General features: G+C 71.1%; 46 protein-coding genes, 3 pseudogenes and 1 riboswitch (2 of these 50 running past the window's edge). Of the genes and pseudogenes, 14 read left to right on the forward strand and 35 right to left on the reverse strand.

Features of this window, described 5'->3' with window-relative positions:
- On the forward strand, window positions 1-116 hold the 3' portion of the coding sequence (locus tag ACFV8T_RS18480) for a hypothetical protein (protein ID WP_266427810.1). 58 nt of this gene lie to the left of the window's left edge; 116 of the gene's 174 nt are visible here — the last part of the coding sequence; the start codon falls outside the window, past its left edge; its stop codon occupies window positions 114-116.
- 80 nt (window positions 117-196) lie between these two features.
- Here ACFV8T_RS18480 and ACFV8T_RS18485 read toward each other — a convergent pair whose 3' ends face one another.
- Both ACFV8T_RS18485 and ACFV8T_RS18490 read right to left on the reverse strand, forming a co-directional pair.
- Window positions 197-1,015 (reverse strand): inositol monophosphatase family protein, encoded by an 819-nt coding sequence (locus ACFV8T_RS18485; protein WP_385328640.1) that lies wholly within the window; start codon window positions 1,013-1,015, stop codon window positions 197-199.
- A gap of 36 nt (window positions 1,016-1,051) precedes the next feature.
- Window positions 1,052-2,179: a ferrochelatase gene (locus tag ACFV8T_RS18490; RefSeq protein WP_385328642.1), complete on the reverse strand. Its 1,128-nt coding sequence runs from the start codon at window positions 2,177-2,179 to the stop codon at window positions 1,052-1,054.
- Window positions 2,180-2,331: 152 nt separating this feature from the next.
- Between ACFV8T_RS18490 and ACFV8T_RS18495 the strand changes: the two genes are divergently transcribed.
- Window positions 2,332-3,579 (forward strand): MFS transporter, encoded by a 1,248-nt coding sequence (locus tag ACFV8T_RS18495; RefSeq protein ID WP_385328644.1) that lies wholly within the window; start codon window positions 2,332-2,334, stop codon window positions 3,577-3,579.
- Complete coding sequence (locus tag ACFV8T_RS18500; protein WP_385328646.1) at window positions 3,536-4,858, forward strand: D-arabinono-1,4-lactone oxidase; 1,323 nt, start codon at window positions 3,536-3,538, stop codon at window positions 4,856-4,858. The genes ACFV8T_RS18495 and ACFV8T_RS18500 overlap by 44 nt, the downstream gene beginning before the upstream one ends.
- A gap of 63 nt (window positions 4,859-4,921) precedes the next feature.
- Here the strand turns inward: ACFV8T_RS18500 and ACFV8T_RS18505 are convergent, their stop codons facing one another.
- On the reverse strand, window positions 4,922-5,953 hold the full coding sequence (locus tag ACFV8T_RS18505) for a hypothetical protein (RefSeq protein ID WP_385328648.1): 1,032 nt from the start codon (window positions 5,951-5,953) through the stop codon (window positions 4,922-4,924).
- A gap of 497 nt (window positions 5,954-6,450) precedes the next feature.
- On the opposite strand from ACFV8T_RS18505, the gene sepH reads away from it, so the two are divergent.
- Window positions 6,451-7,518, forward strand: coding sequence for a septation protein SepH (gene sepH, locus ACFV8T_RS18510; RefSeq protein ID WP_266427795.1), 1,068 nt, complete (start codon window positions 6,451-6,453; stop codon window positions 7,516-7,518).
- A gap of 133 nt (window positions 7,519-7,651) precedes the next feature.
- Here the strand turns inward: sepH and ACFV8T_RS18515 are convergent, their stop codons facing one another.
- Entirely contained in the window at window positions 7,652-8,479 is an 828-nt protein-coding gene (locus ACFV8T_RS18515) for a sulfurtransferase (RefSeq protein ID WP_385328650.1), read from the reverse strand.
- 233 nt (window positions 8,480-8,712) lie between these two features.
- On the opposite strand from ACFV8T_RS18515, the gene ACFV8T_RS18520 reads away from it, so the two are divergent.
- On the forward strand, window positions 8,713-9,489 hold the full coding sequence (locus ACFV8T_RS18520; protein ID WP_385328652.1) for a VOC family protein: 777 nt from the start codon (window positions 8,713-8,715) through the stop codon (window positions 9,487-9,489).
- A gap of 21 nt (window positions 9,490-9,510) precedes the next feature.
- On the opposite strand, the gene ACFV8T_RS18525 is transcribed toward ACFV8T_RS18520, so the two are convergent.
- From ACFV8T_RS18525 to ACFV8T_RS18545, 5 genes are all read right to left on the reverse strand, one after another.
- Window positions 9,511-10,383, reverse strand: coding sequence for a PaaX family transcriptional regulator C-terminal domain-containing protein (locus ACFV8T_RS18525; RefSeq protein WP_385328654.1), 873 nt, complete (start codon window positions 10,381-10,383; stop codon window positions 9,511-9,513).
- A gap of 44 nt (window positions 10,384-10,427) precedes the next feature.
- On the reverse strand, window positions 10,428-11,078 hold the full coding sequence (locus tag ACFV8T_RS18530; protein ID WP_266427783.1) for a thymidine kinase: 651 nt from the start codon (window positions 11,076-11,078) through the stop codon (window positions 10,428-10,430).
- 53 nt (window positions 11,079-11,131) lie between these two features.
- Window positions 11,132-12,319, reverse strand: coding sequence for an alkaline phosphatase family protein (locus ACFV8T_RS18535; RefSeq protein WP_385328656.1), 1,188 nt, complete (start codon window positions 12,317-12,319; stop codon window positions 11,132-11,134).
- Window positions 12,319-12,915 carry a DUF5998 family protein gene (locus ACFV8T_RS18540; protein ID WP_266427777.1) on the reverse strand — a complete coding sequence of 199 codons (597 nt, stop codon included), beginning with the start codon at window positions 12,913-12,915 and terminating at the stop codon, window positions 12,319-12,321. The genes ACFV8T_RS18535 and ACFV8T_RS18540 overlap by 1 nt, the downstream gene beginning before the upstream one ends.
- 107 nt (window positions 12,916-13,022) lie before the next feature.
- Window positions 13,023-15,926, reverse strand: a complete 2,904-nt coding sequence (locus ACFV8T_RS18545) for a GNAT family N-acetyltransferase (protein ID WP_385328658.1) — start codon at window positions 15,924-15,926, stop codon at window positions 13,023-13,025.
- A gap of 172 nt (window positions 15,927-16,098) precedes the next feature.
- Here ACFV8T_RS18545 and ACFV8T_RS18550 point away from each other — a divergent pair, with 172 nt between their 5' ends.
- Complete coding sequence (locus ACFV8T_RS18550) at window positions 16,099-16,380, forward strand: HPr family phosphocarrier protein (RefSeq protein ID WP_385328660.1); 282 nt, start codon at window positions 16,099-16,101, stop codon at window positions 16,378-16,380.
- A gap of 167 nt (window positions 16,381-16,547) precedes the next feature.
- Here the strand turns inward: ACFV8T_RS18550 and ACFV8T_RS18555 are convergent.
- The 4 genes and pseudogenes from ACFV8T_RS18555 to ACFV8T_RS18570 all read right to left on the reverse strand — a co-directional run.
- A pseudogene (locus ACFV8T_RS18555) lies at window positions 16,548-17,258 on the reverse strand (GntR family transcriptional regulator); the annotation flags it as partial.
- A 225-nt stretch (window positions 17,259-17,483) separates the two neighbouring features.
- Window positions 17,484-18,293, reverse strand: coding sequence for a M23 family metallopeptidase (locus ACFV8T_RS18560; protein WP_385328662.1), 810 nt, complete (start codon window positions 18,291-18,293; stop codon window positions 17,484-17,486).
- A 12-nt stretch (window positions 18,294-18,305) separates the two neighbouring features.
- A riboswitch (cyclic di-AMP (ydaO/yuaA leader) is annotated at window positions 18,306-18,473 on the reverse strand.
- A 287-nt stretch (window positions 18,474-18,760) separates the two neighbouring features.
- Window positions 18,761-20,143, reverse strand: coding sequence for a M16 family metallopeptidase (locus tag ACFV8T_RS18565; protein ID WP_385328798.1), 1,383 nt, complete (start codon window positions 20,141-20,143; stop codon window positions 18,761-18,763).
- Between the two features lie 26 nt (window positions 20,144-20,169).
- Window positions 20,170-21,552 (reverse strand): M16 family metallopeptidase, encoded by a 1,383-nt coding sequence (locus tag ACFV8T_RS18570; protein ID WP_385328664.1) that lies wholly within the window; start codon window positions 21,550-21,552, stop codon window positions 20,170-20,172.
- Window positions 21,553-21,822: 270 nt separating this feature from the next.
- On the opposite strand from ACFV8T_RS18570, the gene ACFV8T_RS18575 reads away from it, so the two are divergent.
- Window positions 21,823-24,273, forward strand: a complete 2,451-nt coding sequence (locus ACFV8T_RS18575; protein ID WP_385328666.1) for a DNA topoisomerase (ATP-hydrolyzing) subunit A — start codon at window positions 21,823-21,825, stop codon at window positions 24,271-24,273.
- A gap of 30 nt (window positions 24,274-24,303) precedes the next feature.
- Here ACFV8T_RS18575 and ACFV8T_RS18580 read toward each other — a convergent pair whose 3' ends face one another.
- Together ACFV8T_RS18580 and ACFV8T_RS18585 are read right to left on the reverse strand one after the other, a co-directional pair.
- A complete protein-coding gene (locus ACFV8T_RS18580) occupies window positions 24,304-25,419 on the reverse strand; it encodes a CobW family GTP-binding protein (RefSeq protein WP_385328668.1) in 1,116 nt (371 codons plus the stop codon).
- 21 nt (window positions 25,420-25,440) lie between these two features.
- Complete coding sequence (locus tag ACFV8T_RS18585) at window positions 25,441-26,601, reverse strand: citrate synthase/methylcitrate synthase (RefSeq protein WP_385328670.1); 1,161 nt, start codon at window positions 26,599-26,601, stop codon at window positions 25,441-25,443.
- Between the two features lie 110 nt (window positions 26,602-26,711).
- On the opposite strand from ACFV8T_RS18585, the gene ACFV8T_RS18590 reads away from it, so the two are divergent.
- From ACFV8T_RS18590 to ACFV8T_RS18600, 3 genes are all read left to right on the forward strand, one after another.
- Complete coding sequence (locus tag ACFV8T_RS18590; RefSeq protein WP_385328672.1) at window positions 26,712-28,028, forward strand: citrate/2-methylcitrate synthase; 1,317 nt, start codon at window positions 26,712-26,714, stop codon at window positions 28,026-28,028.
- Window positions 28,029-28,151: 123 nt separating this feature from the next.
- Window positions 28,152-29,918, forward strand: coding sequence for an ATP-binding protein (locus tag ACFV8T_RS18595; RefSeq protein ID WP_385328674.1), 1,767 nt, complete (start codon window positions 28,152-28,154; stop codon window positions 29,916-29,918).
- A complete protein-coding gene (locus ACFV8T_RS18600) occupies window positions 29,915-30,598 on the forward strand; it encodes a response regulator (protein WP_385328676.1) in 684 nt (227 codons plus the stop codon). The genes ACFV8T_RS18595 and ACFV8T_RS18600 overlap by 4 nt, the downstream gene beginning before the upstream one ends.
- Before the next feature lie 33 nt (window positions 30,599-30,631).
- On the opposite strand, the gene ACFV8T_RS18605 is transcribed toward ACFV8T_RS18600, so the two are convergent.
- From ACFV8T_RS18605 to ACFV8T_RS18630, 6 genes are all read right to left on the reverse strand, one after another.
- Entirely contained in the window at window positions 30,632-32,224 is a 1,593-nt protein-coding gene (locus tag ACFV8T_RS18605; RefSeq protein ID WP_385328678.1) for a cation acetate symporter, read from the reverse strand.
- Window positions 32,221-32,664, reverse strand: coding sequence for a DUF485 domain-containing protein (locus tag ACFV8T_RS18610; RefSeq protein ID WP_385328800.1), 444 nt, complete (start codon window positions 32,662-32,664; stop codon window positions 32,221-32,223). Before ACFV8T_RS18610 ends, ACFV8T_RS18605 begins: the two co-directional genes overlap by 4 nt.
- A 131-nt stretch (window positions 32,665-32,795) precedes the next feature.
- Window positions 32,796-33,473, reverse strand: coding sequence for a response regulator (locus tag ACFV8T_RS18615; protein ID WP_385328679.1), 678 nt, complete (start codon window positions 33,471-33,473; stop codon window positions 32,796-32,798).
- The gene (locus ACFV8T_RS18620; protein ID WP_385328680.1) at window positions 33,470-34,633 is read right to left on the reverse strand and encodes a sensor histidine kinase; all 1,164 of its coding nucleotides are present in this window, start codon (window positions 34,631-34,633) and stop codon (window positions 33,470-33,472) included. The genes ACFV8T_RS18615 and ACFV8T_RS18620 overlap by 4 nt, the downstream gene beginning before the upstream one ends.
- The gene (locus tag ACFV8T_RS18625; protein ID WP_385328682.1) at window positions 34,630-35,148 is read right to left on the reverse strand and encodes a DUF1453 domain-containing protein; all 519 of its coding nucleotides are present in this window, start codon (window positions 35,146-35,148) and stop codon (window positions 34,630-34,632) included. The genes ACFV8T_RS18620 and ACFV8T_RS18625 overlap by 4 nt, the downstream gene beginning before the upstream one ends.
- Window positions 35,149-35,276: 128 nt before the next feature.
- Window positions 35,277-37,397, reverse strand: a complete 2,121-nt coding sequence (locus tag ACFV8T_RS18630) for a type IIA DNA topoisomerase subunit B (RefSeq protein ID WP_385328684.1) — start codon at window positions 37,395-37,397, stop codon at window positions 35,277-35,279.
- Between the two features lie 435 nt (window positions 37,398-37,832).
- Here ACFV8T_RS18630 and ACFV8T_RS18635 point away from each other — a divergent pair, with 435 nt between their 5' ends.
- The gene (locus ACFV8T_RS18635; protein WP_024489001.1) at window positions 37,833-38,066 is read left to right on the forward strand and encodes a hypothetical protein; all 234 of its coding nucleotides are present in this window, start codon (window positions 37,833-37,835) and stop codon (window positions 38,064-38,066) included.
- 102 nt (window positions 38,067-38,168) lie between these two features.
- On the opposite strand, the gene ACFV8T_RS18640 is transcribed toward ACFV8T_RS18635, so the two are convergent.
- From ACFV8T_RS18640 to ACFV8T_RS18670, 7 genes are all read right to left on the reverse strand, one after another.
- Window positions 38,169-38,999, reverse strand: coding sequence for a S1 family peptidase (locus ACFV8T_RS18640; protein WP_385328686.1), 831 nt, complete (start codon window positions 38,997-38,999; stop codon window positions 38,169-38,171).
- A gap of 133 nt (window positions 39,000-39,132) precedes the next feature.
- Window positions 39,133-40,680: an RNA polymerase sigma factor gene (locus ACFV8T_RS18645; protein WP_114249338.1), complete on the reverse strand. Its 1,548-nt coding sequence runs from the start codon at window positions 40,678-40,680 to the stop codon at window positions 39,133-39,135.
- Window positions 40,681-41,003: 323 nt separating this feature from the next.
- On the reverse strand, window positions 41,004-41,891 hold the full coding sequence (locus ACFV8T_RS18650; RefSeq protein WP_385328688.1) for a FadR/GntR family transcriptional regulator: 888 nt from the start codon (window positions 41,889-41,891) through the stop codon (window positions 41,004-41,006).
- Window positions 41,892-42,015: 124 nt separating this feature from the next.
- Window positions 42,016-43,902 carry an ATP-binding cassette domain-containing protein gene (locus ACFV8T_RS18655; protein WP_385328689.1) on the reverse strand — a complete coding sequence of 629 codons (1,887 nt, stop codon included), beginning with the start codon at window positions 43,900-43,902 and terminating at the stop codon, window positions 42,016-42,018.
- Between the two features lie 112 nt (window positions 43,903-44,014).
- Window positions 44,015-44,779, reverse strand: coding sequence for an NUDIX hydrolase (locus tag ACFV8T_RS18660; RefSeq protein ID WP_266427721.1), 765 nt, complete (start codon window positions 44,777-44,779; stop codon window positions 44,015-44,017).
- A 305-nt stretch (window positions 44,780-45,084) separates the two neighbouring features.
- Window positions 45,085-46,383 (reverse strand): DUF4192 domain-containing protein, encoded by a 1,299-nt coding sequence (locus ACFV8T_RS18665; protein ID WP_385328691.1) that lies wholly within the window; start codon window positions 46,381-46,383, stop codon window positions 45,085-45,087.
- A 606-nt stretch (window positions 46,384-46,989) separates the two neighbouring features.
- Window positions 46,990-49,149: a RecQ family ATP-dependent DNA helicase gene (locus ACFV8T_RS18670; RefSeq protein ID WP_385328693.1), complete on the reverse strand. Its 2,160-nt coding sequence runs from the start codon at window positions 49,147-49,149 to the stop codon at window positions 46,990-46,992.
- A 381-nt stretch (window positions 49,150-49,530) separates the two neighbouring features.
- On the opposite strand from ACFV8T_RS18670, the gene ACFV8T_RS18675 reads away from it, so the two are divergent.
- Window positions 49,531-50,160, forward strand: a complete 630-nt coding sequence (locus ACFV8T_RS18675; RefSeq protein ID WP_385328694.1) for a hypothetical protein — start codon at window positions 49,531-49,533, stop codon at window positions 50,158-50,160.
- Window positions 50,161-50,227: 67 nt separating this feature from the next.
- Here the strand turns inward: ACFV8T_RS18675 and ACFV8T_RS18680 are convergent, their stop codons facing one another.
- From ACFV8T_RS18680 to ACFV8T_RS18705, 6 genes are all read right to left on the reverse strand, one after another.
- Window positions 50,228-50,842, reverse strand: a complete 615-nt coding sequence (locus tag ACFV8T_RS18680) for a hypothetical protein (RefSeq protein WP_385328695.1) — start codon at window positions 50,840-50,842, stop codon at window positions 50,228-50,230.
- 60 nt (window positions 50,843-50,902) lie between these two features.
- Entirely contained in the window at window positions 50,903-51,613 is a 711-nt protein-coding gene (locus tag ACFV8T_RS18685) for a ribonuclease HII (protein ID WP_385328697.1), read from the reverse strand.
- 111 nt (window positions 51,614-51,724) lie between these two features.
- Entirely contained in the window at window positions 51,725-53,455 is a 1,731-nt protein-coding gene (locus ACFV8T_RS18690; RefSeq protein ID WP_385328698.1) for a DUF4153 domain-containing protein, read from the reverse strand.
- Window positions 53,456-53,686: 231 nt separating this feature from the next.
- On the reverse strand, window positions 53,687-54,589 hold the full coding sequence (locus ACFV8T_RS18695; RefSeq protein WP_385328699.1) for an ADP-ribosylglycohydrolase family protein: 903 nt from the start codon (window positions 54,587-54,589) through the stop codon (window positions 53,687-53,689).
- 12 nt (window positions 54,590-54,601) lie between these two features.
- Window positions 54,602-55,261: a histidine phosphatase family protein gene (locus tag ACFV8T_RS18700; protein WP_385328701.1), complete on the reverse strand. Its 660-nt coding sequence runs from the start codon at window positions 55,259-55,261 to the stop codon at window positions 54,602-54,604.
- 25 nt (window positions 55,262-55,286) lie between these two features.
- Window positions 55,287-56,018 (reverse strand): ATP-binding cassette domain-containing protein, encoded by a 732-nt coding sequence (locus tag ACFV8T_RS18705; RefSeq protein WP_385328702.1) that lies wholly within the window; start codon window positions 56,016-56,018, stop codon window positions 55,287-55,289.
- A 242-nt stretch (window positions 56,019-56,260) separates the two neighbouring features.
- Here ACFV8T_RS18705 and ACFV8T_RS18710 point away from each other — a divergent pair.
- Window positions 56,261-56,739, forward strand: a pseudogene (locus tag ACFV8T_RS18710) (TetR/AcrR family transcriptional regulator).
- Window positions 56,740-56,798: 59 nt separating this feature from the next.
- Here ACFV8T_RS18710 and ACFV8T_RS18715 read toward each other — a convergent pair.
- Window positions 56,799-57,404, reverse strand: coding sequence for a YdbC family protein (locus ACFV8T_RS18715; protein WP_385328704.1), 606 nt, complete (start codon window positions 57,402-57,404; stop codon window positions 56,799-56,801).
- A gap of 89 nt (window positions 57,405-57,493) precedes the next feature.
- On the opposite strand from ACFV8T_RS18715, the pseudogene ACFV8T_RS18720 reads away from it, so the two are divergent.
- A pseudogene (locus ACFV8T_RS18720) lies at window positions 57,494-57,671 on the forward strand (hypothetical protein); it runs 523 nt beyond the window's last position.

The raw sequence follows: 57,671 nt of genomic DNA on the forward strand, positions 1-57,671 counted from the left end.
CGAGAGCTCGGGAGACGGGCGACGACTTCCTCGCGGATGTCGAGCAGAGCGAGCTGGAGGACCTTCACCGCCTCGCCGCCGAGCATGGCGTCGAGATCGGCGCCACCAGCGTCTGAGCACCTCGGCGAGAAGGGCCCCCGATGCCGTGACCGGTGTCAGGGGCCCTTCCCGTGTCCCGGGCGGGCCCGGTCGGCTCCTAGTCGTGCCAGGCGCCGTACTCCTCCAGGAGGGCCTGCAGCGGCTCGAAGACGCCCGGCGTCGCGGCGACGGTCAGGTCTCCGTCGGCGGGCAGCCCGGGACGCCCGCCGGTGTGCGCGCCCGCCTCGCGGGCGATGAGGTCGCCGGCCGCGAGGTCCCAGGGGTGCAGCCCTCGCTCGTAATAGCCGTCGAGGCGGCCCGAGGCCACATCGCAGAGGTCCACGGCGGCGGAACCGCTGCGCCGGATGTCACGAAGGCGCGGGATCAGCTTCTGAGCCACGTCCGCCTGGTGCGTACGGACGTCGCTGACGTAGTTGAACCCGGTCGAGACGAGCGCCTGGTCGAGCGGCGGCGCGGGCCGGCAACGCAGTGCCGCACCCTCGCCGTACGCGCCGCCCCTGGCGTACGCACCACCGCCGAGCACCGCCCGGTAGGTCTCGCGGCGCATCGGGGCCTCCACCACGCCCACGACCCGCACGCCGTCCCGTTCGGCGGCGATGGAGACGGCCCAGGTGGGCAGTCCGTACAGGTAGTTCACGGTGCCGTCGAGCGGGTCGATGACCCAGCGGATACCGCTGCTGCCCTCGGCACTGGCCCCTTCCTCACCGAGGAAGCCGTCCTGCGGGCGGCGTTCGCTCAGGAAGCCGGTGATCAGCTTCTCGGCGGCGATGTCCATCTCGGTGACGACATCGATCGGGCTGGACTTGGTCGCGGCCACGCCCAGATCGGCCGGGCGGCCGTCACGGAGCAGCGCGCCCGCGCGGCCGGCGGCCTCCAGGGCGAGGTCGAGCAGTTCGGACAGGTTCGGGTCGGTCACGGCTCTCCAGGGGTCTGCGGGGGTACGGCGGGGCTCCTACGCGTACGGGCTGTCGGCACCCGCGGCGGCGGGCTTGGGGGCCCGTGCCGGGCAGCATCCGACCGGGCAGAGGTCGTGGCCCGGTCCGAGCGCGCCCAGCGCGCACCGCGCCCCGCCCTGTCCCCGCTCGGTGGCGGCACGCTCCAGCACCAGTTCGCGCACGGCCGCGGCGAACCGCGGGTCGGCGCCCACGGTCGCCGACCGGCGCACCGGCAGCCCCAGCTCGGCGGCCTTCGCGGTGGCCTCGGTGTCGAGGTCGTACAGGACTTCCATGTGGTCCGAGACGAATCCGATGGGGGCCATCACCACAGCGGGCACACCGTCCGCGTGCAGCGCCTCCAGGTGGTCGCAGATGTCGGGCTCCAGCCAGGGGATGTGCGGGGCGCCGCTGCGCGACTGGTAGACGAGCTGCCAGGGGTACTCGACGCCGGTCTCCTCGCGCACCGCGTCGACGATCAGCCGTGCGACGTCGAGGTGCTCGGCGACATAGGCGCCGCCGTCGCCGTGCGCCTCCGCGGGACCGGAGGTGTCGGCGGCCGAGGTGGGGATGGAGTGCGTGGTGAAGGCGAGGTGCGCGCCGGCCCGTACATCCTCGGGGAGGTCGGCCAGGGCGGCGAGGACGCCGTCCACCATGGGCGTCACGAACCCGGGATGGTTGAAGTAGTGCCGGAGCTTGTCCACCCGGGGCACCGGCAGCCCCTCCGCCTCCAGGGCGGCCAGGGACTCGGCGAGGTTCTCCCGGTACTGCCGGCAGCCCGAGTAGGAGGCGTAGGCGCTGGTGGCGAGGACGGCGATGCGGCGGTGCCCGTCGGCGGTCATCCCGCGCAGGGTGTCGGTGAGGTACGGCGCCCAGTTGCGGTTGCCCCAGTACACCGGCAGGTCCAGTCCGTGCTCGGCGAAGTCCTTGCGCAGGGCGTCCAGCAGGGCTCGGTTCTGGGCGTTGATCGGGCTGACGCCGCCGAACAGGAAGTAGTGCTTGCCGACCTCCTTCAGCCGCTCCTCGGGGATGCCTCGGCCACGGGTCACGTTCGCCAGGAACGGGACCACGTCGTCCGGGCCTTCGGGGCCGCCGAAGGAGAGCAGCAGCAGGGCGTCGTAAGGAGCGGGATCGCGCAGATCGGACATGACACCGATCCTGCCACCCGCCTCGGACAGCCCTCCCACCGACATCTGCCCCGGGCCCACCCCGCTGTCGGACCGATCGCCCCGACCGTAAGCTGTATCGGTTACCTTCACGTATGACAGGCGTGTGCGATCACGCTGTTCCGGAGCCCTCCTTGCCCAGTCCCTACCGCGCGATATTCGCCGCCCCCGGCACCAAGGGGTTCTCGGCGGCCGGATTCCTCGGCCGGATGCCGCTGTCCATGATGGGCATCGGCGTGGTGACCATGATTTCCCAGCTCACCGGCCGTTACGGACTCGCCGGCGCGCTCTCCGCGACGCTGGCGATGTCGGCGGCGGTGCTCGGGCCGCTGATCTCCAGGCTCGTCGACCGGCACGGGCAGCGCCGCGTCCTGCGTCCCGCCACCCTCGTCGCGCTGGCGGCGGTGGCCGGACTCCTGGTCTGCGCGCAGCAGCGGCTGTCCGACTGGACGCTCTTCGTCTTCGCGGCGGGCGCCGGATGCGTTCCCAGCGTGGGTTCGATGATCCGGGCCCGCTGGGCGGAGATCTACCGCGGTTCGCCGCGCGAGCTGCACACCGCGTACTCGTGGGAGTCGATCGTCGACGAGGTGTGCTTCATCTTCGGGCCGATCATCTCGATCGGTCTGTCCACCGCCTGGTTCCCGGAGGCGGGGCCGCTGCTGGCCGCCGGGTTCCTGCTGGTCGGTGTCCTCTGGCTGACCGCGCAGCGGGCCACCGAGCCTGTTCCGCATCCGCGTCGGCAGCACACCGGCGGCTCCGCGCTGCGCTCCCGGGGTCTCCAGGTGCTCGTGGTGACGTTCGTGGCCACCGGTGCGATCTTCGGGTCCGTCGACGTGGTGACGGTGGCCTTCGCCGAGGAGCGCGGCCACAAGGCCGCGGCGAGCCTGGTGCTGGCCGTGTACGCGCTGGGGTCCTGCCTGGCCGGCGCGGTCTTCGGCCTGCTCCACCTCAAGGGGAAGGCCTCCACCCGGTGGCTGGTGGGCGTGTGCGCGATGGCCGTGAGTATGATCCCCCTCCAACTGGCCGGGAACCTGCCGTTCCTGGCCGTGGCGCTCTTTGTCGCGGGCCTCGCCATCGCACCGACGATGGTCACCACCATGGCCCTCGTCGAACAGCACGTACCGCGCACCGAACTGACCGAGGGCATGACCTGGACCAGCACCGGGCTCGCCGTCGGGGTGGCGCTCGGCTCCTCGGCCGCCGGCTGGGTGGTCGACGCGTCGGGGGCCGAGGCGGGGTACGCGGTACCCGTCGTGGCGGGAGCGCTCGCGGCCGCGGTGGCGTTCCTGGGGTATCGCCGGCTCAGCGGGCCGGTTCCTGAGAAAGGGCGCGCGGAAGATGACCGACACCGACGCACGGACGACGACGAACGCGTGGCGTAACTGGGCGGGGAATGTCAGCGCCCGTCCGGTACGGGCCGTGTCCCCCGCCTCCGTGCCGGAGCTCGCCGAGGTGCTGCGCCGGGCGTCCGAGGACGGCCTGCGGGTGAAGCCGGTCGGCACCGGGCACTCCTTCACCGCGACGGCGGCCACCGACGGCGTGCTGATCCGCCCGGACCTGCTCACCGGCATCCGGAACATCGACCGCGAGGCGATGACGGTGACCGTCGAGGCCGGCGCCCCGCTGAAGCGGCTGAACACCGCCCTGGCCCGCGAGGGCCTCTCGCTCACCAACATGGGCGACATCATGGAGCAGACGGTCGCGGGCGCCACCTCGACCGGCACCCACGGCACCGGCCGTGACTCGGCGTCCATATCCGCGCAGATCCGCGCCCTCGAACTGGTCACCGCCGACGGCACGGTGCTGACGTGCTCGGAGAAGGAGAACGCCGATATCTTCGCCGTCGCCCGGATCGGGCTCGGCGCGCTGGGTGTCGTCACGGCGATCACCTTCGCCGTGGAGCCGGTCTTCCTGCTGACGGCACGCGAGGAGCCGATGACCTTCGACCGGGTCACGGGCGACTTCGACGAGCTGGTCGCCGAGAACGAGCACTTCGAGTTCTACTGGTTCCCGCACACCGGGAACTGCAACACCAAGCGCAACAACCGCAGCGCGGGCCCCGCCGCCCCGCCCGGAAAGGTCAGCGGCTGGATCGAGGACGAGCTCCTCTCCAACGGGATCTTCCAGGTGGCCTGTTCGCTCGGCCGGGCGGTGCCCGCCACCATTCCGTCGATCGCCAAGCTCTCCAGCCGTGCCCTGTCGGCCCGTACGTACACCGACATCCCGTACAAGGTCTTCACCAGCCCGCGCCGGGTCCGCTTCGTGGAGATGGAGTACGCGCTGCCGCGCGAGGCCGCCGTGGAGGCGCTGCGCGAGGTGAAGGCGATGGTCGAGCGTTCGCCGCTGCGGGTCAGCTTCCCGGTGGAGGTCCGTACCGCCCCCGCGGACGACATCGCGCTCTCCACGGCCTCGGGCCGCGAGAGCGCGTACATCGCCGTCCATCTCTACAAGGGCACGCCCTACCAGGCGTACTTCACGGCGGTCGAGCGCATCATGACCGCCCATGACGGGCGCCCGCACTGGGGCAAGGTCAACACCCGCGATGCCGAGTACCTCGCCGGGGTGTACCCGCGCTTCGGCGAGTTCACCGCCGTACGCGACCGGCTGGACCCGGACCGGCTCTTCGGCAACGACTACCTGCGCCGGGTCCTGGGCGAGTAGGGCTCCCGGCCCGCGACGGCCCCGCGTGCCCCGGGCGTACGTGCCCCGGGGCACCGGGGCCGTTCACTGCCCGGTGTCCGTGCCGGCGGTGGCGGCGTCGCCCTGTGCCGGGGCCGCGCCCCCGCCCGCGGGGTCCGTGCCGGTGGTGGCGCCGTCGCCGGGCGCCGACGGGGAGGGAGTGGCCGCCGGGGACGGGCTCGTACGGTCACCGGTGTTGCCGGACGGCGTGGGACCGGGCGTCGGATCGGCCGAGGAGCTGTCGCCCTGACCGGCGTCCGGGTTCTGGCTCCGGCCGCCCTGCGGGTCCGTACCGGGCGTCGTGCCGCCCTTCTGACCGGGCGTCCGCTCCTGGCCGGGGTCGGTGCCCGTCGACGGCGCCGGATCGTCCGACCCGGAATTCCGCTCCCCGCCGCGCACGACGGAGCCGACAGTCGTGCCCTGGCCACCGCTCAGGTCGTTGCCGGAGATCAGCTCGTACGTGGTGATTCCGGCCATCGTGAGGACGAAGACCACGGCCGCCCCGAGCGCCGACCGCTTCCAGCCGCGGATCCGGGTGCCGTGCGTGGTGGCGTCGGAGAACTCCTCGTCCGGGTCCGGGCGCCCCGTGGTGAGCAGTTGGGTCGCGTCCAGGGGCCGCAGCATCCGCGTACGGTCCGGATCGTCCGCCGCGTCACTCGGCGCGGCCGCGGCGTCCGCCCTGCGCAGCACGGTCGTGGCGTCCACGGCGGGCATCATCGTGGTGGCGTCCGTGGCTCCCGCGGGGGTTCCGGCCGGCGGCCGTCGCGTCCCCTTCGCCGCACGCGCACCGCTCGTCTCACGCGTATGCACGGTCACCTCACGGTCCGGGTGCTTCACCTGGACCGTGACCTCGCGGATCTGCTCCCCCGTACGCCGGAAGAAGTGCTGGAAGACCGAACCGCCGCAGGTGGCGACGACGCTCATCACTCCGGCGCCGAGGATCGTTCCGTACACACCCAGCTGGGAGGCCGCCACCGCCGCCGCGACCGCCGCCACGGCACTGCCCGCCACCTGCGGCAGGCTCAGATCGATACGCCTTTCCTTGGGTTCTATGTCACTTTCCGGCTTCTGCACCATTTCCAGCCCTTGATTGACATCTCTCCCACCATGCAACAGGAAGGGACATTTGAGCGAAGTGATTGGTTCCGCTTCCGGGGATTCTGTGAAGCAGGACACGCGCGAGGGGCGCACCACCCCGGGCCGGGCGACTCAACTCCCGCACCTCACGAGAACTTCGGCGGCGCGGCGGTCCACCCTCGTGGCCCGAATGGAGTACTGTGGCGAGCCCTGGGGCCGGACTCCCGTGCGGGTGTCCGGGATCTTCGGGAGGGGGCCGAAGGAGGCACTCGATCCGGCGGCGCCACGGCATCGCACGGGGACTGGCTACATGAGGTGACCAACGGTCACTTTCTGTTGCAGAATAGGTCACCGTGTCATACCGGCGATCAAGGGCTCACGCCCGACACGCCGGGCAACACGGCAATGTTGTGGCAGGCTGCACCCGGGCAGGCCACACTCGACTAGCGGAAGCAGCGACGCACGTGACGTCGGCAGGCACCACCCGGGAGGTCCCCATGCCCGAACTGCGTGTCGTGGCCGTCTCCAACGACGGCACACGACTGGTGCTCAAGGCTGCGGACAGCACGGAGTACACGCTTCCCATCGACGAGCGGCTGCGAGCCGCCGTGCGCAACGACCGCGCGCGGCTCGGCCAGATCGAGATCGAGGTGGAGAGCCACCTCCGCCCCCGCGACATCCAGGCGCGGATACGAGCCGGTGCCTCCGCGGAGGAGGTCGCCCAGTTCGCCGGGATCCCCGTCGACCGCGTCCGCCGCTTCGAGGGCCCCGTGCTCGCGGAGCGCGCCTTCATGGCCGAGCGGGCCCGGAAGACTCCCGTGCGCCGTCCCGGCGAGAACACCGGCCCCCAGCTCGGCGAGGCGGTGCAGGAGCGGCTGCTGCTGCGCGGCGCCGACAAGGAGACCGTCCAGTGGGATTCCTGGCGCCGGGACGACGGCACCTGGGAGGTCCTGCTGGTCTACCGCGTCGCGGGCGAACCGCACTCGGCGAGCTGGACGTACGACCCGCCGCGCCGGCTGGTCCAGGCCGTGGACGACGAGGCGCGTTCGCTGATCGGCGAGACCGACGATGTCGCCGCGCCCGAGCCGAGCTTCCCGTTCGTGCCCCGGATCGCCCGGCTGCCGCGCGACCGGCCGCTGGACCGCGCCCTGGACCGCCAGATGGAGCGGCCCACGGCCCCGCCACCCCCGCCCGAGCCCGAGGAGCACATCGCGTCCGTCTCGGCCGGTGAGCGCGACTCGCTGACCAGCCTGCTGGAGGCGGTGCCGAGTTTCCGCGGCGACATGGTGGTGCCGGAGCGGCCGGCTCCGCCCGAGCCGCCCGCGATCGAGCCCGCCGCGCAGGAGCCGGGGGCCGACGAACCGCCGGCCGCGGCAGCCTCCGCGGGCGCCGGTTCCGCCTATGCGGACGTGCTCATGCCGCGGGCGGTGGCCGGTCATCGCGACCGGCTGACCGGTACGACGGACCGCCAGGCCGAGGCGGACGGCGTCCGGCCGGGCCGCCGGGCCGCCGTGCCGACCTGGGACGAGATCGTCTTCGGCACACGTCGCAAGAAACAGGACTGAGCGGGGTGACCACGGCATGAAGAGGGCCCGTACGCCACTGCGTGCGGGCCCTCGTGCCGTGCGCGTCCGCCGGGCCTCGCACTCACGGGGCCGGGGGCCGCGATGCCGGTCGGCGCGGTCGGCGCGCGTTCCGTTACTGGGGCTCGGGCCCCGTGGCGACCGGGCGGGACTCGTCGCCGGACCACTCGGACCAGGAGCCCGCGTACAGCGCCGCGGGGATGCCGGCGACGACCAGGGCCAGCACTTCGTGGGCGCCGGAGACCCCGGAGCCGCAGTAGACGCCGATCTCGGCCGCCCGGTCGGTACCGAGCCCCCTGAAGCGCTCCGCCAGCACCTCCGCGGCCAGGAACCGGCCGTCGTCACCCGTGTTCTCGGAGGTCGGGGCCGAGACGGCGCCCGGGATGTGGCCGCCCACCCGGTCGATCGGCTCCACATCGCCCCGGTAGCGCTCGGCGGCACGGGCGTCGAGCAGCAGACCCGAGCGGGCCAGCGCCGCCGCCCCGTCCGCGTCCAGCAGGCCCAGCGCACCGGGAACGGGCCGGAAGTCGCCCTCGACCGGGGCCGGATCCTCCTTCTGGAGTTCACCCGGCCAGGCGGCGAGACCGCCGTCCAGGACCCGGACGTCCGGGTGCCCCGTCCAGCGCAGCAGCCACCAGGCGCGCGCGGCCGCCCAGCCGAGGCCACCGTCGTACACGACCACCGGGGTTTCCCGGGAGACGCCGGCCCGGCGCATCACCGCCCCGAACGCCTCCGGATCGGGCAGTGGGTGACGGCCGCCGCTGCCTGCCGGACCTGCGAGTTCCGCGTCCAGGTCGACAAAGACCGCACCAGGAATGTGCCCGGTCTCGTAGTCGGGTCGCCCGTGCGGGCCACCCAGTTGCCAACGTACGTCGAGGAGCACCGGCGGACGTGGCCCCGCCGACTCGCTCGCGTATTCGGATGCGGTGATGATGGGCTTCATGGGTGCCATCCTCGCGCAGGAGCCACCCCACCCGTAACACCGCCGCAACGGACATACCACACCAAACCGGTCTCCCATGGTCGAGATCCCGGAAAGTGCGGCGCGGCCGGAGCACTTCGTGCGCCGGGTGGTGCAAACATCTGCACGGGGCGTACACATCCCGTACCGCATGACGGCACGCCGGCCCCGTTTCCCCCGTACGGCCACCCCGATGGTCCGAAGAGAGAGTGACGATGACCGAGGCTGCCGTTCCGCGTACGCCCGGAACACCTTGCTGGGTGAGTCTGATCGTGCACGGCCTGAGCGCGACCCAGGACTTCTACGCCGACCTGTTCGGCTGGGAATTCGTGCCGGGTCCGGACCAGCTGGGTCCGTACGTCCGGGCGCTGATCGACGGGAAAGTGGTGGCGGGCGTCGGACAGCTGCCGCCCGACCGGCACCTGCCGGTCGCCTGGACGACCTATCTGGCCACCGACGACGCGGATCTCACGGCGGAGACCATCCGGTCCTGCGGCGGCACGGTCGCCGTGGGGCCGCTCGACGCGGGCGAGGCGGGCCGGCTCGCCCTCGCCTCCGACCCCAGCGGTGCGGTCTTCGGGGTCTGGCAGGCTGCCGCGCATATCGGCACGGCGCTCGCCGGGGCTCCCGGCACACCGGTCTGGAACGAGCTGGTGACGCGCGAGACCGCGACGGTCTGCAAGTTCTACCAGACGGTTTTCGGCTACGAGGCGGAGGCGGTCGTCTCGGCCGACTTCGACTACCAGACCCTGCGTCTGGCGGGCCGCCCGGTGGCCTCGCTGCACGGCGTCGGCCACGCCCTGCCGCGCGACCGCGGTCCGCACTGGATGACGTACTTCGAGGTCGCCGACACCGACGAGGCGGCCCGGCGTGTGGTGGAGCTCGGCGGTTACATCCTGCAGCCGCCCCGGGAGGGGGCGGCCGGCCGGGTGGCGACCGTGGCGGACCCGGAGGGCGCGGTGTTCACGATCGTCCGGTCGGACCCTCGCTGAGCGGCCCGGCAGCGGGGAACGTCAGCGTGCCCGGACCCGCTCGACATGCCGGTGGGCGGGGCCGGCCAGCCGGGCGTGCATCTCGTCGAAGAGCTCGGAGGCGTGCGTTCCGCTCCATTCGCCGGGCAGCAGTTCACGCGCGACACCGGGATCGAGGTAGACGAGCCGGCGCCAGTCGGTGAGGACCCCGATGTACGCCGTGAACGCCTGGCGGTCCGTCACCGCGGCGCCGTTCGCGATCCGCTCGGCCACCGGACGGTGTGCGGCGAGGAATTCGACGTACAGCCGCTGGAGCCGGGCGGTGTCCCACCAGGAGCGGACCTTCGCGGCGAGTTCGTCTCCGTCGCCCCCGCCGGCCGACAGGTAGTCGGCCCGGAAGAGGTCCGCGTACGAGCGCAGTCCGTGCCTGGCCAGCATGGACTCCGCCTCGTCGTGCACATGTCCCGGAGCGATCCACACCCCGGCCGACACGGAACCGAAGCCGAGCCGGGTGAGCTGGGTGCGCAGGGTGTGCCGCCTGGCGCGTTCGGACTCGGGCACCGAGAAGACGACCAGCACCCAGCCCTCGTCCACGGTGGCCCGCCGGGCCGCGAAGATGCGCGGATCGCCGTCGCGCAGTATCCGCTCGGTCTCGGGTGAGATCCGGTATCCGGCCGCTCCGGACACCGACTGGGCCTCCAGCAGTCCGGCCCGCTTCAGCCGGGACACGCAGGAGCGTACAGTCGGTGCCTCGACATCGAGGTCGGCGAGCAGCTGGATCAGCGAGGCCACCGACATCCAGCCGTCGGTGTCGCGTGCGTACAGCCCGTAGACGGTCACGATCAGCTGTCTGGGCTGCACCTTGCCCAGAGAGCCCGGTCCGGACCCGGTCTCTTCCCCGCTCACCGTGTTCACAGCGTCATCCTAAGCAGCCTCGCGGAGGCGCCGACGGTGCGGGTTCAGACGGAGGTGACGGGCAGCACGTCCGGCGACAGCGCGCCCGCACGGGCGCTCGCGCTGGTCGTCCTGCGCTGGTGGTGGCGCCGGCACAGCACCTCGTAACCGACCTCGCCCGCCTGCTGGTTGACGTCTCCCACGACCACCTGGGCGCCCTCGACGACCATCTCGCCGCCGACTGTCCGGGCGTTGTGCGTGGCCCGTGCGCCGCACCAGCAGAGCGCTTCGACCTGGAGCGTCTCGACCCGGTCGGCGAGCTCGATCAGCCGCTGGGATCCGGGGAACAGCTTGGTCCGGAAGTCGGTGGTGATGCCGAACGCGAAGACGTCCATGTCGAGATCGTCGACGATGCGTGCGAGCTGGTCGATCTGGACGGGAGCCAGGAACTGCGCCTCGTCCACGATCACGTAGTCCGCCCGGCCGCCCCGGCTTATCCGGTCGACGAGATGGGCGTACAGATCCATGCCCTCATCGGCCTCGACGGCCTCGGTGACCAGTCCCAGACGCGAGGAGAGCTTGCCCTCCCCCGCCCGGTCGTCACGGGTGAAGATCACGCCTTGCAGGCCGCGTGCCGAACGGTTGTGGCCGATCTGCAGCGCCAGCGTGCTCTTTCCGCAGTCCATCGTTCCGGAGAAGAACACAAGCTCGGGCATGAGGAACTGAGCACCTTTCGGGCGGGGAAGCGACTGTTGGCGGAAAAACGCGGTTACGAGCGTACTTCGAGGAGCGGGACGAGCTGCTCGACGGGGGTCATCGAGCCGTGCATGCCGACCATCGCGGACTCGTGCGGCTCATTGACGGAGGCGGTGATCACCATGTCGTCGTGGGCCGCCGCGACGACGTCGCCGATCCTGCCGTGCACGCGTTCGTCGATCTTCGGGCCGAACCAGCCGGCCGCGATCGCCTCGTCCCTGCTCGCCACCCAGAACTGCTCGCCGAGCACTTCCTGCCAGACGGTCAGCACGTCGTTCTCGGCTCCCGGGACGGCGTACACATGGCGGGCCCGGCCCTCGCCGCCGAGCAGGGCGACGCCCGCGCGCAGCTCCCAGTCCTCGTCGAAGTCGATCCGGGACTGCTCGTCGAACGGGATGTCGATCATGCCGTGGTCGGCGGTGATGTACAGCGCCGAGCGGGGCGGAAGCTGTTCGGCCAGGCGCCGTGCCAGTCCGTCCACGTACATCAGCTGTCCGCGCCAGGCGTCGGAGTCCACACCGAAGCGATGTCCCTTGCCGTCGACCTCGCTGTAGTACGTGTAGACGAGCGACCGGTCGCCCGCGGCGAGCCGTTCGGCGGCGGTGTCCATCCGCTCCTCGCCGGACAGCCGGCCCAGGAACGAGCCGCCGCTGAGCGCGACCTTGGTGAGCGGGGTCTGCTCGAAGGCGGGGGCGGAGACCTGGGCGGTACACACGCCCGCCGCGTCGGCGAGCTTGAAGACGGTGGGGTACGGCTGCCAGGCCTTCGGGGAGGTCCAGGGCTTCCAGCGGAGCTGGTTCATCAGCTCGCCGGTCTCCGGATTGCGTGCCGTGTAGCCGGGCAGGCCGTGCTCCCCGGGCGGAAGCCCCGTCCCCACGGAGGCCAGCGAGGTGGCCGTGGTGGCCGGGAAGCCCGCCGTTATCGGACGGCCGGTGCCGCCGCGCGAAGTGGGGAGCAGGGAGTGCAGAAACGGTGCCTCGTCGGGATGGGCCTTGATCTGCTCCCAGCCGAGGCCGTCGATCAGGAACACGCAGTTCCGGTCGGCGGGGGTGAGTTCGGGGATCGCCGCGGTGAAGCCCGGCACGCCCTGTCCGGCGACGAGCGTGGGCAGCAGGTCGGCGAGCGATCCGCTGCCGTACTCCGGGACCGGGGCGCTGCCGACGGCGAGCAGATCGGGCTCCTGCCAGGCCGGCTGAACCATCAGCGGCCGGTCGCCGCGGTCGCGGCCGTGGCCTCGGAGAGCGCCTGGGCGAAGGCGAGGGTCTGGCGCACGGTGTCCGGGCCGTCGCCGGCCTCGCTGACCCGCAGGCTCAGGTCGTCGGCGGTGGAGTTGCCGGTGTAGCCGTGGTCGGCCTCGCAGTTGGGGTCGCCGCAGGCGGCCGGCTCCAGGTCGATCCGGGAGACCGCGCCCCAGCCGATGGTGAGGACGACCTCGCGGGGCAGCGTGCCCGGTACGTACTTCTCGGGGTTGGCCACGACACGGCTGACCACGACCGACGAGATCCGGTCGAGCTTGACCGACTCCGTGGAGGTGGTGGCGTACGGGGTCGGGGAGCTGGTGTCGGCGTTCTGCTCGTCGGTGTGGCTGACGATGAAACGGTTGTCCGTCAGGACCAGGACCGTGACGTGGCGGCGCACCTCGTTGGAGTCGAACGTGGTCTCCTGGTGCACCAGGTACGAAGCGACCGGCTCACCGCCCACGGCGGCCTCCACCGCCTCGGCCACGAGGGCCGGGTAGTAGCCACTGCGCTCGATCGCCGCGCGCAGCCCCTGGGTCGTCGTACCGGTCTTAGCCATGAGGACCATCCTACGGGGGGCGGATGACTGCCGGGGACGTTGCGCGGCAGGGCGGACCGGGACCCTCGGGCGGGACGGCGTCCGGGCCGGGGCGGACACCGCCGGGGTCAGTAGTTGGGGAGGCGGCGGGGGCCGAGATCGGTGCGGGCCGGGGGCGGCGAGAGGCGGACGCTCGCGCCGAGGACGGTCAGCCCCTGGGTGGCGACCACGACCGGTTCCAGGGCGATGGAGACCACCTCGGGGTGGTCGTCGACCAGCCGGGAGACCCGTAGCAGCAGCTCTTCGAGCGACGCCGTGTCCACGGGCGCCGCGCCGCGCCAGCCGAACAGCACCGGGGCCGCCCGGATGGACCGGATCAGTTCGGCGGCGTCGCGGTCCGTGGCCGGGACCAGACGGTGGGCGGTGTCGCCGAGGAGTTCGGAGGGCGCGCCCGCGAGCCCGAAGGAGAGGACGGCACCCGCCGCCGGGTCGATCGAGGCCCGAACGACGGTGTCGACGCCGCGCGGCGCCATGGCCTGGACGACGGGCTGGAGTTCGGCGGGTTTGCCGAGCAGGTCGGTCAGTTCGCCGTACGCCCGGCGCAGCGCGGCCTCGTTGGCGAGGTCCAGCCGGACACCGCCGAGATCGGCCCGGTGGCGCAGATGCGGCGCGGTGGTCTTGAGCGCCACGGGGTAGCCGAGCGACTGCGCCGCGGCGACGGCGGCGTCCGGGGCGGGCGCCGGGAGCGTCGGCCGTACGGTGATGCCGTAGCGGCCCAGGAGTTCGCGGGCCTCCTCGTGTGCGAGCGGCCGGCCCCGCGGGTCGGGGTCGGGGCCGAGGAGGGTGTCGATGAGCTCGGCGGCGCCCGGCTCGTCGATGGTGTCGTCGAGGAACTCGGGCACCTTGCCGGGCACGGCGGCCTGGCGTCGCCACTGCGCGTACCGCACCGCCTCGGCCAGGGCCCGCACCGCCCGTTCGGCAGCGGGATAGGCGGGGATCCGGCCGATGCGGGTGCCCGGGGCGCCGTCGCCCGCGAGGGGGGCTGCGGATGCCGGGGAGGCGGGCACCGGGCCGGGGTCGGCCGGGGTGGCGGCTCCGGTGCGTGCGGGGGTCGCGGCCGGGGCCGAGGAGGGCTGCGCCGAGGGGCGCGGCTGCGCGACCGTGCTGGTGGCCGCGGCGAGGGCCTCCGCCAGCCCGCCGATCTCGACATGCACGACGGCCACCGGCTTGGCCGGACCTGCGGCGGCGGCCGTGTGGAGCGCCGCCGCGAGCACTTCTCCGTCGCCCGCTTCCGCCTCGCCGTCCTCGCCCACCCACGGGATCGCCGTCACGACCACCGAGTCGCAGCCGTCGTCGGCGAGGGCCTCGGCCAGGGCGTTCCTGAAGTCCTGCGGGGTGGCGGCGGTGGTGAGGTCGAGGGGCGGGCGCGGGCGCAGTCCCTCGGCGAGACAGGCGTCGTACGTGAGGAGGCCGAGCGATTCGGAGTTGCCGAGGATCGCGACCCGGGGGCCGGCCGGCAGCGGCTGATCGGCGAGGAGGAGACCCGCGTCGACCATCTCCGTCACCGTGTCGACCCGGATCACGCCCGCCTGCCGCATGAGCGCCGAGACCGTCGCGTCCGGGATCCGGCTGACCGGCACCGCGTGGCCGGGCGGAGTGGAGCCGCTGTGCCTGGCGCCCTTCACCACGACCACCGGCTTCACCGCCGCGGTGCGCCGCGCGAGGCGGGTGAACTTGCGGGGGTTGCCGAGCGATTCGAGGTACAGCAGGGCGACATCGGTGTCGGGGTCCTCGTACCAGTACTGGAGGAAGTCGTTGCCGGAGATGTCGGCGCGGTTGCCCGCGGAGATGAAGGTGGACAGGCCCGCGCCGCGCCGGTAGAGCCCGGAGAGCAGCGCGATGCCGATCGCTCCGGACTGGGTGAAGAGGCCGATGCGCCCGGGGGCGGGCGGCTCGGGGGCGAGCGAGGCGTTCAGCCGAACCGTTTCCGCGTTGTTGATGAGGCCGAAGGCGTTCGGGCCGATGATCCGCATTCCGTACGAGCGGGCCTGGCGGACCAGTTCACGCTGCCGTTCCCGGCCCTCGGCGCCCCATTCGGCGTATCCGGCGGAGAGGACGACCAGACCCTGGACGCCGTGCTCGCCGCAGTCCGCGACGGCTTCCGGAACCCGGTCGGCGGGGACGGCGACGACCGCGAGGTCGACCGGTTCGGCGATCTCGCCGATCGAGCGGTGGGCGGGGACGCCGTCGACCGTGGCCCGGTCGGCGGCGAAGGCGCGGTTCACGGCGTACGTACGTCCGGTGAAGCCGGCCCCGAGGAGGTTGCGCAGGACCGTGCGGCCGACGCCGCCGGGGGTCCGGCCGACACCGATGACGGCGACGGAGCCGGGGGCCAGCAGACGTTGCACGGACCGCGCCTCCGCCCGCTGCTCACGGCCGCGCTGGACGGCGAGGGACTCGGCGGTCGGTTCGAGGTCCAGGGTGAGATGGACGGAGCCGTCCTCGAAGCTGCGCTGCTGGGTGTATCCGGCATCCCGGAACACCTTGATCATCTTGTTGTTGGCGGGCAGCACCTCGGCGGCGAAGCGACGGATGCCGCGCTCACGGGCGACGGCCGCGATGTGTTCGAGGAGCGCCGAGGCGACGCCCCGGCCCTGGTGCGCGTCCTGGACGAGGAAGGCGACCTCGGCCTCGTCGGCGGGTGCGGAGGCGGGCCTGCCGCGCTCGTCGATCCGGTCGTAGCGGACGGTCGCGATGAACTCGCCGCCGATTGTGACGGCGAGACCCACCCGGTCGACGTAGTCGTGATGGGTGAAGCGGTGCACGTCCCGGTCGGACAGCCGGGGGTACGGGGCGAAGAACCGGTAGTACTTCGACTCGTCGGAGACCTGCTCGTAGAAGCTGACCAGCCGTTCGGCGTCGTCCGTGGTGATGGGCCGGATGCGCGCGGTGCCCCCGTCGCGGAGCACCACGTCCGCTTCCCAGTGGTCGGGATAGGCGTGATGCGGACTCTGCTCCGGCGCGGGCTGCATGGGCAAAGACTACGGCTCCGCCAGCGGTCGCGTAGGTCTCGGGGCCGGGGCAGTCTGAGAGGGCCGATCGGCGGTTCACCAGGCGTTGCGGGCGTTCCCCGGGTCGGCCTGAGCACTGCGCACCGCGTGAGAGACTGGTCTAGACAACTGTTGATTCGTGAAGGGCAGAACCATGGCTGAGCGCCGCGTCAACGTCGGTTGGGCCGAGGGCCTGCACGCCCGCCCCGCTTCCATCTTCGTCCGTGCCGCCACGGCTTCCGGCGTCCCCGTGACGATCTCCAGGGCCGACGGCAACCCGGTGAACGCCGCCTCCATGCTCGCGGTCCTCGGCCTCGGCGCGCAGGGTGGCGAGGAGATCGTGCTCGCCTCCGAGGCCGACGACTCCGAAGCCGCCCTGGACCGTCTTGCGAAGCTGGTCGCCGAGGGGCTCGAGGAGCTCCCGGAGACCGTCTGAAACAATTTCCCCGAAAGAGCCGCGGCACCCTGAACCGGAGCCGCGGCTCTTTCGTTTTCCCGGAACGGGCCGTCCGGGGGAGCACACGAAATTCCGGCACACCAATTCCAGGCAGGACGGGATGACCCCGCGAAATCACGCCTCTTTGTTATACGGCGTAATTGTTGATGCCGGACGCCCGCGGTGTTTACGGAATGTTGCGAGGTCCTCACGCGCCCGGTGCGGGGAGCGGCGGGCCGTCGGCCCGGCCGGTCGGTCCGGCGCAGCCGGTGCGCGGCGGCGGCCCGTTCCGCGTGATGGGCGGCCAGCGCCCTGGCCCGTTCCGCGTCGCCGCGCGCCACCGCGTCCACGATGGCACCGTGCTCGGCCCAGGAATCCACCGGCCCGGCCGGCTGCTCGACCGCGTACATCCAGGCGATCTTGTGTCGCAGCTGGGTGAGCAGCGCGATCAGGCCGGGGCTGCCGGAGGCCTGCGCCAGCGTCTCGTGGAACCAGCCGCCCAGCGAACGCAGATCCCCGCTCTCGCCCCGCCCGGCCCGGTCCTGGCCGAGCCGCACGAGACCGCGCAGCACCTTGAGGTGCGCCTCGGTTCGGCGTTGCGCGGCGCGTGCGGCGCCCAGCGGCTCCAGCAGCATCCGGACCTCCAACAGGTCGGCCGCCTCCAGCTCGGTGGGCTCGGCGACGCAGGCACCCGCGTGCCGGCGGGTGACCACGAAGCCCTCGGACTCCAGGGTGCGCAGCGCTTCCCGTACCGGGACACGGGAGACCCCGTAACGGCGCGCCAGCAGCTCCTCCGTGAGACGGCTGCCGCGTTCGAAGACACCGGAGACGATGTCGTCACGGATTGCCGTACATACCGAATGCGCCGGAATGCGCATGTCCGAACCTCCGCCTCAATCCCCGCGAAACGCGGCCGGCCGACGCCTGTTCTGCGACTCTATTGCAATGCGGCCGCATTTCCGACGCCGGGCAGAAATTCATGAATATCTTTTGGCCACGGGGCGGTTCGACGGGCGGTCGCCGTCCGCGGGCACCCGGCGGGCATGCCGAAGGCCCCGGCATGCTGCCGGGGCCTTCGACGAGGTATTGCGGTGGGGCGCCGGTCAGACGCTGACGCCGTGGGCGCGCAGATACGCGACCGGGTCCATGTCGGAGCCGTACGACGGCGTCGTCCGGGCCTCGAAGTGGAGGTGCGGCCCGGTGGAGTTGCCGGTCGAGCCGGAGAGGCCGATCCGCTGGCCCGCGCCGACGCTCTGGCCGACGGAGACGCCGATCGAGGAGAGGTGGCCGTACTGCGTGTACGTGCCGTCCGTCATCCGGAGCACGATGTTGTTGCCGTACGCGCCGCCCCAGCCGGCTTCGACAACCGTACCGGCGCCGACGGCGACGACGGAGCTGCCGGACGCGGCGTGGAAGTCGATGCCCGAGTGGCTGCCGGAGGACCAGAGCGAGCCGCTGGACTTGTAACCGGTGGTGACGTACGAACCGGCGACCGGGAGCTGGAAGGAGCCCAGCCGGGTGCGCTCGGCGGACCGGGCGGCGCGTGCCTTCTCGGCACGGGCCTCGGCGGCGCGCTTCGCGTCGGCCTCGGCCTTGGCCTTCGCCTCGGCCTTCTTCTTGGCCTCGGCCTTCCGCTGGGCCTCCGCCTTCGCCTTCGCCGCGACGTCGGCCTGGTGCTGCTGCGCGTCGGCCTGGGCGCCGATCCGGTCGGCGAGGGTCTTGTCGATGGCGATGACCTGGTTGAGGCCGGTGTCGCTCGCGGAGAGGGCCTCGGAGTCGGCGGCGAGGGCCGGAGCGGCCATACCGCCGATGACGCCGGTGGTGGCCAGAGCCGCGACGCCGACGACCTTCGCGCTCCTGCGCGTCAGTCGGCTCGGGGCACGGTGCTTCCCGGTGGCACGGGTGAACGCCATGAAGTGGCTGATCCTTTCCTTCCTTCTCGCCTACCGGGTTAGCTGACGGGTTCGGAGCAGGAAGGTCTCCTACGGACGCCCCGGCCCCATCGAGGCTCAGGCATCCGATTCACCCCAGGGACTACGTGGGTCCCCGGCTCCCCAGGCTCGCGCCTGACGGGGACTCGGCGATGACTGTCCGGTACGTCGCGGATGCGGCATACGAGTGACGGGCAGTCGAGCCGACGCTAAGCGGGGTCGCTTTCATTCACCAAACGGACAGGACGTTTTGTAGCGCATCCCACAGGGCAGACAGGCAACCTCCCCATCAGAACGGACAAAAGGGAAGGCCCCGGCGAGATTCCGCTCACGGAGGCCTTCCCTTTGTCTCGATATGTGGCGATATGCCGGATAGCCGGACTGGCCGTCCGGCAGGGCGGCCACGGCGGGGCGACCACCCCGGCAGCCGGTGCCCGCCGGGGTGGTCGTCAGCCGGTGACCACCGACACCTCTCCGATGCCCAGAGCCCGGACGGGCTCCTCGATCCGTGCCGCGTCGCCGACGAGGATCGTGACCAGCCGGTCCCCCGGGAAGGCGTTGACGACCGCCGCGGTCGCCTCGACCGTGCCGGTCTCCGCGAGCCGGGCGTACAGCTGCGCCTGGTAGTCGTCGGGGAGGTGCTGCTCCACCTGGTCGGCGAGGGTGCCCGCGACGGAGGCCGCCGTCTCGAACTTCAGGGGTGCGACACCCACGAGGTTCTGCACGGCCGTCTCTCGCTCCTCGTCGGTCAGGCCCTCGGCCGCCAGCGTCCGCAGGACCGTCCACAGGTCCTTGAGCGCCGGTTCGGTGGACTCCGTGTCCACGGAGCCGCTGATGGCCAGCATCGCGGCGCCGGTCGCGCCCGAGGCGGAGTCCGGGGCCGACGACCGCAGCACCTGGGCGAAGGCCCGTACGCCGTACGTGTAGCCCTTCTCCTCGCGCAGCACACGGTCGAGACGGGAGGTGAGCGTGCCGCCCAGGCAGTACGTGCCGAGCACCTGGGCCGGCCACACGCTGTCATGCCGGTCGGCGCCGATCCGGCCGATCAGCAGCTGCGTCTGCACCGCGCCCGGACGGTCGACGATCACCACCCGCCCGGTGTCGTCGGCGGTGATCGGCGGGGCGGGACGGGGCTCGGCGGCCTCTCCCGACCAGTCGCCGAGGGTGTCGGCGAGCAGGGCGTCCAGGTCGATGCCGGTGAGGTCGCCCACGACCACGGCGGTCGCCGCGGTCGGCCGGACGTGGGCGTCGAAGAAGGCACGCACGGCCGCCGAGTCGATCCGCTCCACCGTCTCCTCGGTGCCCTGGCGCGGGCGCGACATGCGCGCCGCGGCCGGGAAGAGCTCCTTGGAGAGCTGCTTGGCGGCGCGCCGGGCCGGGTTGGCCTGCTCGTGCGGGATCTCGTCGAGCCGGTTGCGTACCAGCCGCTCGATCTCGCTGTCGGCGAAGGCGGGCGCCCGCAGCGCCTCGGCGACCAGCGCGAGCGCCTTGGCCAGCCGGGAGGCCGGGACCTCGAGGGAGACCCGGAGGCCGGGGTGGTCGGCGTGCGCGTCGAGGGTGGCGCCGCAGCGCTCCAGCTCGGCGGCGAACTCCTCCGCGGTGTTCTTGTCGGTGCCCTCCGACAGCGCCCGCGACATGATCGTGGCCACACCGTCGAGGCCCTCGGGCTCGGCGTCCAGCGGGGCGTCGAGGAAGATCTCGACCGCCACGACCTGCTGACCGGGGCGGTGGCAGCGCAGCACCGTGAGGCCGTTGGGCAGGGCGCCGCGCTCCGGCGCGGGGAAGGCCCAGGGGCGGGCGACGCCGGGGGCCGGCTGCGGGTGGTACTGCATCGAAACTCCAGTCGCGGCAGCGTCGGTCACTTGTCCGCTCCTTCGTGCGCGTCGGTGTCGTCGGCGTCGGTCTCGTCGGTGTCCGCTGCGTCCGCGGGCTCGGTCGATTCGACCGGTTCGTAGACCAGCACCGCGCGGTTGTCGGGGCGCAGCTGGGCCTTGGCGGCCGCCTGGACCTCCTCCGCGGTGATGTCGAGCACCCGCTGCACGGCGGTCAGGGCGAGCTGCGGGTCGCCGAACAGCACGGCGAACCGGCACAGTTCGTCGGCGCGGCCGGCGACCGTGCCGAGCCGGTCCAGCCACTCGCGCTCCAACTGGGCCTGCGCGCGCTCCATTTCCTCGGCCGTGGGGCCCTCGGCGGCGAACCGGGCGAGCTCCTCGTCGACCGCGACCTCGATCTGCGGCACCTCGACGCCGCCGGACGTCTTGACGTCCAGCCAGCCGAGCGACGGCGCGCCGGCCAGCCGCAGCAGCCCGAACCCGGCCGCCACGGCCGTACGGTCACGGCGGACCAGGCGGTTGTGCAGCCGCGACGACTCGCCACCGCCGAGCACGGTCAACGCGAGGTCCGCCGCGTCGCACTCGCGGGTGCCGTCGTGCGGCAGCCGGTAGGCGGCCATCAGCGCCCGCGCCGGAACCTCCTCGCGCACCTCCTCGCGCAGCTGCTCGCCGATGATCTCGGGCAGCGCGCCGTCGCGCGGCGGCTGCTTGCCGTCGTGGGACGGGATGGAGCCGAAGTACTTCTCGATCCAGGCGAGGGTCTGCTCGGGGTCGATGTCGCCGACGACCGAGAGCACCGCGTTGTTGGGCGCGTAGTACGTACGGAAGAAGGTGCGGGCGTCCTCGAGGGTCGCGGCGTCCAGGTCGGCCATCGAGCCGATCGGGGTGTGGTGGTACGGGTGGCCCTCGGGGTAGGCCAGCGCCGTGAGCTTCTCGAACGCCGTGCCGTACGGGACGTTGTCGTAGCGCTGGCGGCGCTCGTTCTTGACGACGTCGCGCTGGTTCTCCATGGACTCTTCGTCGAGCGCGGCGAGCAGCGAGCCCATGCGGTCGGCCTCGAGCCACAGGGCCAGCTCGAGCTGGTGCGTGGGCATGGTCTCGAAGTAGTTGGTGCGCTCGAAGCTGGTGGTCCCGTTGAGCGAACCGCCGGCCCCCTGCACCAGCTCGAAGTGGCCGTTCCCCTTGACCTGGCCGGATCCCTGGAACATCAGGTGCTCGAAGAGGTGCGCCAGACCGGTGCGCCCCTCGACCTCGTGGCGCGAACCGACGTCGTACCAGAGGCAGACCGCGGCGACCGGGGTCAGATGGTCCTCGGAGAGCACCACGCGCAGGCCGTTGGCCAGGCGGTGCTCGGTCGCTGTCAAGCCGCCGGAGCCGGCCTGAGCGGTGGCCGTGTGACCCATGGGCATGTACGTCCCTTCGATCGCGATACTGGATTTCCTGCGAGACCTGCCACTTTAAGCAAGCGCGCGGACACCTGGCGAAGTTCCCATATCGCGGAAGTTCGCGTGAAAGAGGGGCGCATCCCCCGCGCGACGGGTCGAAAAACCGACCCGACCGGGGCCTGGAACGCCTCTTGGGACGGGTCGAGGTCGGGGATGTCAGTGCGGCGGTCCACAATGGTCCGCGTCAGAACCTGAGGTTGCCCGAACAGAATCCGTGAAGGAGTCGCAGCAGCGATGGCCCGCCGCAGCACGAAGACCCCGCCGCCGGACGACTTCGAGGAGAAGATCCTCGACATCGACGTCGTCGACGAAATGCAGGGCTCCTTCCTCGAGTACGCGTACTCGGTGATCTACTCACGGGCCCTGCCCGACGCCCGTGACGGCATGAAGCCGGTGCACCGCCGCATCGTCTACCAGATGAACGAGATGGGCCTGCGCCCCGATCGCGGCTTCGTGAAGTGTGCCCGCGTCGTCGGCGAGGTCATGGGTAAGTTGCACCCGCACGGGGACGCGTCGATCTACGACGCGCTGGTCCGTCTGGCGCAGCCGTTCTCGATGCGGCTCCCCCTGGTCGACGGCCACGGCAACTTCGGCTCGCTCGGAAACGACGACCCGCCCGCCGCCATGCGGTACACCGAATGCCGGATGGCCGACGCGACATCGCTGATGACGGAGTCGATCGACGAGGACACCGTCGCTTTCCAGTCGAATTACGACGGCCAGGAGACGGAGCCGACCGTTCTCCCCGCCGCGTACCCGAACCTCCTGGTCAACGGGTCGTCCGGGATCGCGGTCGGCATGGCAACCAACATGCCGCCGCACAACCTGGGCGAGGTCATCGCCGCCGCCCGCCATCTGATCAAGCATCCGGGCGCCGACCTGGAGACCCTGATGCGGTTCGTGCCGGGTCCCGATCTGCCCACCGGCGGCCGGATCGTGGGCCTGGGCGGCATCAAGGACGCGTACGCCCGCGGGCGCGGCACGTTCAAGATCCGTGCGACCGTCTCGGTGGAGAATGTGACGGCCCGCCGCAAGGGCCTGGTCGTCACCGAACTTCCCTTCTCCGTCGGCCCGGAGAAGGTGATCGCCAAGATCAAGGATCTGGTCTCGTCGAAGAAGCTCCAGGGCATCGCGGACGTGAAGGACCTGACCGACCGCGAGCACGGCCTGCGCCTGGTCATCGAGGTGAAGAACGGTTTCGTGCCGGAAGCCGTGCTGGAGCAGCTCTACAAACTGACGCCGATGGAGGAGTCCTTCGGCATCAACAACGTGGCGCTGGTCGACGGACAGCCGCTCACGCTGGGGCTCAAGGAGCTCCTGGAGGTCTATCTCGACCACCGCTTCGACGTGGTGCGCCGGCGCAGCGAGTTCCGCCGGGGCAAGCGCCGCGACCGGCTGCATCTGGTCGAGGGCCTGCTCGTCGCGCTGATCGACATCGACGAGGTCATCCGGATCATCCGGTCCAGTGACAATTCGGCGCAGGCGAAGGAGCGGCTCATCGAGCACTTCTCGCTGAGCGAGACCCAGACCCAGTACATCCTGGACACCCCGCTGCGTCGGCTGACCCGATTCGACCGGATCGAGCTGGAGAGCGAGCGGGACCGGCTCAACAGCGAGATCGACGAGCTGACCGCCATCCTCGAATCGGACACCGAGCTGCGCAGGCTCGTCTCCACCGAACTGGCCGCGGTCGCCAAGAAGTTCGGCACCGACCGGCGTACGGTGCTGCTGGAGTCGGCCGGTTCGCAGGTCGCCTCGGTGCCGCTGGAGGTCGCGGACGACCCGTGCCGGGTGCTGCTGTCCTCGACCGGTCTGCTGGCCCGTACCGCCAACGACGAACCGATCGTTCTCGCCGAGGACGCCAAGCGTTCCAAGCACGATGTGATCGTGTCGGCCGTGCCGGCGACGGCCCGTGGCGACGTGGGCGTGGTGACGTCGACGGGTCGGCTGCTGCGGCTGGCGGTGATCGATCTGCCCCAGCTGCCGGACACCCACGCGGCGCCCAGCCTGTCGGGCGGGGCGATGGTCGCCGAGTTCCTCACCCTGGAGAACGACGAGTCCGTCATCTGCCTCACCACGCTCGACGAGGCCTCCCCCGGCCTGGCGATCGGCACCCTTCAGGGAGTCGTCAAGCGGGTGGTGCCGGACTACCCGGCCAACAAGGACGAGCTGGAGGTCATCGCCCTCAAGGACGGTGACCGGATCGTCGGCGCCGCCGAGCTGCGGACCGGCGAGGAGGATCTGGTCTTCATCACGTCCGACGCGCAGCTGCTGCGCTACCCGGCTGCGCAGGTGCGGCCGCAGGGCCGGCCCGCCGGTGGCATGGCAGGGGTCAAGCTCACGGCGGACGCCGAGGTGATCTCGTTCACCGCGGTGGATCCGGCGGCGGACGCGGTGGTGTTCACGGTCGCGGGCTCGCACGGCACGCTGGACGACTCGGTGCTGACGTGCAAGCTCACCCCGTTCGACCAGTACCCGCGCAAGGGCCGGGCCACCGGTGGGGTGCGTTGCCAGCGGTTCCTCAAGGGGGAGGACATCCTGGTGTTCGGCTGGGCGGGCGAAACGCCTGCCCGCGCCGCGCAGCAGAACGGCACGCCGAGCGAGCTGCCCGAGCCCGACCCCCGGCGCGACGGTTCGGGGACGCCGCTGGCCAAGCCGGTCGCGGTGATCGCCGGCCCGGTGTAGCGGGCCGGCCGGGCGACGCGTGGCGCAGCGCTACGCGTCGTCGCGGGGCCTTTGTACGTACCGCAGGACGCCCCACATGCTTCGTTCATGTGCGGCGTCCTGCGTCGCGTCCGGGCCCGGCGCGGCGCTCTCCCGGCAGCCGGCCAGCTCCTTGTGCAGGGCCTCCGGGGCGATGCCCGAGCCGATCAGCACCAGCTGGGTCCGGCGCGGTTCGTCGCGCTTCCAGGGCTGCGGGTCGAACCGCAGGAACCTGCCGACCGCGTGCAGGGCGTACTTGTTCGTCCGGTCGCCCACGCCGAAGTCGACGAACCCCTTGATCCGGTAGAGGCCCTGCGGCCGGGAGTCGAGGAACTCCATCAGACGGCGGGGGTTCATGGGGATGTCCGCGGTGAAGGACACGCTGTCGTACGCGGCGTGGAGGTGGTGTGCGTGCCCGGCGTCGCCCTCTTCCCCGTCCCGCTCCGCCAGGAGCAGATCCTCGAAGGTGAGCTGACGCACCTTCTCCTCGCTGTCCGGCCGCAGTGCCGGGTCGAAGAGCAGCTCGGGGTCGACACGTCCGTACGTGGCACGGATGACGGCTGCCGCGCCGCCGGCGGGTGCGCCTGCCGCGGCGACGGCGTCCCGGATGCGGGTCTGTTCCTCGCTCCCGACCCGGTCGGTCTTGTTCAGCACGACGAGGTCGGCGACGGCGAGGTGGCGGTCGATCTCCGGGTGGCGCTCCCGGGTGGCGTCGAACTCGGCGGCGTCGACGACCTCCACCAGTCCCCCGTACACGATGTGCGGATTGTCGCTGGCCAGGATCATGCGCACGAGTTCCTGCGGCTCGGCCAGTCCGCTGGCCTCGATGACGATCACGTCGAGACGGGCGGCGGGCCCGGTCAGCGTCTCCAGGAAGGTGTCGAGTTCGCTCGCGTCGACCGCGCAGCACAGGCAGCCGTTGCCCAGCGAGACCGTGGAGCCGACCTGTCCCGAGACCGTCATCGCGTCGATCTCGATGGCGCCGAAGTCGTTGACGATCACGCCGATCCGGTTCCCCGCTCGGTTGCGGAGGAGGTGGTTGAGCAGCGTCGTCTTGCCCGATCCCAGGAACCCCGCAAGGACGATGACCGGGATCTGCTGCTTGCGGGGCGGGGACGACGGGTTCAACGGGGACCTCTCTCGGGGACCTCAGGGCGTGGGGACCGGCTGCGGCGGGGGCGTCCCGACGTAACGGGCCGCCGGGCGGATGATCTTCGAGTCCTCCGCCTGTTCCAGGATATTGGCGCTCCAGCCGACCACCCTCGCCGCGCAGAAGGTCGGTGTGAACATCTCGCGCGGCAGCCCGCACAGCTCCATGACGACCCCGGCGTAGAACTCCACGTTGGTGTGCAGCTCCCGACCCGGCTTGAGCTCGGCGAGAATCGCCTCGACCTGGCGCTCGACCTCGACGGCGAAGTCGACGAGCGGGCCGCCGAAGCCCTGGGCGATGCCCCGCAGCATCCGTGAGCGGGGGTCCTCGGTGCGGTAGACGGGGTGTCCGAATCCCATGATCCGTTCACCGGCGAGCACTCGTTCGCGGATCCAGCCGTCGATGCGGTCGGGGGTACCGATGGCGTCCAGGGTGTCGAGTGCCCGGCTGGGCGCTCCGCCGTGCAGCGGTCCGGAGAGCGCGCCGACGGCCGCCACCAGGCAGGCCGCCATGTCGGCGCCCGTGGAGGCGACGACGCGGGCGGTGAACGTCGAGGCGTTGAAGCCGTGGTCGATGGTGGAGATCAGGTACTGCTCCACGGCCCTGACCCGCGCGGCGTCCGGTACGGAGCCGGTGAGCATGTAGAGGTAGTTGGCCGCATGGGGCAGGTCGTCGCGCGGCTCGACCGGTTCGAGCCCCTGACCGAGCCGGTGCAGGGCGGTGAGCACGGTGGGGACGGCGGCGCAGGCGGCCAGTGCGTCGGCGCGGCGCCGGTCGGCGTCGATGTCGTACACCGGCCGGAAGCCGGCGGAGGCGCCGAGGAGCGAGAGGGCGGTGCGCAGACCGGCCAGGGGCCCGGAGACGGCTCCCGCCCGCGCTATGGCGGGCAGCGCCTCGCGCACCTCGGCGGGCAGCCGGCGCAGCGAGGCGGTACGGGCGGCGAATTCGGCACGGGCCGCGGCGTCGGGCAGCGCGCCCTCGGACAGCAGGTACCAGACGTCCTCGAAGCTGCGGGTCCGTGCCAGTTCGATCGCCGAGTACTGCCGGTAGTGGTAGAAGCCCTCGCGTCCCCGGACGTCCCCGAGGGCCGTGTCCGTGACGACGACGCCTGCGAGGCCTCGGGGTACGTCGAGCGGGGTTCCGCTGGTCATGGTCGGCATCTCTTCCTCCGTGAGCGTCCCGGCGGGTCTCATTGATATTGATTTCGACCATCTATGATTGATTCAATCCTGTCAACATTGATTGAATCAATATGGATACGGTTGGCGACATGAAGGATCAAGCAACGCCCGGCGACGGTCCGGAGGCGACGGCTCCGCGGCGGCTCAGCACCCGGGAGGCGGCCGAACGTCTCGGGGTGAAGCCCGAGACGGTGTACGCGTACGTCAGTCGTGGCCAGCTGAGCAGCAGGCGCGCTCCGGGCGGACGCGGCAGCACGTTCGACGCCGCGGAGGTCGACGCGCTGGTCCGGCGCACGGGCCGCAAGGCCCCCTCCCCCGCCACCGGTGATCTGGTCTTCCGTACCGGCATCACGCTGATCGAGGGCGACCGCTACTACTTCCGTGGCGTCGACGCGACCGAGCTGGCCCGGCGGTACGCCTACGAGGAGGTCGCCGAGTGGCTCTGGACCGGCGAGCTGCGGCCCGGCGTCCGCTTCACGGCACCGGCCGAGGCGCTGGCCGCGGCGCGCCGGGCGGTCGACGCACTGCCCGCGCACAGCGGCTCGACGGACCGGTTGCGCGTGGCGGTGGTCGCCGCGGCGACCGCCGATCCGCTCCGTTTCGACCTCTCGCGCGAGGCAGTGCTCGCCGCCGCGCGGAGCCTCGTTCCGACCCTGGTCGGTGCACTGCCCCTGGCCGCGGACACACCGTCGGCGGCCGAGGGGACCGGGGGCCCCTCGGACCCGGCCGGCCCCGGACTGGCCCGGCAGCTGTGGCCGAAGCTCACCGCCCGGCCGGCCGACGAGCCGTCGGTCGCCGCGCTGGACGCCGCACTCGCCCTGCTGATCGACCACGACCTCGCGGCGTCGACACTGGCCGCCAGGGTCGCCGCATCCGCCCACGCCCATCCGTACGCGGTGGTCTCGGCGGGCCTCGGAGTCCTGGAGGGCCCGCTGCACGGGGCGGCGAGCGGGCTGGCACACCGGATGCTGACCGAGGTCCTGGAGCGGGGGTCCGCGGCCCCGGTGGTCGCGGACCATCTCCGCACCGGACGCAGGGTGCCCGGACTCGGCCACCGTCTCTACACCTGCGAGGACCCGCGGGCGCGGGCGCTGTTCGCCCTGCTCGACCGGGTGCCGGAGGCGGCCGGAACGCTCGCCGCGGCACGCGACGTGGTCACCACGATGGCCCGGCACGCTCCTCTGCACGCCAATGTCGACCTGGCGCTCGCCGTCCTCTCGGTCTCCTGCGGCATGTCGGCGGAGGCCGGCGAGACGGTGTTCGCGGTGTCCCGCACGGCCGGCTGGATCGCCCATGCCCTGGAGGAGTACGGGGAGCGGCCCCTGCGGATGCGTCCCAGCGGCGAGTACGGCGGCCCTCGTCCGCCTCAGCCGCTGCCCGCCGCCATGAGTGGGCCGCCGCGATAGACGGTTGCGGTGCGGCGCGATGCACGGCTGCGGTCCGGGCAGGACCCGGCCTGGCCCGCTCAAGCGCCCGGCCGCGCGAGGGGAATTTCGGAAAGCACCGGAATGCCCTTTACCGTTCATACGATGAGCGCCCCACCGCCCACCGCCAGGAGAGCACGCCGGCTCGGCTGGCCCCAGCGGGTCTTCTCCCAGGTCCTGCTGATGCAGCTGGCCATCGCGACCGGCGTCACCGTGCTCGCCACCGGCCTCTTCCTGGCACCGCTCAGTGCCCAGCTCGACGACCAGGCGATGCGCCGTGCCCTGGCCATCGCACAGAGCACGGCGGCCCAGCCGCAGCTCACCGAGGAGCTGCTCGCCACGGACCCGTCGCCCACCGGACCCGTGCAGTCCGTGGCCGAGCGGGTCAGGCATGCCACCGGCGCCGAGTACGTCGTCGTCATGGACCGGCGCGGGGTGCGCTGGTCGCACACCGACGCCAACGAGATCGGCAAGGTCGTCTCCACCGACCCGAGCGACGCGCTCGCGGGCCGGAACGTCATGGAGATCGACAGCGGGACGCTCGGCCGCTCGGCCCGCGGGAAGGTCCCGCTGCGCGACGAGGCGCAGCACATCGTGGGCGCCGTCTCCGTCGGAATCGCGTACGACAGTGTCCGCGCCCGGCTCCTCGCCGCGATCCCCGGGCTGTTCGCGTACGCGGGCGGTGCGCTCGCCGTCGGGGCGCTGGCCGCCTATCTGATCTCCCGGCGCCTCCAGCGGCAGACCCACGACCTCGCGTTCTCCGACATCTCCGCGCTGCTGACGGAGCGCGAGGCGATGCTGCACGGGATCAGGGAGGGGGTCGTCGCACTCGACCGGACGGGCAGGATACGGCTGCTGAACGACGAGGCGCAGCGGCTCCTGGGTCTCGGCCCCGACGCAGCGGGCCGCCCGCTGGACACCGTGCTCGGCGCGGGACGGACGGCCGATGTGCTGGCGGGCCGGGTGCTCGGCGACGATCTGCTGACGGTGCAGGGCGCCCGGGTCCTGCTCGCCAACCGGATGCCGACCGACGACGGCGGCGCCGTCGCCACCCTCCGCGACCGCACCGAACTCGAACACCTCGGCCGCGAACTCGACTCGACACGCGGCCTGATCGATGCGTTGCGGGCCCAGGACCACGAGCACGCCAACCGGATGCACACGCTCCTGGGGCTGCTGGAACTGGACATGCACGAGGACGCCATGGAGTACGTCACCGAGATTGTGGGCGTCCACCGGGCGACCGCCGAGCAGGTCACCGAGAAGGTGCACGATCCGCTGCTGGCCGCGCTCCTGGTCGGCAAGGCGACCGTGGCGGCGGAGCGCGGTGTCGCGCTGCGCATGGCCCCCGGGACACTGCTACCGGACCGGCTGGTGGACCCTCGCGGGCTGGTCACGGTCGTCGGCAACCTCGTGGACAACGCACTGGACGCGGCTGCCGGAGCGGACGGCGCCCTGGTCGAGGTGGGCCTGCACGCCGAGGGCCGTACGGTGGTGCTGCGGGTCCGTGACAGCGGCCCCGGAGTTCCGCTCGGGCAGCGCGAATCGATCTTCACGGAGGGCTGGACGACGAAGGAGGTCCCGGCGCACGGCAAGCGCGGCCTGGGCCTTCCCCTGGTGCGGCGGCTGGCGGAACGGCAGGGTGGCAGCGTCACTGTCGACGGGGCCGTCGACGGCGGCGCCGAGTTCACCGTCGTACTGCCGGAGGCCCTTGCGGACCCGGACCTGACAGAACCGGAAGTGACTGGATCCGGAGTGGCTCGGTCCGAAGTGGCTCGGTCCGAAGTAACTAGGTCCGAGGTAGCTGGGTCCGAAGTGGCTGGACCGGAAATGACCGAATCGAATACCGGCATCGCGGGAGAAGCTCAGTGATCGAGGTCCTGGTGGTGGACGACGACATCCGGGTCGCGAAGGTCAACGCGGCCTACGTCTCCAGGGTGCCGGGTTTCCGGGTGACCGCCCAGGCGCACTCGGCCGCCGAAGCCCTCGCCACGATCGAGAGCCGACGCGTGGACCTGGTGCTGCTGGACCACTACATGCCCGACCGCAACGGCCTGGCCATGGTGCGGGAGCTGCGCAGGCTCGGCCACCACACCGACGTGATCATGGTGACGGCGGCGCGCGACGTCGCCACCGTGCAGGAGGCCATGCGGAACGGTGCCCTGCAGTACCTGGTGAAACCGTTCGCGTACTCGGGGCTGCGCACCAAGCTGGAGGCCTACGCGGCGCTGCGCCACACGCTGGAACGGGGCGGCGAGGCCGAGCAGGGCGAGGTGGACCGGCTCTTCGGCGCCCTGTGGGCAGCGGGCGAGCCCGATCTGCCCAAGGGGCACTCGCCGACCACGGCGGAACTGGTCAGGCAGGCGCTCCGGAGCGCGGACGGGCCGCTCTCCGCGCAGGAGATCGCGGAGAGCGCCGGCATGAGCAGGCAGACCGCCCAGCGCTATCTGAAGCTGCTGGAAAGGACCGGCAGGGTGCGGCTGACGCTGCGGTACGGCGAGACGGGCCGCCCGGAGCACCGCTACACCTGGTCCACCGGCGGGCAGACCTGACCGGTCCCGTCCGTACGGTGCGGGGGCACCGGACTACACCGCGCCCGCCCCGGTCAGTGCGCGGACCTCGGTCTCCGCGTGCTTGGCCTCGTCCGGCGGATCGGTGGAGGTGACCGTTCCGACCCAGCCGGCCAGGAAGCCCAGGGGGATGGAGACCAGCCCGGGGTTCTCCAGCGGGAAGAGCTGGAAGTCGACGCCCGGGAAGAGCGAGGCGGGGCTGCCGGAGACGACCGGGGAGAGCAGCACGAGCAGCACTGCGGGAATCAGCCCGCCGTAGACGGACCAGACCGCTCCCCGGGTGGTGAAGTTCCGCCAGAACAGGGAGTACAGAAGCACCGGAAGGTTGGCCGAGGCGGCGACGGCGAAGGCGAGCCCCACCAGGAACGCCACGTTCAGGTCCTGGGCGACCAGCCCGAGTCCGATGGCGGCCACCCCGATCGCTGCCGCGGCCACCCTGGCCACGGCGACCTCGCTGTACTGCTTGGAGCCGGGGCGCCTGAGCGAGGCGTAGAGGTCATGGGCCACGGAGGCGGACGAGGCCAGCGTGATACCCGCGACGACGGCGAGAATGGTCGCGAAGGCGACTGCGGCCACCACGGCGAACAGGATCGTTCCGCCGGTGGACCCCTCGCCGCCGCCGAGCACCAGGGCCAGCAGCGGAACCGCCGTGTTCCCCGCGGGATTCGACGCCCGTACCTCGGCCGAGCCGACCAGGGCGGCCGCCCCGAATCCGAGCGCGATGGTCATCAGGTAGAAGCTGCCGATGAGCCAGATCGACCAGACGACCGAGCGGCGGGCCGCACGGGCGGTGGGCACGGTGTAGAACCGCGACAGGATGTGCGGCAGCCCGGCCGTACCGAGTACCAGGGCCAGCCCCAGGCTGATGAAGTCGATCCGCGCGGTCCACGTACCGCCGTACCGGAGACCCGGCGCGAGGAACCGGCTGCCGTGGCCGCTCCGCTCGGCGGCGGAGTTGAGCAGGGCGTTGAAGTCGCCGTGGAAGCGGACCAGCACGAGAACGGTGAGCACGGCCGCTCCCGCCATCAGGAGAACGGCCTTGACGATCTGGATCCAGGTGGTGGCGCGCATCCCGCCGAGCGATACATAGATCACCATGAGCGCCCCGACGCCGATGACGGTCCAGGAGCGGGCGGCGCCACTCGTACCGCCGAGAAGCAGCGCGACCAGGCTGCCCGCGCCCACCATCTGTGCCACCAGATAGAGCACGGAGACGGTGACGGACGAAGTGCCCGCCGCGACCCGGACCGGGCGCTCCGCCATCCGCGCCGCCACCACATCGGCGAGCGTGAACCGGCCGCAGTTGCGCACCAGTTCGGCGACCAGCAGCAGGACGACCAGCCATGCGACGAGGAAACCGACCGAATAGAGCATGCCGTCGTAGCCGAAGAGGGCGATCAGACCGGAGATGCCGAGGAACGACGCGGCCGACATGTAGTCGCCCGCGATGGCGAAACCGTTCTCCATGGGGGAGAACAGACGACCGCCCGCGTAGAACTCCTCCGCCGAACCATGGCGGTTACGGCTCACCCAGGTGGTGATGGCGAGCGTCACTGCGACGAAGGCGCTGAACAGCAGGAGCGCCAGCGTCTGGTGGTTCCCGTTCAACGCCCGGCCCCCCGCGTCATCTCCTGTGTCTCCCACCGCAGCTCGAGTGCGGCCCGGTCCCTGCGCAGCCGTGCGTGGCGCGCGTACGCCCCGGTGAGAAGGAAGGTCGTGAGGAACTGCCCGAGCCCCGCGACCATCGCGACATTGACCGCCCCCGCCACCGGGCGGGCCATGAGTCCGGGCGCGGTGATCGCGGCGACGACGTAGACGAGGTACCAGACGAGGAAGGCGATGCTGGCGGGGATGACGAACCGCCGGTACCGGCGGCGCACCTCCTGGAACGCCCCGCTGCGCTGCACCTCCAGATAGATGTCGGCCGCACTGTGGCCGCGCCGCGGATCCGGGGGCCCGGGTGGTCCGGTGGGAGCGAAACTCCCCGTACCGTCCAGCTCGCCCCATCCGGAGGCCAGCGCGTCGTACCACGGGTCGTCGAGTCGCATCGCTGCGGCCTCACGCCCTGCTTCCTTCTCCACGGAACAACTCCCCTTGTCCACGGACCACTTCGGCCGTGTACCCAAGAATGGGCAGATCGGGAAGATCCCGGGCACTTCATTCGCCGGTCTTCACCTCTTCAGGTGACAGTCGAGCCGGGCGGCTGTGCGAGGCCCCGAACGTACGCATAGCGAACGGCCTGTGCCCGGTCACGCACTCCGGCCTTGGCGAAGAGATTGTTGATGTGGCTCTTCACGGTGGCCTGCGAAATGTGCAGCCTGCGGGCGATCTCCAGATTGGACAGGCCTTCCGCGATCAGCACCAGCACCTCCAGTTCACGTGGCGTCAGACCGTCCGGCAGCTGTTGCTCGGCCACCGGCGCCGGCAGCGGCGGGCTCGTGGTCACGCGCTCCAGCAGACGGCGCTGCACGCTCGGCGAGAGGCCGGCTTCTCCGGACAGCACGGCCTGGATGGCCCGTACGATCTCTTCGCCCCCGGCGTCCTTGGTGAGATAGCCGCGGGCTCCGGCCCGCAGTGCGGGGAAGAGCGAGTCGTCGTCCGCGAATGTCGTGAGCACCACCACCTGGGTCCCTGGATGGTCCTTGCGGATCCGCCGTGTCGCCTCCGCCCCGTCGCACCGAGGCATCCGCAGATCCATCAGCACGACATCGGGGGCCAGTTCGGCCACGAGCGCCACGGCCTCCTCACCGTCCTTCGCCGCTCCGACCACCTCGATTCCGGGCAGCAGCCCCAGCAGCATCACGATCCCTTCCCGCACCACCGACTGGTCGTCGGCAACCACGACCCGCGCGTTCACGCGGGCACCCGCAGACTCACCACGAAACCCTCCTCGCCGGGGCCGGCCTCCAGCGTCCCGCCCATCAGCTCGGCCCGTTCCCTCATCCCCAGCAGACCGTATCCGGAGCCGCTGCCGGACAGCTCGTCCTCGGGTCTGTTTCCACCCGAATCCCTGACCTCCAGGGCGACTTCGTCCGGCAGATACTCCAGCCGCACGAGAACCCTGGCCCCCGGTGCGTGCTTGCGCACATTGGTCAGGGCCTCCTGCGCCACCCTCCGGACCGTCTGCGACGCCTCGGCGGTCAGCGTCCGCCGCTCCCCCGCCACGCTGACCTGCGCCGGTTCGGCGGCCACCAACTGCTGCAGGAAGTCCTCCACCGGAGAGACCTCGCCCCGGAGCGCGGAGAGAGCCTGGCGGGTCTCCGCGAGCCCCTCACGCGCCATGGAACGCGCAGCCACGACCCGCTCCAGCACCCGGTCCCGGAACTCCCCCGACGGCTCCCGCTCGATCAGCAGCCGCGCCGCCTCCAGATGCACCAGCTGGGCGGAGAGGCTGTGGGCGAGGACATCGTGAATCTCCCGCGCGACCCTGGCCCGCTCGTCCAGCGCGGCCGTCTCGGCCTCAGCCTCGCGGGCCGCCCGCTCCTGCACGAGGAGCCTCTGGGCACTGCCCCGTGCCTCGGCATCCAGTCGGAGCACATAGCCCGCCAGCGAGAGACCCGCTGTGGACATGGCGGTGGAGAGCCAGCCGTCGGTGTTGGCGACGGCGTACGCGCCGAGGGCGACGGCCGTCGCCGGGAGGCCCGCCGTGAGCGGCAACCGCTCCAGTGCGGTGACCGCGCAGCCGCACCACAGGATCAGCGCGGGCAGATCGGCACCGGCCTGTTGCGCCCCGAACGCCGTCAGCATCAACAGCGCCAGCAGTCCGAGCGACGGCCACAGCCGGTGCTCCAGGCTGGTCCGGAAGAACACCCATGCGGCGAACGCGCAGCCCAGCACGCCCACCAGCCCGAGCACGATCTCCCAGGGCCCGAACTGTCCGCCGCTGAATGTGCCCCAGAGCATGGCGGTGAGCAGCCCCACCCGGACGGACCAGGTGATCACCGATCGCGGACGGGTGCGGCTCGTGCCCGACAGTGCTTCCCAGGTCGGCCAGCTGGTCCAGGTCGTACGCGTCACACCCGGTCCTTCCACACCGACCGCGGCATCATCCCGCCGGCGGAGCCACCGTACGCCGGACCCATCTGCCCTGCCCGCCACATCAGCACACCACCGCGCGCCGCCAACGTCACCGCGAGGGCCGACAGAAGGGCCGCGGTGCCCTGGTGTATGCCCATCAGCGCGGCAGCCCCGTAGAGGGTCGCCCGCAGCGCCAGTCCCCCGGTCCAGACGAAGACGGTGGCCTTGGTGCCCTTGCTCCAGAGCGAGCCGTCCGCCTCGCGCCACAGGCGGGTGGTCCAGCCCCAGCCTGCGCCCGTCACGAGCCCCACCGCCAGCTCCGCGCCCAGGACCGCCATGGACAGCGCCGCGTGACGCGGATCCACCAGTCCGGACTCGCGCACCGACAGGACGAGGAGAACGCCCGGCAGGACCCACCAGCGCCGGTCGTCCGTGATCTGCCGTGCCGAGCACTGGCGCACGACGACGACAGCGATCACGGCGCCGATCACCAGAACATTGACGAGCCCTGACATGGCAGCCTCCGATGTGCGGGAAGATTGAACGCCTTCGACGCTACGGAAACGGCCGGGTCAGGGCATGGGCTCAGGGGTTGATCGTGGGTGGAGAAGCCGTCTCCACCCACGGGTGGAGACGGCTTCGCTCAGACGTCGATGCGCGAGCGGTCCAGGGTGGCGGCAGAGCTCGTGATGAACTCCTTGCGCGGCGCCACCTCATTGCCCATCAGCAGATCGAAGACCTGCTCGGACGCTTCCAGATCGCCGATGTTGATCCTCCGCAGGGTGCGGTGGCGCGGATCCATCGTGGTCTCCGCCAACTGGTCGGCGTCCATCTCGCCCAAGCCCTTGTAGCGCTGGATCGAATCCTTGTACCGGACGTTCTTCCGCTGGAGCTCCAGCAGCCGCTGGCGCAGCTCGTTGTCCGAGTACGTGTAGATGTACTTGTCCTGGCCCTTCTTCGGCTGGACCAGCTCGATCCGGTGGAGCGGCGGCACCGCGGCGAAGACCCGTCCCGCCTCGACCATGGGCCGCATGTACCGCTGGAACAGCGTCAGCAGCAGGATGCGGATGTGCGCGCCGTCGACGTCGGCGTCCACCAGCAGGACGATCTTCCCGTAGCGAGCGGCGTCGATGTCGAAGGTCCGTCCGGACCCAGCTCCTATGACCTGGATGATCGCGCCGCACTCGGCGTTCTTCAGCATGTCCGAGACGGACGCCTTCTGGACATTCAGGATCTTGCCCCGGATCGGCAGCAGTGCCTGGAACTCACTGTTCCGGGCGAGCTTCGCCGTACCGAGCGCGGAGTCGCCCTCGACGATGAAGAGTTCGCTGCGGTCCACGTCGTCGCTGCGGCAGTCGGCAAGCTTCGCGGGCAGCGAGGAGGACTCCAGCGCCGTCTTGCGACGCTGTGCGTCCTTGTGCTGGCGGGCCGCGATGCGGGTCCGCGCGGCCGCGACGGCCTTGTCCAGAACCGCCCTGGCCTGTGCCTTCGCGTCGCGCTTCGTCGAGGTCAGGAATGCCTTGAGTTCCTTGGCCACGACGTTGGCGACGATCCGGTTGGCCGCCGAGGTGCCGAGCACCTCCTTGGTCTGGCCCTCGAACTGCGGCTCGGCCAGCCGCACGGTGACCACCGCGGTGAGGCCTTCCAGCGCGTCGTCCTTGACGATGTCGTCCTCGGCGACGCGGAGCAGCTTGGCGGAGCGCAGTGCCTCGTTGACCGTCTTGGTCACGGAGCGTTCGAATCCGGTCACATGCGTGCCGCCCTTGGGGGTGGCGATGATGTTGACGAAGGACTTGAGGTTGGTGTCGTATCCGGTGCCCCAGCGCAGGGCGATGTCGACCGCGAGCTCACGCGTGACTTCGGTCGCCGTCATGTGGCCGCGCTCGTCCAGGACCGGCACGGTCTCCTTGAAGGTGCCCTGCCCGGTCAGGCGCAGGACGTCGCAGACCGCCTTGTCCTGGGCGAGGTACTCGCAGAATTCGCTGATCCCGCCGTCGAAGCGGAAGGTCTCCTCGGTCTTGCCCTCGCCGTCGAGCCCGCGTTCGTCACGGACGACGATCGTGAGGCCGGGGACGAGAAAGGCCGTCTGCCGCGCCCGCTGGTGGAGCGTCTCCAGGTTGAGCTTGGCGTCCTTGAGGAAGATCTGCCGGTCGGCCCAGTAGCGCACCCTGGTGCCGGTGCGCGCCTTCGGTACCCGCTTGCCCTTGAGCAGGCCGTTGGCCGGGTCGAACGGGCTGTCCGGCCCCTGCTCGGTGAAGATCCCCGGGACTCCGCGCCGGAAGCTGATCGAGTGCGTCGCGCTGTTGCGGTCGACCTCGACGTCGAGCCGGGCGGAGAGCGCGTTGACAACGGAGGCGCCGACGCCGTGCAGGCCGCCCGACGCGGCGTACGAGCCGCCGCCGAACTTTCCGCCGGCGTGCAGCTTGGTCATCACGACCTCGACGCCGGACAGTCCCGTCTTGGGCTCGACGTCGACGGGGATGCCCCGACCGTTGTCCCGGACCTCCACGGAGTTGTCGTCGTGGAGGATGACCTCGATGTGGTCGCAGTAACCGCCCAGGGCCTCGTCGACGGAGTTGTCGATGATCTCCCAGAGGCAGTGCATGAGACCGCGGCTGTCGGTGGACCCGATGTACATCCCGGGGCGCTTGCGAACCGCTTCGAGCCCCTCGAGTACGAGCAGATGCCGCGCGGTGTAGTTGGAACCGTCTCGGTCTGCTCCGGTCAGCAGCGCAGTGGACGGCACGGACGTATCGGCGGTCACGCGGTTCGCTCCTCGCTGAATTTCATTTGGGGCCCAGTGGGTAACGGGCTCGGCTTCGGTCGCCGCTGAGAGGGTACCGAGGCCTGGTAGAGCGGTTGTAACACCACCCTTCGACAACCCTCACACTAGTCCAGCCTCGCATACACGTTCGATCCCTCGTAGGAGTGACGCGAACATCACGTTCCCTTCCAGGCATGAACCATTTAGGCTCCGGGCACGTCCTCATGAACGAACCGGCAAGCCAGCCGGGAGGATCCCACCAAGACAAGCAACGCGAAACCGTAGCGCTACGCAATACGGCACATTCGCCGCCAACCGGCAACAGACAACCATCTCGAGAAGAAGTTTCGAAGAAAAGCCACGAGCGGGAACGTTTTCGGCCTGGTTGGATGTTGACCCTGGTACGACAGCTCGTCGAGCTAGAGAAGAGGCGACGTGACTACTGTTCTGACCCCCGCGAGCCCGCTGACCGCAGCAGACCGCTGTGACCGTTGCGGCGCCCAGGCATATCTGCGCGTCGTCCTGATCAGCGGCGGTGAACTGCTCTTCTGCGCCCACCACGGTCGCAAGTTCGAGCCGGAACTCAAGAAGATCGCCGCGGAAATACAGGATGAGACGGACCGGCTCACGGCTGTACAGGCCCAAGCCGCCGAAGAGGAACAACACTGACACCTCGCATCCACGACGAGCACGGGCCAGGTCCCGGACCGGCCGACGGGCGGCTCCCCGAAAGGGGAGCCGCCTGTTCTCGTACCTGCGCGGTGATGTCGTTCAGTCGGCTTTCGGCATCCAGCCGATCGCGGCGGAGATCCGTGTGTACACGCCGGGGCTCCCCGCCCGAGCACAGCCGTTCCCCCAGGACACCAGCCCGATGAGCCGCCCACGGGCCACCAGCGGCCCGCCGCTGTCACCCTGGCATGCGTCGTACCCGCCCAGCAGTTCGCCCGCGCAGAGCATCGCTGAGGCGTCGTACGTGCCGTTCCTGCCGCCAGAGTAGGCCTGCGAGCAGGCGGCGTCCGGCAGAACGCTCACTTTCGCGGACCGCAGCGACGACGCGTAGTCGCTGTTGCCCGTCGTGTCACCCCACCCGTAGACGTCCGCCTCGGTGCCCGGTGCGTACGCCGCGTCACCGGATCCGGCCATCGGGATCACACTCTTCCCGGGGAGCGCGTCAGCGAGGGTGAGCACGGCCAGGTCCCCCGCGTTCGTGGCAGGGTTGAACCCCGGATTGGTCCACGTCCCCTTCACCGGCACCTCCTGGCCTCCGGTCCCGAGCAGGGCGTCGCGGCCCGCGATGATCCGCAGATCGCGCATGCTGCCGACATCCATGCCGAGCGCCTCCCGGCTCAGACAGTGCGCAGCGGTCAGCACCTTCTTCGGCGCCACCACGACACCACCGCAGAACTGGCCGGCGCGCGCAGCTCCGAACCGGTCGCGGCTGGACAGTGCCACAACCCAGGGGCTGTCTTTGACATGTGCGGGCTGGCCACCTATGACGATGCCGTCCTCGGCCGCTCGGGCGGAAGATCCGAGCGGTATCAGGGCTGCGGCAGCGACCAGGGCGAACGCCCCGGTCAGGGCGCGGAAGACGGTACGGGACATGCGCACTCCTGACTCTGTGGTGAACCATTCCCACCCAGAGTCATCCCGCCGGTCGCCGACCGCACGCGTTGATAGGCCGAGGGCCCGGCTCCCCCATGGGGATCCGGGCCCTCGGTCCGTGTGCTCCTGCGACCTAGTCGAGGTAGTCGCGCAGCACCTGCGAACGCGACGGGTGACGCAGCTTCGACATGGTCTTCGACTCGATCTGACGGATGCGCTCACGCGTCACGCCGTAGACCTTGCCGATCTCGTCCAGGGTCTTCGGCTGGCCGTCGGTGAGCCCGAAGCGCATCGAGACCACACCCGCCTCACGCTCGGAGAGCGTGTCGAGCACCGAGTGCAGCTGTTCCTGGAGGAGCGTGAAGCTGACCGCGTCGGCCGGGACGACCGCCTCGGAGTCTTCGATCAGGTCACCGAACTCGCTGTCCCCGTCCTCACCCAGCGGGGTGTGGAGGGAGATCGGCTCACGACCGTACTTCTGGACCTCGATGACCTTCTCGGGGGTCATGTCGAGTTCCTTGGCCAGCTCCTCCGGCGTGGGCTCACGACCCAGGTCCTGGAGCATCTGGCGCTGCACACGGGCGAGCTTGTTGATGACCTCGACCATGTGCACCGGGATACGGATGGTGCGTGCCTGGTCGGCCATGGCGCGGGTGATCGCCTGACGGATCCACCAGGTGGCGTACGTGGAGAACTTGTAGCCCTTGGTGTAGTCGAACTTCTCGACCGCGCGGATCAGACCGAGGTTGCCTTCCTGGATGAGGTCCAGGAAGAGCATGCCGCGGCCCGTGTAGCGCTTGGCCAGCGACACCACGAGACGGAGGTTGGCCTCCAGCAGGTGGTTCTTGGCGCGGCGGCCGTCCTCGGCGATGATCTCCAGCTCGCGCTTGAGCTTCGGAGCGAGCTTGTCGGAGTTCGCCAGCTTGTCCTCGGCGAACAGACCGGCCTCGATCCGCTTGGCGAGCTCGACCTCCTGCTCGGCATTGAGGAGGGGAACCTTGCCGATCTGCTTCAGGTAGTCCTTGACCGGGTCGGCGGTGGCGCCGGCGACGGCGACCTGCTGCGCAGGTGCGTCGTCCTCGTCGTCATCGGAGAGGACGAAGCCCTTGTTCTCGCCCTCGCCCTCCTCTTCCTCGCCCTTGCCGGCCTTTACTTCCTCGGCCGCCTCGTCGCCGTCGAGGAGCTCGTCGTCCTGCTTTCCGGACTTCTTCGTTGCTGTCTTCTTGGCCGCCGTCTTCTTCACGGCGGTCTTCTTGGCAGCCGTCTTCTTGGCTGCTGCCTTCTTCGCAGGGCCGGCCGCGGCAGCGTCGTCAGCCACCACGTCCACGGTCTCTGCCGACGGGGCGGCAGTGGCCGCGACCGTCCTGGTCACGGTTGTCTTGGCCGCGACAGTCTTGGTGGCGGTGCGCTTGACCGGGCTCTTTGCTGCGACGCTCTTGCGGGCACGTTTGGACGGCTCCGCGGCACTGACCATCAGCGTCACACCCTCTTCCTCGAGGATCTGGTTGAGGCTGCGCAGAACATTCTTCCACTGGGTTGGCGGAATCTGGTCAGCCTCGAAGGCCCGACGCACGTCATCGCCGGCGATCTGCCCATCAGCCTTTCCCCGCTCGATGAGCGCCATCACAGACTCGGACTCGGCGATCTCCGGCGGGAGCGTACGGGATGTGCTGGCCGACACGAACAACCTCTCGGAACGATGGAAACGGCTTCCGGCCCGGCCCGAAAAGGGCTTGAGCCGACGACCACCGGGCTGGGAATGTACCGGCGGCGCGGGTTTGGCCTCAGAACTGCACAGCGCACTGAATGGCTGCTGTATTCCTTCCGCGGCGGTCACCTCTTAAGTCATCGCACTGTTTCGAGGAGTGTTACGCCCAATCCGCGTGGCCCGAGTCACACCTCATTTGCGATGAACGTGACCAAAGGCGCAAAAACCCCGCAACTGTGCCGCCGGACCGTGGCGGCCCGGCGACACGCGGCTCCCACACCCCGGCCGTGCTGTGCTCAGTGCTCGCGGGGCGCGGGCACCACACGCTCCACCTCGGGGTGGACGACGAGCAGTTGACGCATGGCCGCTTCGGCGCCCGCCGCATCGCCGGACGCGAGGGCATCGACGATCCGGGCGTGGTGGCCGAGGGATGCCTCGCCGGGGCGGTCACAGCCCGTGACCGGGCCGCCCGAGACCTGCAGTGCCGCGGAGACGATGCCGGAGAGGTGCTCCAGCATGCGATTGCCCGCCGCCTGGATGAGCAGGGAGTGGAACTCCGCATCGGCCCGGGAGCAGGTGATCGCATCCCCCTGCCCGACCGCGTGCCCCATGATCTCCACCATGTCGCCGAGGCGCTGCTGGATGTCCTCGCGGCCATGGCCCGCAGCGAGGCGCGCGGCGAGGGGCTCGATCGTCCACCGGAGCTCCCCGAGCTCGCGACGCTGGTCCTCGCGCTGAGGACCGAAGGCGCGCCATTCGATGATGTCGGGATCCAGCAGGTTCCAGTCGCTGACGGGGCGGACCCGGGTACCCACATTGGGCCGGGCGCTGACCAGGCCTTTGGCCTCGAGAACACGCAGTGATTCGCGTACTACGGTGCGGGAGACCTCGAAACGCTGACCGATCTCCTCCGGCACCAGAGGACGGTCGGCGCCCAGGTCACCGGAAACGATCATCTGACCCAGCTGCTGAACGAGTTGGCCGTGGAGGCCGCGGCCCCGGCTGGCCGAGCCCCGCCGGCTCACCCGGCCGAGGTCGATGTCGGGGCCGTCCCAGGGGCGAAGAGCGGCACGCTCGCCGGCCGGCGCCTCCGCGTACGGGTAGCGATCGAGTTCACCCGGGCCGGCGAGGCCGGAATCGGCGGAGCGGGCGGCGGTCATCATGGTGTGCGCAAGGGTACTCACGCATCCTTTGTCGGCGCAGCTCACCCGGCTCTTGAGGTCTTTGGTGAAAAGCACACGAAAGGGTGATCGGCGCCCACCCCCCAATTGACGCTTTACTGGTATAAACCGGGCGTCTTCGTGGAGGTTACGAGGCCTGACCCGATCCGGCGGCGCTCTGAGACCGCCAACGAGCCCTGCCATGAAGGCTGGTGAACAGATAGGCGAAGACCAGGGCCGACAGCGACAACACCAACGCGGTCCCCACCGGATGCGCCACGACGCCCACGACGACTGCCATCCATCGGTCCGTCTCATGGGGCCAGCGCGGCCACATCAGCTCGCGGAATCGGGCCGTGAGCCCGGCGACCGGACGGGATCCCGGCGCCATCAGCACCTTCTGGACAAGCGGTACGACAAGTACAGGAACGGCAAGCACCGCGGCGACGCCGGCCGTCGTCACCCTGAAGACTCCGGCGGCCAACAGGCCCGCCCAGGCACAGCCCACGGTCAGCGCCACCCAACTCGCACCGAGGGAAACCGGATTCGGCGGGACGTGGACCCAACTGTGGCCGTACACGAGGCGCAGGGTTTCGGCGGAGACCAGTACGACGGCCAGAGCGAGCACCACGGCGACGCCCGCGGACACCACCAGTTTGGCCAGAAGCAGCCCCAGGCGGCGGGGGACGGTGCCTCGGCCCGCGGCAAGCGCGGGGTAGCGGAATTCGTCACCGAACGAGAGGGCGCCGAGCAGTCCGGCCCCGACCGCCGCGGGCGGCAGCGGCAGCAGCGACGGCCAGGCCGCCAGCACCTTCGGCAACGGAGCATGGCCGGTGCGGGCGAGGAGCACGGAGAGCCCGACGGAGACGACCAGGACAGCGGTCATGATCAAGGTTGTTGTTCTGACGCCGAGCAGACGGCGCAGTTCATAGCGCAGCGGATGAAGCGGACCACGGGCCGGGCGGCGCCGGATGGGTGGTGCCGGATTCGGACCCACCGCCTTCGCGGCCGGTCGCGGATCGCGTGGCCCTGCGCCGCCATCAGGCCCTGCGAGGGCTGCGCGATTTGCTGGATCTCCAGGATTCGCCGGATCTGCCGGGTCTGCGCGTTCCACGGAGCCCGCGGGCTCTGCGGGGCTCGTGCCGCCCCGGGGCACGATGGAGCCGGGATCGTCGATCTCGTCGGCCAGTTGGTGCACCGGGAGTCCGTGGCGGAACGCAGTGTCACCGATTTCCGCGCAGGTGGAGCCGTACACGGCGAGGCGGCCACCGGCTTCGGTGACCACCTCGACCGAGCGCCGGGACGCTCGGGCCTCTCGGGTGACGACCGCCGCGAGGCGGGCCGCGTGCGGGGTCCGGACCGCGACCCGGGGGCGCAGGCGGGTCCGCGAGAACTCCCCGGCGTCCTGGTCGGCGACAAGGCGGCCGCCGTCGACGACGACCACATGGTCGGCGGCCCGCGCGGCCTCCTTGGGGTCCGTCGTGGTGTACAGAACGGTTCCACCCCGGGCCGCACGGGCCTGCAACAGCCGGTGCAGCCAACAGCCCTCGCGCGGAGTGAGGCCTTCCGCCGGATCGTCGAGAACGAGCGTGTGCGGATCACCGAGCAGTGCCGAGGCGAGGGCGAGGCGTCGGTCCATGCCGAGCGAGAGCGTGCCGATGCGCTGGTCCCCGAGTCCGGCGAGACCTACGAGTTCGAGCAGTTCATCGGCCCGTGTCGCGGGTACACCCGCGGCGGCGCAGAGCATCCGGAGCTGACCGCGAGCGGTACGGGCGGGGTGGCCCGGCACGTCCCCGAGCAGCACGCCCACCTCGCTCGCGGGGTGCGGGATCCGGTGCATCGGTCTGCCCCGGAAGTAGGTGACCCCCCGCCCCGGGTCGAGCTCGAGCATGAGGCGGAGGGCTGCGGTCTTGCCGGAGCCGGGGGCGCCCAGAAGCGCGGTGACGCGGCCGGGCCGGGCTTCGAAGGTGAGATCGTCCACGGCGGCCGGAATGCCGCGGCGGGGGGTGCTGGTGAGTCCGATGGCCTGGAGCATCGCTTCTCTCGCGGAAGGTGAGACCGCTCGGCGGCAGGGCGGGTACCGCAGAAAGATAACGCGACATATCCGACTTTTCGTGCAGCACCAACCCTGTGGGCGTTCCGCGAGGTCAGACTTCCGGCCTGAGCATCGGAGGGTTGAGCACGGTGGCCGCACCGGCCCGGAAGAGCTGGGCCGGGCGTCCGCCCTGGCGAGTGGTCGTCCCGCCGGTGGGCACCAGGAAGCCGGGGGTGCCCGTCACCTTGCGATGGAAGTTCCGCGGATCGAGGACCACCCCCCACACCGCCTCGTACACCCGCCGGAGCTCACCCACCGTGAACGCCGGCGGGCAGAAGGCGGTGGCCAGGGAGGAGTACTCGATCTTGGAGCGGGCGCGTTCGACACCGTCGGCGAGGATCTGCGCATGGTCGAAGGCGAGCGGGGCCTGGTTCTCGCCCTCGTGCCCGAAGCTCCCCTCCGCCCCGAGCAGATCGTCGACAGGCGCCCACCGCGCGCTGTTCGCATCGCCGCCCGCCCGTGGGGCCGGCAGATCGGGGGCCAGGGCGAGATGGGCGACGCTGACGACTCGCATCCGGGGGTCACGAGCGGGGTCGCCGTAGGTGGCGAGCTGTTCGAGGTGGGCGCCGTTCCCGATCGCCGGAGCTGCCGGGTCCTGGGCGCACAGGCCGGTCTCCTCGACGAGCTCGCGCGCTGCTGCGGCGCCGAGATCCTCATCGGCTTTGACGAACCCGCCGGGCAGCGCCCATCGCCCCTGGAACGGTGGCTCACCACGGCGTACCACCAGCGCGCAGAGCGCGTGGCGGCGCACCGTGAGCACGACCAGGTCGACGGTGACAGCGAAGGGCGGGAAGGTCGACGGGTCGTAGGGCGGCATGCGGTGATCATAGTCGTCTGCCTGACGATAAACACTCCCTTCGCAGTGCTCTTCGAGGAGCTCTTCATCGGCCTTCGGCATGTCGTGTCTCCCACCCTCCCCATGCCATGTCTCCCGTCGCCGTGATCTCCGTCCGTCATGGCGCGTCCTGGCAGAACACCAGAACGCTTGTCATCCCGGCACCGTCGTCTCCGGCAGCCTCCGGTGCGTCGTCGCGTTCCGCACACCGACGGCGGCCCAGGTCCGGTCGAGGACCTCGATACACGGCGGTGACGCGAGGTGCCGCGGGCGACGGGGCATACGGGTCATCCCTCGCCACCGGATACGCGCCGGGTGGGGGTCGCTCGCCCGGACCGACGCCGGGTGGCCGCCGATTCGGGACGGGCGGAGCCGGACGGGGCCTTCTTCCGCCGGGTGGCGGCCGGCCGCGCCGCGCGGGGTCGCGCGCTCCGGTCCGTCCGCCGCCGGTGCCGCCCCGTTCGCGCACTGCGCTCCCCGCGCAGGCATCGGCGCAGGGTCTCCGGGTCGAGGCCCTGGTTGCACGCCTCGTGAAGAAGCTGGGCAAAGGTGTACGTGGGATCCATCCGCAGGGCGAGGCCCAAAGCGACTCGCGCGCCCGGTTCATCGCCCGTCGACCACGAGACCCATCCGGCCAGGGTCAGTGGCGCCGCGGCATGCTCCTCGTACGGCGCCACGCACCGACGGGACAGTGCGCGCCAGAGCCGCAACGCCGAATCGGCCTCCGGACCTTCCATCCATTCCGCGGCCCTGTCGCGGGTTTCCCGGTCCTGCAGGCCGAGAATCACTGCGGCTGCCTCGTCATGACTGATCAGCCGGTCGTCATCGATGTCCGAAGCGGAGGGCGCCGCCACCGGCGCCTCCCTGAGGCGTTTCATGAGCTGTCGGGCAAGGCCCAGGGTCTCCCGGGCCACCTCCTCGCGTCCCGCTTCGTCGAGGAGCCTGGGCATCAACTCGGCACCCGCAGAGTCGAGTGCGCGTTGCTGGCCTGCCGCCGCCGAGGTCTCCAGCGGTGCGAGCCTCGCCTCCATCTCCCGCAACGATCCGCGTACTTGAATGCCCGCGTAGGCGGCAGCGGCGGCCATCACCGAAGTGCCCGGCATGGCCATCCGGTTCCCCTCCGCCGGGCAGCAGCGCTCGTCCGGGCAGCAGTAGGACCAGTACCGGCCGTCAGAGATGCAGAGCGCTTCGAGCACCGGTACGTCCAGCGCGCCGCAGGCAGTACGCAGACGCTGGGCGAGAGGCCGCAGCCGCTCCATGATCTGGCTGCCGGACTCGCCCTCGGCGGGATCCTGGCAGAGGAAGATGACGATCGCGTCGGGGCGCTCCCCACGCCGCTCGCTCCCCTTGATCAAGCACTCGGCAAGCTGCTCGGCGACGGGCTCCCATTCCTGGGGCGACTGCGGGATGCCGAGCCTGAGCCGGCCGCCGAAGCGGCCCCTGCCGCCGTGCAGAGCGACCATGATCACGCTGTCGTTCGGATGGAACCCCATGAGATAGGGGAGGGCATCGGCGAGCTCGGCAGGTCCTCGCAGGGTGATCTGCTGCTCATCGGCCGGACCGGTGGATTCGTGGTGCTGGTTCATGGCATGACCGTCCCGCGGGCGGCCAAATTCCGCGACCCCTGTGGATAACTTTGTCCACAGGGGGGCGGAGTCGTTCGCCATGTGTCGTAGCCGTCGGGTTGCATGGGGGCCATGACCTTCGTCGACAAGCAGCCGGCCGTCGGCCGGCCCGCCGAGGCCACGAACCTGCTGCGGCCGGCGCCCCGAGCTGGCCCGCGAGGCCGAGGACCTGCCACTGCGCGCGGCGAGCCCGTCCCGGCTCGCCGTCGCGCCGGGGCACAGCACGAATTCCGGGCCGTGCTTCTCCCTGCCCGGGGCCGGCGACCGCCCCCGGGAGTACGGCATGGCACGCAACGGGCTGAGCGGCACGGCATCGGCGGCGCCCAAAGTCGGCATCCGATCCGGGAATCCGGTAGTCGGTCGGAGAACTGCCGGTGCTTCACCGGCCACTACGTCGGCCGACGATTCAGTCGGCCCGTCTCCCTGACCTCGTCCACTTCCCGTACGCCTGCTTCCGGCGCGCCCGGTGACGCCGGTCGCAACCGGGCCGCTCGCCCTCTACGGACCACCGCACCCCGTCCACGCCAGGGGCGCGAGTCGGCCACCGTGGCACGGCCACGGAAGACCTCAGCCCGCCGCGGCCAGGACCAGGGGCAGTACCTGTTCACTGCCTGCCTGCCGGAGCAGGCGGGCAGCGACAGCGAGGGTCCAGCCGGAGTCGGTGCAGTCGTCCACGAGCAGGACGGGGCCAGGGGTGCGGGCCAGGGAGGCGGCCAGCTCCTCGGGGACGGCGAACGCCCCGGAGAGCGCTCTGAGGCGTTGGGCCGAATTGCTGCGGCGTGCCGTGTGCGCACCGCTCGGCCCGGTGTACGTGAGGGTGCCGAGGAAGGGAAGGCGGCCGATGGCCGCGATTCCCTGGGCGAGGGAACCGACCAGTTGCGGTCGGCTCAGGGACGGTACGGCGACGACTCCCACCGGCCGGGTGGAGGCGTCCGGGACATTCGGCGCCCAGCCGCCCGAGGAGCGCGCCCAGTCGGCGAGGACCGCCACCGCGGCCTGCAGGACATCGTCCGGGACCGGCCCATCGGGCGCGTTCTCGGCCAGCAGCGGGCGCAGCCGGTTGCCCCAGCCGATGTCCGAGAGCCGCCCCAGGGCACGCCCGGTGGAGCACTGCTCCTTGGCCGGGATACGGCCCTTGAGGTCGATGCCCAGTGCGGGCATACCCGTGGGCCACATGCGGCGCGGCTCGACCTCCACCCCCGGGCGGTCCAGCTCCTTCGTCGCGCCCGTCAAGGTCTCGGCCGAAACGGCCGTATCGGCCCAGGCCCCCGCGCAGTTGTCGCAACGGCCGCACGGGGCCGCTCCCTCGTCGTCCAGCTGCCGGCGCAGGAACTCCATCCGGCACTGGGACGTGCTCGCGTAGTCGCGCATGGCCTGCTGCTCGGCTGCCCGCTGCCGCGCCACCCACGCGTAGCGTTCGGCCTCGTACACCCACTCGGCCCCCGTGGCCGTCCAGCCACCCTTCACCCGCTTGACCGCGCCGTCGACATCCAGCACCTTCAGCATCGACTCCAGACGGGTGCGCCGAAGATCCACCGCCGCTTCCAGGGCCGGCGCGGACAGGGGGCGTCCCGCAGCCGCCAGGGCCGAGAGGGTCTGCCGGACCTGCGCCTCGGGCGGGAAGGCGGTATCGGCGAAGTAGCGCCAGATGGCCTCGTCCTCCTTGCCCGGCAGCAGCAGCACATCGGCGTGGGCCACCCCGCGCCCCGCACGCCCCACCTGCTGGTAGTAGGCGATCGGCGAGGACGGCGAGCCGAGGTGGACCACGAAGCCCAGGTCCGGCTTGTCGAAGCCCATGCCCAGGGCCGAAGTCGCGACCAGGGCCTTGACCCGGTTCTCCTGCAGGTCGACCTCGGCCTGCAGCCGGTCGGCGTTCTCCGTCCTTCCGGTGTACGAGGCGACGCGGAAGCCGCGCTGCCGCAGGAAGGCGGTGGCCTCCTCGGCCGCGGCGACGGTGAGCGTGTAGATGATCCCGGAGCCCGGCAGCTCGTCCAGATGCTCGGCGAGCCAGGCCAGCCGGTGCGGGGCATCCGGGAGCTGGACGACGCCCAGCCGCAGGCTCTCCCGATCGAGCGGGCCGCGCAGCACCAGGGCTTCACCGGCACCGGTACCCAGCTGATCGGCCACGTCCGCGGTGACCCGCGCGTTCGCGGTCGCGGTGGTGGCCAGCACCGGCACGCCGGGAGCGAGCTCGGCGAGCATCGCCCGCAACCGGCGGTAGTCGGGCCGGAAGTCATGCCCCCAGTCGGAGATGCAGTGCGCCTCGTCCACCACCAGCAGACCGGTGGTGGCCGCGAGCTTGGGCAGCACCTGATCGCGGAAATCAACAGAGTTGAGACGTTCCGGACTTACCAGGAGAACGTCGGTGTCGCCGCGCTCGACCTCCTCATAGATGGTGTCCCACTCCTCCGGGTTGGCCGAGTTGATGGTGCGCGCCCGGATACCGGCCCGCGCCGCCGACTCGACCTGGTTACGCATCAGCGCCAGCAGCGGCGAGACGATCACCGTGGGCCCGGAGCCACGGCGGCGCAGCAGCGCGGTGGCGACGAAGTACACCGCCGACTTGCCCCACCCCGTGCGCTGCACCACCAGCGCACGCCTGCGCTCCTCCACCAGAGCCGCCACCGCCTGCCACTGGTCCTCCCGCAGCCGCGCCGAACCCCCCGGGTCGCCGACGAGCTCGGCGAGGATGGCATCGGCTTCTGCGCGGAGCTCCAGGTTGTCCATGCCTCCATGCAACCCGATGGCACCGACAATCGGCGAATCCACCCCACGTGACACCCGGATGACCTCCCGGGAGCCCGGCGGACGCCGAGCGTGGCAGCGGGGCTGTCGCGGTGGGGCGGGGGCGGAGTGGGTGTTTCCGCTGGTCCTCGCCGTTCAGGCGTGGCGGGGGGCATCATCCGGGCATGGCGTGGGCAGGGATATCAGAGTCATTCCGGCTGATTCCCGTCACCTGTGCCAATTGCTCGTTGCCGCCTGCCGGTACGCCAGGAAGAATTGGACTCGCTCCCCGCACAGTCCCTTTCGCGGCCCGGAAGGGCTGTGCCGCGGTGCGCCCTCACTCGACCCTGCCCGCACCATGGGCGCGTATGCGAAGGGAGGATCGTGACCTTCGGATTCGCTCCGTCCGCAGCCACTTCGATGTCGGCGTCCGCCGACTCCGCCAACCGTCTTGCCAGGATGCTCGAACCGGCCGAGTGGGCCGAAGCGGGCATACCGTTGCTGCGCAGCCCCCGCGAGGTTGTCAGCGGCCTGCACGCCCGGCACAGGCCGACCCCGACGACCGCTGTGGTCGCCGTACTCGACCATGAGGAACGCCTCACGGCCAGCGCTTCGTTCGCCCGCCGCTCCGTGGCCGCGGACGGCTGGGAGTTCCGCAACGCGCTGCTGGCGCATCTGCGCCGGGTCATCCCGCACGATCTTCGCCGCCGCACGCCCGTCCGTACCGCAGTGCTCCTCTACTGCCGTGAGGGCGAGGAGCGTTGGACGGAGGAGGACGGGGCGTGGATGTGGGGTCTGCGGGACGCCTGCACGCTGCACGGCCTGCGGTGCGGCGCGTACATCACGCTGACCCAGGCCGGTTGGCAGGTGCTGGGCGAGGGCCGTGGCGGGCGCCGCCCCAGCTCCACCTCGCAGCCGTCCGCTCTCGCCGACACCTCGCTCGGCCGGGATCCGGCTCCGCTGCGCACCGGTGGCGGTGCGACGCAGGTGCTGCGGCACACCGCGGCCCGCTGACCCGTGACCGCGGGCCCGGCCGCCCTGTCGGGCAGCCGGGCGACCGCGGTCCGGTGTGTCCCGCGGATCAGACTCCGACGCCGAGCACCGCGTTGATCCGCTGCGGGTCCCCGCACACGATCAGCAGTGCTCCGGCACGTTCCTGCGCTCCGGTCAGCGCGCCGTCGACGGCGTCACCGCCGTTGACGGCGACGATCACCACCGGACGCGTCTTCACCCGGTCCGCGGCTGCGGCACCGGCGAAGAAGACATCGTCACCGGCCTCGTGCTGCGCCCAGTAGGCGGCTTCTCCGAAGGAGAGTTCGTGCGCGGCCCACGGGTGCTGCTCGCCGGTGGTGAGCACCAGGATGTCGCCCGGTGCGCGGCCGGAGTCGAGCAGCAGATCCACGGCTTCGTCGGCGGCGTCGAGTGCGCCGTCCGCCGAGGCGGGGATCAGCTGGATCTGCGGTGCGGAACGATTCTCCGGCCGGTCCGTCCGGGGACGGTCGGAGGTGGGGTGCGGGCGCTGCGCCGGGGGCGCGGGCCTCGCGGGGCCGGGCCCGGGACGACCGGGACGCGGCGTGGCCGCTGAACGCGGACCGGGTACAGGACGGGGGGTCGACGCGGTGCGGCCTGCGGCCGGAGTGACGCGGGGACCCTGGGCGCTCTCGTGAATCTGAGGCTCCTCGGGGATGAGAGGCATGGGTGGTTGTCTATCAAACGCCGGCGCACAGGGCGTCGGCGGGTGGGTACATGTGCGCGATCAGAAGTCGAAGCCGAGCTGGCCCCCGCTTTCCAGTGCAGCCGCCTCGGCGGAGAAGCGGACCTTCTTGAGGTGCTGCCACCTGGGCAGCGCGTCGAGATAGGACCACGAAAGCCGGTGATGGGGTGTCGGCCCCCATTCCTCCAGCGCGGCCCTGTGTACCGGCGACGGGTAACCGGCGTTGGCCCCGAAGGCGAAATCGGCGTACTCGCCGGAATCCGCGCCCAGTTCGGCCATCACCGTGTCCCGGCGGACCTTCGCGATCACCGAGGCGGCCGCGACCGCGATACAGGACTGATCGCCCTTGATCACGGTGCGGACCCGCCAGGGCTGCCCCAGGTAGTCGTGCTTGCCGTCGAGGATCACCGCGTCCGGCCGCACCGGCAGGGCTTCGAGGGCGCGTACGGCGGCGAGACGCAACGCAGCCGTCATCCCGAGCTCGTCGATCTCCTGCGGAGAGGCGTCGCCGAGACCGAACGCGGTGACCCAGCGCTCCAGCAACGGCGCCAGCTCCGCACGGCGCTTGGGGCTGATCAGCTTGGAGTCGGTGAGTCCGGCGGGAGGTCTGCGGAGGCCGGTGACGGCCGCGCACACGGTGACCGGTCCCGCCCACGCTCCGCGACCGACCTCGTCGACACCGGCGACGGTCTTGGCACCAGTGGTAGCGCGCAGCGAGCGCTCGACGGTGTGCGTGGGTGGTTCGTACGGCATGGCGCCTGTCAGCGTACGCCGATGGGGGCGCCGACAACACCCCGGGGCGCCCGTCTGCCTTCCCGGACCCGTTCTCGGCCCCGCGCTCCGTACGCCCCCGGCTCGGACCGGTCAGTACGGGTCGTACGGATCGCTCTCGTCGCCGTCGCGATCACTGCCCCCGACACCCGTACGCGATCCGTCGCAGGACCGCGTCGGATCGTCCGGACTCCGCTTCCTCAGGACGTCCCGGGCCCGTGCCTCGCCCCAGCTGGTGGCGTACCAGGGCGCGTGGTCGGAGCGCAGCGACCGCTCGATGTCCCTGAGGGCGCAGGAGCGCAGCGGCTCGGGCAGTGTGTCCAGGGCCGGTACGGCGTCGGCCGAGAGGCCTCGGAGGTAGGCGATGTCGATCGAATGATCGTCGCGGTACCGCTGGACGTTCTGCTCCGCGATCAGCCCGTCGGGCGAGATCAGTCCGAACGCGAGGACGCCGACGGCCGCGCTCGCGGCGACGGCACGCGGCAGCAGGCGGGCGCCGAACACCCCGGCGGCCATGATCAGGACGAGCACCACGCCCAGCCAGAGTTCCACCGCGGCCACGGATATCCGCAGCCGGGTCAGACCGTAGGCGTCGACGTAGAGGTCCATCCGCCGCAATGCGGAGGCCACGACGATCAGGGTGAGCAGGCACAGCACGCCGAGCACGGTCCGGACGAGAGTGCGGTCGCGCCCCCGCCCGCGAGGGGCCCAGCGCAGGGCGAGTGCGATCACCAGCAACGTGAGCAGGGTGGCCCAGAGAAGCTGCCAGAAGCCCTGCCGGGCGTACTCGGAGTAGCTGAGATCGGTCTCGGCCATCACCTTGTCGTATCCACCGAGCAGCACGGTGAGCTGGACGGCGATGAAGACGGCGAACAGCATGTTCAGCACGATGAGCGGCAGGGCCCATTCCAGTCGCCCGCGTGCCTTTCCCCGACGGACGGTGATGCCGTCCCAGCGCACCGGAGCGGCTGCGGCGTATGCGGCGGCGAGCGCGCCGACCAGGCCGACCACGAAGAGAAGAAACCGCCACGGGCTGCCGCTGACCGACACGTCGGGCATCAGGCTGCCGAGCACATCGGCGAAGGCGGCATCGGCGCTCGCGAACAGCGCCCCGAACACGATGAGCAGGACGACCGCCACCGCGACGCTGCGGAGAACGGCCCCCAACCGCCTGCGGGAACCCGTCATCCGCGCACGCACGCCCCGCCCGCCCCAGGCAAGGCCGTCGGCGATGGAGCTGAAAAGGCCCAGCGACCCCAGGAACACCCCGAGCCAGCTGCGACTGCCGTGCAGGGCGAGCGAGCCGAGCGCGACAGCCGACACGACAGCCAGGAAGACGGGCCATCCGGCGTCCCGAAGGGCCGGGACGGCGAGGAGCGCCAGTCCGCCCACCGCCCAGAAGGCCGTCCACGGACGGAGGCGGCGGCCGGCGGTCCGCGCGGCGAAGAAGGCCCCGAGCGTCGCGGGGACCGCGACGATCAGCGCGTTCAGGCCGAGACCGTCGCCCAGCAGCAGGGCGCTCAGCATCGCCGTGGCAAGGACGCAACAGAGCGTCACGCCGCGGATGGCGGCGGGCTCGGCCGGGCGCAGTGTCGACAGCGCGGAGGGCTGGGGACTGCTCGGCCGCCAGGGGTCGGGCGGATGCTGTTGCCCGCCCTGTTGCGCGTATCCCGGCACTTTCGGCGGCTCGGGAGCGGTGCCACGGGACTCCGGCGGCGGAGCCTTCGACAGCGCTGCCTGCTCCGACGTTCCGGCCTGCCCCGACGGGTCGGACGGCTCGGGGGCTTCGGCCGGCCGGGGCGTTTCTGACGTGTGATCGGACATGGGACCCCTCCCCCACCGAGGTCCGCGCACACCGCCCGCAGGGCAGCGGCTGGGGCACCCCGGCGTCTCATTTTCGGCGCACGCCCGTCCGGATGATCATCGACGGCGCCGTGGCCGAGAGATTAGCTTCCCCTCACTGATCCTCGCCGTGCGAGAAGAAGCTGTGGCAGTACCGTGACAGTCGGGGTCCCGGCCGGTGCTCCGCTCGTCGGCGGAGCGGTTGTTGCCGCCCTACTGCGGGAACCAGCCCGGCAGCTCCTCCGTCCGTGCCGTCCAGTCGGCCGGCGGCGCGCCTGCCTTGCTCGCTGCGACGACCCCGCCGGCAATCGCGCAGGTGGTGTCGACGTCTCCGCCGGCCTGGGCGGTCACCCAGAAGGTCTGCTCGAAATCGCCGAGGTTCCGCGCCGCCGACCAGAGGGCGAACGGAACGGTGTCGTGTGCACTGGTACGCCGACCGTTGCCGAGGACCGCCGCGACCGTACCGGCGTCGTCGTAGTCGAGCATGTCGCGTGCCCGTCGCAGTCCGGCACCGACGGCGCTGCGCGGCACGAGCGCGATGACGCCGTCGAGCAGGTCCGCCGGGGTGGGCGGCCCGGCCGTCGCCGCCGCCAGCGCGGCAGCCGCCGCTACGGCCATCGCGCCCACGACCGCCTCGCGGTGCTGGTGCGTGGTGTACGAGGAGATCTCGGCCTGGTGCGTGGCCTGCTCCGGGTCGTCCGCGTACCAGGCGCCGAGTGGGGCGATGCGCATCGCCGAGCCGTTGCCCCAGGAGCCCTGTCCGTTGAACAGGGCGGACGCCAGCTCACGCCAGTCAGCGCCTTCGCGCACCAGCCTGAGCAGGCGGTTCACGGCGGGGCCGTATCCCCGGTCGAAGTCATGGTGGTCGGCGAAGGAGCGGGCGAGCGCGTCCTGGTCGATCCGTTCGTGCTCCAGCAGCACGGCCAGCACCGAACACGCCATCTCGGTGTCGTCCGTCCACTGCCAGGGACCCGGTGGAAGTGCGCGCTGTTTCAGGAGCGGATAGTTGACGGGCACAAAGAACTGGGAGCCCAGTGCGTCTCCCACGGAGAGCCCGCGCAGGCTGGCAAGGGCACGTTCGAAACGTTGGCCGGAGGCAGAGTCAGCGGTTGTCATCGCCCCTCCACTCTATCCGGTGATGCCGTACGGCTCAGGGGTACGCCAGCGCTCGAACGGCCGGTCAAGGGTGTAGCGCCCGTCCTCTCCGAGTATCAGCATCCGGGTCTCCCCGTTGCCCGGATTGGACAGCGACTCGAACTCGGCAACCGACCAGTGGAACCAGCGCATGCAGAACAAACGCATGGTCAGTCCGTGCGTGACCAGCAGAACGTTCTTCGGATGGTCGGGCGCCTCGAAACTCCGGTACAGGCTCTCCAGGAAGGCCCCGACCCTGTCGTACACATCGGCTCCGGACTCCCCCTGCGCGAAGCGGTAGAAGAAGTGACCGTACGCGTCCCGGTACGCCTTCTGCAGCCGCACGTCGTCGCGGTCCTGCCAGTTTCCCCAGTCCTGCTCCCGCAGCCGCGGCTCCTCCCGCACCCGCACCCGCTCCAGGTCCAGGCCGAGAGACCTGAATGTCTCGTGGGTACGACGGTAGGGCGAGACGTACACGCTGACCCGCTCACCGTCGAACAACTCGCGCAGCCGCGCTCCTGTCTCCCTGGCCTGTCTCAGCCCTGTCGAGGTGAGCCTCAGCGCATGGTCCGGCTCACGTTCGTACACCGTGTCGTCGGCGTTGCCCTCGGACTCCCCGTGCCGGACGAGGACAATGCGTTGCGGTCGTGCCATGTACCGACCCTAGATCGACCTTGGCTCATTCGAGCAGCTGTCCGGAATCCATCCGTCGGATGTCGCCGTCGAAGCGGCGGCGCAGCAGCCGGTCGTGCGAGACCACGACCAGCGCACCCGGCCAGTGGACCATCGCTTCCTCCAGCTCCTGTACAAGTCCGGGTACCGGGTGGTCGGCTGGTTCGTCGAGCAGCAGCAGATCCGCGGGCCGGGCCAGGAGACGGGCGAGGGCGAGCCGTCTGCGCTGCCCCGCCGAAAGCGATCCGACCGGCACCCGGAGGTCCCGGGAGCGGAACAGCCCGTACGGGAGCAGCCGTTCCGCCTGCTCGTCATCGGTGAGCGGCAGTCCCCGGCCGAATGCGGTGAGCACGGACTCCGCCGGGCGGTGCGCCGGTATCTCCTGCGCGAGGTAGCCGATCCCGCCCCGCCGGACCACGCGGCCCGCGTTCGGTTCGAGCAAGCCCGCCATGACTCGGAGCAGCGTGGACTTCCCCGCCCCGTCTCCGCCGTGGATCAGCAGTCTGCCCGCCGCCGCCACGGAGAGCCCGTCGACCGCGAGTCCGCCGCCGACCCGTATGTCCGTCAGGGGGACCGGCTCCCCCTCGGCCGCTCCGGCCGTGGGCAGGGCGGCGAAGCGCAGGGGGTCCGGCGGCCTGGGGACGGGCCGTGCCCTCAGTCGCTCCAGTCGCTTGCGTGCGTTGTGGGCCCGGCCGGACACGGAGGTCTGGACCCGGCCCGCAACCCGGTCGTACGCCAATTTGTTGTTGTCCTTGATGGCGCGGCCGGTGGCGACGCCATGGGCGGCGGTCGTCGCGTACTCCTCCAGCTGCCCGGTTTCCTCGCGAGGTCCGCCTCGGCCACCCGCAACTTCCGTTCCACCGCGCGCAGTTCCGCCAGCGCGTCGTCGATCGCGTCCTGGACCGTGCTTTCGGGCGGCAGCCGCGGGGTCCGGGACAGCAGACCGGTGCCGCGGTCGGCGACCGTGAACACGCTCCCGGAATCGGGCTGTTCGAGCCCCGGACCCGCGCGGCGGTCCGTGATGCCGTCCTCACCGGCCTGGTGGAGCGCGGCTACCCGGGCCTCACCGTCGAGTACGTCGCCGAGCACTCCGGCATCCACAGGACGACCCTCTACCGCCGCCGGGGAAACCTCGAAGGGCTCGTCGTGGACGCCCTGGACCGCGCCGGGGAGGACAGCTGGGCCCCGCCCGACACCGGAAGCCCGCAAGGAGATCTGCGCGCTCTGGCGCAGACGCCGGCCGCCTCCTTCGAGGCCCCGCCGCAGCGGCCGTACCGACCGCGTTCGTCGCCGCGGCCATCCGGTCCGAGCGCGCCGCGCACGCGCTGAACGCCTTCTACGCGGTCAGACCGTTCATCACCCGCGAGCCCATCGACGGGACACTGGTCGACCAGTCCGCCGACGCGGCTCCGGCAGCCGCCCGCGCCGGAGTCTTCAACTCCCCTGCCGAATCCACTTGATGGGCCACCCGGAGCGCCCCCGGCTCATCGCCTGGGCCGTACCCGTCCGGCCGTGCTGGTCATACCGTCCACGACGGCTCCAACTGCACGATGTCCCCCGCCAGCTCCGCCACGTCGTCCTCGGTCTGCGCCCGTTGCGACAGCCGCTCGATGCTCCCTGCCCGGTACTTGCCGCGCTCGGCGCTCGACTGCCACATCGACAACACGAGGAACTCCTGCCCCGGTGCCTCCCCGAACACCCCTCGCAGCATGCCGGGCGAACCGGCCATCGCCGGATTCCACACCCTCTCCTGCATCAACGCGAAGTGTTCCACCCGGTCCTCACGCACCTTGCTGTGCGCCACCCGGACCACATCCGCATCGGTGAAGCGTGGCTCGAAGCCCGTCTTCACATCGAAGCGGTGCTCGAAGAGCTTGACCTGGAGACCGCTGTACGTACCGGACTGCGCGGCAGCCAGGCCGTCGTGCGCGCGCGCCATGAACGAGTCGTAGAAGACGCGGTTCTCCCAGAAGGCGAAGACATGCGCCACGTCCGGACGCCCTCGGCTCCACCCGCCGCCCTGTCCCCTGAATCCGGGCTCGCCCAGCAGCCCCGCCCACTTCCGCTGCCCCCGCTCAAAACCTCGACGGTCCACCACGGTGCAACGAATCCACTTGACCAGCACCGCGCCATCGTACGGTGCCGGGCGTGTCACGGGTCACGCTCGGACGGAGTAGGCCCGAAGAGACCGCCATGAAACGCAGAATGGCCTCCATGGTCTCGCTGCACACCAACCCCCTGTTCGCCCGGCTCGAATCCGCGGAACGCGTCCTCGTCGCAGGGGCCGGCGGCGGCTTCGACATCTACGCGGGACTCCCCATCGTGCTCTCCCTGTTCCACCAGGGCAAGCACGTACAGCTCGCCAATCTGTCGTTCAGCGCGGCGACGAATC

Source organism: Streptomyces sp. NPDC059832 (assembly GCF_042731715.1).
Classification (GTDB): Bacteria; Actinomycetota; Actinomycetes; order Streptomycetales; family Streptomycetaceae; genus Streptomyces.

Coding starts and splice junctions, on each gene's coding strand:
- ACFV8T_RS18490 (WP_385328642.1), bottom strand. CDS start 2,179: ATGTCCGATCTGCGCGATCCCGCTCCTTACGACGCCCTGCTGCTGCTC.
- ACFV8T_RS18500 (WP_385328646.1), top strand. CDS start 3,536: ATGACCGACACCGACGCACGGACGACGACGAACGCGTGGCGTAACTGG.
- ACFV8T_RS18505 (WP_385328648.1), bottom strand. CDS start 5,953: ATGGTGCAGAAGCCGGAAAGTGACATAGAACCCAAGGAAAGGCGTATC.
- sepH (WP_266427795.1), top strand. CDS start 6,451: ATGCCCGAACTGCGTGTCGTGGCCGTCTCCAACGACGGCACACGACTG.
- ACFV8T_RS18515 (WP_385328650.1), bottom strand. CDS start 8,479: ATGAAGCCCATCATCACCGCATCCGAATACGCGAGCGAGTCGGCGGGG.
- ACFV8T_RS18520 (WP_385328652.1), top strand. CDS start 8,713: ATGACCGAGGCTGCCGTTCCGCGTACGCCCGGAACACCTTGCTGGGTG.
- ACFV8T_RS18530 (WP_266427783.1), bottom strand. CDS start 11,078: ATGCCCGAGCTTGTGTTCTTCTCCGGAACGATGGACTGCGGAAAGAGC.
- ACFV8T_RS18535 (WP_385328656.1), bottom strand. CDS start 12,319: ATGGTTCAGCCGGCCTGGCAGGAGCCCGATCTGCTCGCCGTCGGCAGC.
- ACFV8T_RS18540 (WP_266427777.1), bottom strand. CDS start 12,915: ATGGCTAAGACCGGTACGACGACCCAGGGGCTGCGCGCGGCGATCGAG.
- ACFV8T_RS18545 (WP_385328658.1), bottom strand. CDS start 15,926: ATGCAGCCCGCGCCGGAGCAGAGTCCGCATCACGCCTATCCCGACCAC.
- ACFV8T_RS18550 (WP_385328660.1), top strand. CDS start 16,099: ATGGCTGAGCGCCGCGTCAACGTCGGTTGGGCCGAGGGCCTGCACGCC.
- ACFV8T_RS18560 (WP_385328662.1), bottom strand. CDS start 18,293: ATGGCGTTCACCCGTGCCACCGGGAAGCACCGTGCCCCGAGCCGACTG.
- ACFV8T_RS18565 (WP_385328798.1), bottom strand. CDS start 20,143: ATGCAGTACCACCCGCAGCCGGCCCCCGGCGTCGCCCGCCCCTGGGCC.
- ACFV8T_RS18570 (WP_385328664.1), bottom strand. CDS start 21,552: ATGCCCATGGGTCACACGGCCACCGCTCAGGCCGGCTCCGGCGGCTTG.
- ACFV8T_RS18575 (WP_385328666.1), top strand. CDS start 21,823: ATGGCCCGCCGCAGCACGAAGACCCCGCCGCCGGACGACTTCGAGGAG.
- ACFV8T_RS18585 (WP_385328670.1), bottom strand. CDS start 26,601: ATGCCGACCATGACCAGCGGAACCCCGCTCGACGTACCCCGAGGCCTC.
- ACFV8T_RS18590 (WP_385328672.1), top strand. CDS start 26,712: ATGAAGGATCAAGCAACGCCCGGCGACGGTCCGGAGGCGACGGCTCCG.
- ACFV8T_RS18595 (WP_385328674.1), top strand. CDS start 28,152: ATGAGCGCCCCACCGCCCACCGCCAGGAGAGCACGCCGGCTCGGCTGG.
- ACFV8T_RS18610 (WP_385328800.1), bottom strand. CDS start 32,664: ATGCGACTCGACGACCCGTGGTACGACGCGCTGGCCTCCGGATGGGGC.
- ACFV8T_RS18625 (WP_385328682.1), bottom strand. CDS start 35,148: ATGTCAGGGCTCGTCAATGTTCTGGTGATCGGCGCCGTGATCGCTGTC.
- ACFV8T_RS18640 (WP_385328686.1), bottom strand. CDS start 38,999: ATGTCCCGTACCGTCTTCCGCGCCCTGACCGGGGCGTTCGCCCTGGTC.
- ACFV8T_RS18655 (WP_385328689.1), bottom strand. CDS start 43,902: ATGCTCCAGGCCATCGGACTCACCAGCACCCCCCGCCGCGGCATTCCG.
- ACFV8T_RS18660 (WP_266427721.1), bottom strand. CDS start 44,779: ATGCCGCCCTACGACCCGTCGACCTTCCCGCCCTTCGCTGTCACCGTC.
- ACFV8T_RS18665 (WP_385328691.1), bottom strand. CDS start 46,383: ATGAACCAGCACCACGAATCCACCGGTCCGGCCGATGAGCAGCAGATC.
- ACFV8T_RS18670 (WP_385328693.1), bottom strand. CDS start 49,149: ATGGACAACCTGGAGCTCCGCGCAGAAGCCGATGCCATCCTCGCCGAG.
- ACFV8T_RS18680 (WP_385328695.1), bottom strand. CDS start 50,842: ATGCCTCTCATCCCCGAGGAGCCTCAGATTCACGAGAGCGCCCAGGGT.
- ACFV8T_RS18685 (WP_385328697.1), bottom strand. CDS start 51,613: ATGCCGTACGAACCACCCACGCACACCGTCGAGCGCTCGCTGCGCGCT.
- ACFV8T_RS18690 (WP_385328698.1), bottom strand. CDS start 53,455: ATGTCCGATCACACGTCAGAAACGCCCCGGCCGGCCGAAGCCCCCGAG.
- ACFV8T_RS18695 (WP_385328699.1), bottom strand. CDS start 54,589: ATGACAACCGCTGACTCTGCCTCCGGCCAACGTTTCGAACGTGCCCTT.
- ACFV8T_RS18700 (WP_385328701.1), bottom strand. CDS start 55,261: ATGGCACGACCGCAACGCATTGTCCTCGTCCGGCACGGGGAGTCCGAG.